At 70.5% G+C, this 57671-nt stretch carries 53 protein-coding genes and 1 tRNA gene (1 of these 54 running past the window's edge); 22 read left to right on the forward strand and 32 right to left on the reverse strand.

Features of this window, described 5'->3' with window-relative positions; genetic code table 11:
- The 4 genes from QNH85_RS11030 to QNH85_RS11045 all read right to left on the reverse strand — a co-directional run.
- The coding region (locus QNH85_RS11030; RefSeq protein ID WP_282946483.1) for a pirin family protein at positions 1-1005 on the reverse strand (1005 nt) is incomplete at its 3' end.
- 201 nt (positions 1006-1206) lie between these two features.
- Positions 1207-1770: a hypothetical protein gene (locus QNH85_RS11035; RefSeq protein WP_282946485.1), complete on the reverse strand. Its 564-nt coding sequence runs from the start codon at positions 1768-1770 to the stop codon at positions 1207-1209.
- A gap of 13 nt (positions 1771-1783) precedes the next feature.
- Entirely contained in the window at positions 1784-2932 is a 1149-nt protein-coding gene (locus QNH85_RS11040) for a zinc-dependent alcohol dehydrogenase (protein ID WP_282946487.1), read from the reverse strand.
- Between the two features lie 87 nt (positions 2933-3019).
- On the reverse strand, positions 3020-3298 hold the full coding sequence (locus QNH85_RS11045) for a hypothetical protein (RefSeq protein WP_282946488.1): 279 nt from the start codon (positions 3296-3298) through the stop codon (positions 3020-3022).
- A gap of 247 nt (positions 3299-3545) precedes the next feature.
- Here QNH85_RS11045 and QNH85_RS11050 point away from each other — a divergent pair, with 247 nt between their 5' ends.
- The gene (locus QNH85_RS11050; protein WP_282946490.1) at positions 3546-5771 is read left to right on the forward strand and encodes a DEAD/DEAH box helicase; all 2226 of its coding nucleotides are present in this window, start codon (positions 3546-3548) and stop codon (positions 5769-5771) included.
- 68 nt (positions 5772-5839) lie between these two features.
- Here QNH85_RS11050 and QNH85_RS11055 read toward each other — a convergent pair whose 3' ends face one another.
- Positions 5840-6514, reverse strand: a complete 675-nt coding sequence (locus tag QNH85_RS11055) for a slipin family protein (protein WP_282946492.1) — start codon at positions 6512-6514, stop codon at positions 5840-5842.
- A gap of 373 nt (positions 6515-6887) precedes the next feature.
- Positions 6888-7454 carry a TetR/AcrR family transcriptional regulator gene (locus QNH85_RS11060; RefSeq protein ID WP_282946494.1) on the reverse strand — a complete coding sequence of 189 codons (567 nt, stop codon included), beginning with the start codon at positions 7452-7454 and terminating at the stop codon, positions 6888-6890.
- 107 nt (positions 7455-7561) lie between these two features.
- Between QNH85_RS11060 and QNH85_RS11065 the strand changes: the two genes are divergently transcribed.
- From QNH85_RS11065 to QNH85_RS11075, 3 genes are all read left to right on the forward strand, one after another.
- Positions 7562-8455, forward strand: coding sequence for an SDR family oxidoreductase (locus QNH85_RS11065; RefSeq protein ID WP_282946496.1), 894 nt, complete (start codon positions 7562-7564; stop codon positions 8453-8455).
- A gap of 92 nt (positions 8456-8547) precedes the next feature.
- The gene (locus tag QNH85_RS11070) at positions 8548-8889 is read left to right on the forward strand and encodes a hypothetical protein (RefSeq protein ID WP_282946497.1); all 342 of its coding nucleotides are present in this window, start codon (positions 8548-8550) and stop codon (positions 8887-8889) included.
- Positions 8890-9217: 328 nt separating this feature from the next.
- Complete coding sequence (locus QNH85_RS11075; RefSeq protein ID WP_282946499.1) at positions 9218-9526, forward strand: hypothetical protein; 309 nt, start codon at positions 9218-9220, stop codon at positions 9524-9526.
- An 18-nt stretch (positions 9527-9544) separates the two neighbouring features.
- Here QNH85_RS11075 and QNH85_RS11080 read toward each other — a convergent pair whose 3' ends face one another.
- The 3 genes from QNH85_RS11080 to QNH85_RS11090 are packed head-to-tail and all read right to left on the reverse strand — an operon-like array spanning position 9545 to position 10931.
- Positions 9545-9868, reverse strand: coding sequence for a hypothetical protein (locus QNH85_RS11080; RefSeq protein ID WP_282946500.1), 324 nt, complete (start codon positions 9866-9868; stop codon positions 9545-9547).
- Entirely contained in the window at positions 9865-10584 is a 720-nt protein-coding gene (locus QNH85_RS11085; RefSeq protein WP_282946502.1) for a WXG100 family type VII secretion target, read from the reverse strand. The genes QNH85_RS11080 and QNH85_RS11085 overlap by 4 nt, the downstream gene beginning before the upstream one ends.
- On the reverse strand, positions 10581-10931 hold the full coding sequence (locus QNH85_RS11090; RefSeq protein ID WP_282946503.1) for a hypothetical protein: 351 nt from the start codon (positions 10929-10931) through the stop codon (positions 10581-10583). The genes QNH85_RS11085 and QNH85_RS11090 overlap by 4 nt, the downstream gene beginning before the upstream one ends.
- Before the next feature lie 515 nt (positions 10932-11446).
- Here QNH85_RS11090 and QNH85_RS11095 point away from each other — a divergent pair.
- The gene (locus QNH85_RS11095; RefSeq protein ID WP_282946504.1) at positions 11447-11998 is read left to right on the forward strand and encodes a hypothetical protein; all 552 of its coding nucleotides are present in this window, start codon (positions 11447-11449) and stop codon (positions 11996-11998) included.
- Positions 11999-12029: 31 nt separating this feature from the next.
- Positions 12030-12416 carry a hypothetical protein gene (locus QNH85_RS11100; protein WP_282946506.1) on the forward strand — a complete coding sequence of 129 codons (387 nt, stop codon included), beginning with the start codon at positions 12030-12032 and terminating at the stop codon, positions 12414-12416.
- An 83-nt stretch (positions 12417-12499) separates the two neighbouring features.
- Here the strand turns inward: QNH85_RS11100 and QNH85_RS11105 are convergent, their stop codons facing one another.
- The 3 genes from QNH85_RS11105 to QNH85_RS11115 all read right to left on the reverse strand — a co-directional run bounded on the left by QNH85_RS11105 (position 12500) and on the right by QNH85_RS11115 (position 15907).
- Complete coding sequence (locus QNH85_RS11105; protein ID WP_282946507.1) at positions 12500-12934, reverse strand: hypothetical protein; 435 nt, start codon at positions 12932-12934, stop codon at positions 12500-12502.
- Between the two features lie 352 nt (positions 12935-13286).
- Positions 13287-14507: an aldose epimerase family protein gene (locus QNH85_RS11110; protein WP_282946508.1), complete on the reverse strand. Its 1221-nt coding sequence runs from the start codon at positions 14505-14507 to the stop codon at positions 13287-13289.
- A gap of 215 nt (positions 14508-14722) precedes the next feature.
- Positions 14723-15907, reverse strand: a complete 1185-nt coding sequence (locus tag QNH85_RS11115; protein WP_282946509.1) for a restriction endonuclease — start codon at positions 15905-15907, stop codon at positions 14723-14725.
- A gap of 399 nt (positions 15908-16306) precedes the next feature.
- Here QNH85_RS11115 and QNH85_RS11120 point away from each other — a divergent pair, with 399 nt between their 5' ends.
- The 6 genes from QNH85_RS11120 (at position 16307) to QNH85_RS11145 (ending at position 20752) form a co-directional block, all read left to right on the forward strand.
- Positions 16307-17137 carry a nuclease-related domain-containing protein gene (locus QNH85_RS11120; protein WP_282946511.1) on the forward strand — a complete coding sequence of 277 codons (831 nt, stop codon included), beginning with the start codon at positions 16307-16309 and terminating at the stop codon, positions 17135-17137.
- A 231-nt stretch (positions 17138-17368) separates the two neighbouring features.
- A complete protein-coding gene (locus QNH85_RS11125; protein ID WP_282946513.1) occupies positions 17369-17998 on the forward strand; it encodes a hypothetical protein in 630 nt (209 codons plus the stop codon).
- 283 nt (positions 17999-18281) lie between these two features.
- On the forward strand, positions 18282-18635 hold the full coding sequence (locus tag QNH85_RS11130) for a hypothetical protein (protein ID WP_282946515.1): 354 nt from the start codon (positions 18282-18284) through the stop codon (positions 18633-18635).
- 29 nt (positions 18636-18664) lie between these two features.
- Entirely contained in the window at positions 18665-19744 is a 1080-nt protein-coding gene (locus tag QNH85_RS11135) for a hypothetical protein (RefSeq protein ID WP_282946517.1), read from the forward strand.
- Positions 19745-19770: 26 nt separating this feature from the next.
- Positions 19771-20247, forward strand: a complete 477-nt coding sequence (locus tag QNH85_RS11140; protein ID WP_282946518.1) for an SDR family oxidoreductase — start codon at positions 19771-19773, stop codon at positions 20245-20247.
- Positions 20240-20752, forward strand: a complete 513-nt coding sequence (locus QNH85_RS11145; RefSeq protein WP_282946520.1) for a hypothetical protein — start codon at positions 20240-20242, stop codon at positions 20750-20752. The genes QNH85_RS11140 and QNH85_RS11145 overlap by 8 nt, the downstream gene beginning before the upstream one ends.
- An 89-nt stretch (positions 20753-20841) precedes the next feature.
- Here the strand turns inward: QNH85_RS11145 and QNH85_RS11150 are convergent, their stop codons facing one another.
- The 6 genes from QNH85_RS11150 to QNH85_RS11175 form a co-directional block, all read right to left on the reverse strand.
- Positions 20842-21501, reverse strand: a complete 660-nt coding sequence (locus QNH85_RS11150) for a hypothetical protein (protein ID WP_282946521.1) — start codon at positions 21499-21501, stop codon at positions 20842-20844.
- A 265-nt stretch (positions 21502-21766) separates the two neighbouring features.
- Positions 21767-21919: a hypothetical protein gene (locus QNH85_RS11155; RefSeq protein WP_282946523.1), complete on the reverse strand. Its 153-nt coding sequence runs from the start codon at positions 21917-21919 to the stop codon at positions 21767-21769.
- Positions 21920-21982: 63 nt separating this feature from the next.
- Positions 21983-24043, reverse strand: a complete 2061-nt coding sequence (locus QNH85_RS11160; protein ID WP_282946708.1) for a DEAD/DEAH box helicase — start codon at positions 24041-24043, stop codon at positions 21983-21985.
- Positions 24044-24667: 624 nt separating this feature from the next.
- A tRNA-Arg gene (locus tag QNH85_RS11165) sits at positions 24668-24740 on the reverse strand.
- A 200-nt stretch (positions 24741-24940) separates the two neighbouring features.
- The gene (locus QNH85_RS11170) at positions 24941-26164 is read right to left on the reverse strand and encodes a hypothetical protein (protein WP_282946524.1); all 1224 of its coding nucleotides are present in this window, start codon (positions 26162-26164) and stop codon (positions 24941-24943) included.
- A gap of 171 nt (positions 26165-26335) precedes the next feature.
- Positions 26336-27232: a hypothetical protein gene (locus QNH85_RS11175; protein WP_282946526.1), complete on the reverse strand. Its 897-nt coding sequence runs from the start codon at positions 27230-27232 to the stop codon at positions 26336-26338.
- A 607-nt stretch (positions 27233-27839) separates the two neighbouring features.
- Here QNH85_RS11175 and QNH85_RS11180 point away from each other — a divergent pair.
- Positions 27840-28235 carry a hypothetical protein gene (locus tag QNH85_RS11180; RefSeq protein WP_282946528.1) on the forward strand — a complete coding sequence of 132 codons (396 nt, stop codon included), beginning with the start codon at positions 27840-27842 and terminating at the stop codon, positions 28233-28235.
- A 119-nt stretch (positions 28236-28354) separates the two neighbouring features.
- On the opposite strand, the gene QNH85_RS11185 is transcribed toward QNH85_RS11180, so the two are convergent.
- From QNH85_RS11185 to QNH85_RS11205, 5 genes are all read right to left on the reverse strand, one after another.
- Complete coding sequence (locus tag QNH85_RS11185) at positions 28355-29290, reverse strand: hypothetical protein (protein ID WP_282946530.1); 936 nt, start codon at positions 29288-29290, stop codon at positions 28355-28357.
- Positions 29283-29645, reverse strand: coding sequence for a hypothetical protein (locus tag QNH85_RS11190; protein ID WP_282946532.1), 363 nt, complete (start codon positions 29643-29645; stop codon positions 29283-29285). Before QNH85_RS11190 ends, QNH85_RS11185 begins: the two co-directional genes overlap by 8 nt.
- Complete coding sequence (locus QNH85_RS11195) at positions 29629-29994, reverse strand: hypothetical protein (RefSeq protein ID WP_282946534.1); 366 nt, start codon at positions 29992-29994, stop codon at positions 29629-29631. The genes QNH85_RS11190 and QNH85_RS11195 overlap by 17 nt, the downstream gene beginning before the upstream one ends.
- A 258-nt stretch (positions 29995-30252) precedes the next feature.
- A complete protein-coding gene (locus QNH85_RS11200) occupies positions 30253-30618 on the reverse strand; it encodes a hypothetical protein (RefSeq protein ID WP_282946536.1) in 366 nt (121 codons plus the stop codon).
- Positions 30615-30905 carry a hypothetical protein gene (locus QNH85_RS11205; protein ID WP_282946537.1) on the reverse strand — a complete coding sequence of 97 codons (291 nt, stop codon included), beginning with the start codon at positions 30903-30905 and terminating at the stop codon, positions 30615-30617. Before QNH85_RS11205 ends, QNH85_RS11200 begins: the two co-directional genes overlap by 4 nt.
- Positions 30906-31255: 350 nt before the next feature.
- Here QNH85_RS11205 and QNH85_RS11210 point away from each other — a divergent pair, with 350 nt between their 5' ends.
- Positions 31256-31513: a helix-turn-helix domain-containing protein gene (locus QNH85_RS11210; protein ID WP_282946538.1), complete on the forward strand. Its 258-nt coding sequence runs from the start codon at positions 31256-31258 to the stop codon at positions 31511-31513.
- Between the two features lie 150 nt (positions 31514-31663).
- Here the strand turns inward: QNH85_RS11210 and QNH85_RS11215 are convergent, their stop codons facing one another.
- From QNH85_RS11215 to QNH85_RS11245, 7 genes are all read right to left on the reverse strand, one after another.
- On the reverse strand, positions 31664-34819 hold the full coding sequence (locus QNH85_RS11215; protein WP_282946540.1) for a restriction endonuclease: 3156 nt from the start codon (positions 34817-34819) through the stop codon (positions 31664-31666).
- Positions 34820-36826, reverse strand: coding sequence for a site-specific DNA-methyltransferase (locus QNH85_RS11220; protein ID WP_282946541.1), 2007 nt, complete (start codon positions 36824-36826; stop codon positions 34820-34822). It lies immediately after the preceding gene.
- 19 nt (positions 36827-36845) lie between these two features.
- Positions 36846-37586, reverse strand: coding sequence for a DUF4391 domain-containing protein (locus QNH85_RS11225; RefSeq protein WP_282946543.1), 741 nt, complete (start codon positions 37584-37586; stop codon positions 36846-36848).
- Complete coding sequence (locus tag QNH85_RS11230; RefSeq protein ID WP_282946544.1) at positions 37583-40765, reverse strand: helicase-related protein; 3183 nt, start codon at positions 40763-40765, stop codon at positions 37583-37585. The genes QNH85_RS11225 and QNH85_RS11230 overlap by 4 nt, the downstream gene beginning before the upstream one ends.
- Positions 40766-40953: 188 nt before the next feature.
- A complete protein-coding gene (locus QNH85_RS11235; protein WP_282946545.1) occupies positions 40954-44247 on the reverse strand; it encodes a UvrD-helicase domain-containing protein in 3294 nt (1097 codons plus the stop codon).
- The gene (locus tag QNH85_RS11240; protein ID WP_282946546.1) at positions 44244-47312 is read right to left on the reverse strand and encodes a PD-(D/E)XK nuclease family protein; all 3069 of its coding nucleotides are present in this window, start codon (positions 47310-47312) and stop codon (positions 44244-44246) included. The genes QNH85_RS11235 and QNH85_RS11240 overlap by 4 nt, the downstream gene beginning before the upstream one ends.
- 226 nt (positions 47313-47538) lie before the next feature.
- Positions 47539-48273 (reverse strand): DUF6308 family protein, encoded by a 735-nt coding sequence (locus QNH85_RS11245; protein ID WP_282946548.1) that lies wholly within the window; start codon positions 48271-48273, stop codon positions 47539-47541.
- A gap of 389 nt (positions 48274-48662) precedes the next feature.
- Here QNH85_RS11245 and QNH85_RS11250 point away from each other — a divergent pair, with 389 nt between their 5' ends.
- From QNH85_RS11250 to QNH85_RS11265, 4 genes are all read left to right on the forward strand, one after another.
- Complete coding sequence (locus QNH85_RS11250; RefSeq protein WP_282946550.1) at positions 48663-49400, forward strand: hypothetical protein; 738 nt, start codon at positions 48663-48665, stop codon at positions 49398-49400.
- Between the two features lie 164 nt (positions 49401-49564).
- A complete protein-coding gene (locus tag QNH85_RS11255; RefSeq protein ID WP_282946552.1) occupies positions 49565-50563 on the forward strand; it encodes an IS481 family transposase in 999 nt (332 codons plus the stop codon).
- Between the two features lie 112 nt (positions 50564-50675).
- The gene (locus tag QNH85_RS11260; protein ID WP_282946554.1) at positions 50676-52421 is read left to right on the forward strand and encodes a hypothetical protein; all 1746 of its coding nucleotides are present in this window, start codon (positions 50676-50678) and stop codon (positions 52419-52421) included.
- A gap of 501 nt (positions 52422-52922) precedes the next feature.
- Positions 52923-53501 (forward strand): hypothetical protein, encoded by a 579-nt coding sequence (locus QNH85_RS11265; RefSeq protein ID WP_282946556.1) that lies wholly within the window; start codon positions 52923-52925, stop codon positions 53499-53501.
- A 303-nt stretch (positions 53502-53804) separates the two neighbouring features.
- On the opposite strand, the gene QNH85_RS11270 is transcribed toward QNH85_RS11265, so the two are convergent.
- Complete coding sequence (locus tag QNH85_RS11270; protein WP_282946558.1) at positions 53805-54218, reverse strand: MerR family transcriptional regulator; 414 nt, start codon at positions 54216-54218, stop codon at positions 53805-53807.
- A gap of 110 nt (positions 54219-54328) precedes the next feature.
- On the opposite strand from QNH85_RS11270, the gene QNH85_RS11275 reads away from it, so the two are divergent.
- Both QNH85_RS11275 and QNH85_RS11280 read left to right on the forward strand, forming a co-directional pair.
- On the forward strand, positions 54329-55057 hold the full coding sequence (locus QNH85_RS11275) for an SDR family oxidoreductase (RefSeq protein ID WP_282946559.1): 729 nt from the start codon (positions 54329-54331) through the stop codon (positions 55055-55057).
- A 307-nt stretch (positions 55058-55364) separates the two neighbouring features.
- Positions 55365-55733 (forward strand): DUF4262 domain-containing protein, encoded by a 369-nt coding sequence (locus QNH85_RS11280; RefSeq protein WP_282946560.1) that lies wholly within the window; start codon positions 55365-55367, stop codon positions 55731-55733.
- 14 nt (positions 55734-55747) lie between these two features.
- Here QNH85_RS11280 and QNH85_RS11285 read toward each other — a convergent pair whose 3' ends face one another.
- Positions 55748-56713: a squalene cyclase gene (locus QNH85_RS11285; RefSeq protein ID WP_282946562.1), complete on the reverse strand. Its 966-nt coding sequence runs from the start codon at positions 56711-56713 to the stop codon at positions 55748-55750.
- 37 nt (positions 56714-56750) lie between these two features.
- On the opposite strand from QNH85_RS11285, the gene QNH85_RS11290 reads away from it, so the two are divergent.
- Complete coding sequence (locus QNH85_RS11290; RefSeq protein WP_282946564.1) at positions 56751-57128, forward strand: hypothetical protein; 378 nt, start codon at positions 56751-56753, stop codon at positions 57126-57128.
- Between the two features lie 212 nt (positions 57129-57340).
- On the forward strand, positions 57341-57671 hold the start of the coding sequence (locus QNH85_RS11295; protein WP_282946566.1) for a glutathione-independent formaldehyde dehydrogenase. Its footprint extends 818 nt past the window's final position; only the first 331 of its 1149 coding nucleotides appear in the window; it begins with the start codon at positions 57341-57343; its stop codon lies off the right edge, out of view.

Here is a 57671-nt window from a genome sequence, read left to right on the forward strand (position 1 = left end):
CGGGGAGGTGGCGGGCCAGCGGCGGGGCCGGGGCCGCGGCGGGGGGATGGGGGGGGCGGGCGGGGGGGGGTGGGGGTGGCCGCCGACGCGGCCGAACGGGGGCCCGCCGCCGTCGGGCGACGCGATCTCCGCCTGCCACTGCGAGCGCGCGGCCAGGACCTCCTCGTGGTCGCGGCCGATGAAGTTCCACCACATGACGATCCGCTCGCCCAGGGGCAGGCCGCCGATCAGCACAGCCCGCAGCTCGTGGTCGCCCGTCGCGCGCAGCGTCAGCTCCGTCGCGCCCGGTGCGCGGTACAGCAGGTGGTGCCGCGGGGCGGGCGTCCCGTCGACCTCGACCCCGCCGGCGTCGACCAGCACCCCGTGCTCGAACGCCGGGTCGACCGCGAACGTGTGCGCGGCGCCCGGCCGCAGCCGCACCTCGGCCCCGACCAGCGGCGAGAACGTCGGGACCGGTGACGTCGATCCCGCCAGCGTCCCCAGGAACACCCGGGCCTCGCCGCCGTCGAGCGCGGTCACCGGCGGGACGTAGTGGTCGAACGCCGGGTCCACCTCGCGGTCCCGCTCGGGCAGCACCGTCCAGAGCTGGACGCCGTGCAGCACCGTGGTGGCGTCGGTGGAGTCCTCGGAGTGGCTGATGCCGTGGCCGGCGGTCATGAGGTTGAGCTCGCCGGGCCGGACCAGGCAGTGGGTGCCGAGGCTGTCGCGGTGCTCGATCTCGCCGCTGAACAGCCACGACACCGTCTGGAGCCCCGTGTGCGGGTGCGGCGGGACGCGCATGCCGCCGGTCGCCGCGACGTCGTCGGGACCGTAGTGGTCGAGGAAGCACCAGGCGCCGATGAACGACCGCGCCCGCTGCGGGAGGGTCCGGCGGACCGACATCGCGCGGATCCCGCCCAGCGGGACGTCGCGGGGTTCGAGCAGCTCGGTGCCGGACGCGGTGCCGGACGCGGCCCCGCCGGGCGCGCAGTCGTGCTCGGTGACGACGACTTCGAGGTTGGTCATGACGCTCCGCTGCTCGACCCCGCTGGGAGCGCCAGGGTACGTCGCGTGCCGCGGACGGCCGCGAGGGGCCCGCACAGACTGCGCCCGGCGTGCGGGACTGCGCCCTGTGCAGCGGGCGCAGTCCCCGGGGAAGGGCGCAGTCCGTGCGGCAGCCCCGTGCGGCAAGCCGGTGCGGCAGCCCGGTGCGGCAGGCCGGCGGGGTCAGCGGCGCCTCGCCACGGCGCCGATCGCCTTGACCGCCAGCACGCCGCCGAGGATCCACGGGCCCGCGACGATCAGCGGGTCGAGCCACTGGTGCCGGACGTCGACCCGGCCCCGGCGGGAGGAGACCGGGTGGCGGTGCAGCTCGGACAGGACGCCGGTCTCCGTGATCGGGTTGTCGGGCCGCATCGTCACGAACGACTGCAGGTGCGCCTGCGCGGCGTCGACGCGGTCGGCCGCGAGCAGCAGCAGCCAGTGCGCCGCCCGGCCCTCGCTGAACCGCTCGTAGGAGAACCGGCGGATCGCCCCGGCCGGCCCGTGCAGCGGCTGCGCGGTGCCGAACACGGGCGGCAGCATCGTGTGCTCGATCGACCGCTCACGCGGGTACGTCTCCGGCTGGCGCTCCGGGAACTCCCAGTGCGCGCCGGTGGGCGGCAGGTCGAACGTCTCCCGCGGGAACGACGGGCGGTCGGCGGGGTCGGAGTCGGCGCCCCACCCGGGGATGCGGGCGCGGAGCTGCTCGGCGGACTCCCGCGGCGCGGGCTTCTGTGCGTGGTACGGCATGGTCCGGCTCCTCTCAGTCCTCGCCGGGGATGATCAGCGGCTTGATGCAGCCGTCGAGCTTGGACGACATCACGTGGTAGCCCTCGGCGATGTGCTCCAGCGGGATGCGGTGCGTGACGATGTCGCTCGGCTTGAAGTAGCCGTTGCGGATGTGCTCCAGCAGCCGCGGCCACTGCCGCTTCACGGGTGCCTGGTTCATGCGCAGCGTCAGGCCCTTGTTCATCGCGTCGCCGAACTTCACCGACGTGAACAGCGGCCCGTACGCGCCCATGACCGACACGGTGCCGCCCTTGCGCACCCCGTCGATCGCCCAGTTCAGCGCCACCGGCGAGCCGGCCTGGAGCTTGAGCTTCGAGCCCGTGACGTGCTGCAGCAGGTTGCCGTCCGCCTCGGCGCCCACGGCGTCGATCACCCGGTCCGCGCCCAGCCCGTCGGTGGTCCGCTTCATCTCGACCACGATGTCCTGGTACTCGGTGAAGTTCAGCGTCTCCGCGTGCGCGAACTCGCGGGCCTTCTCCAGCCGGTACTCGAGCTGGTCGATGACGATGACCCGGGACGCGCCCATCAGCCACGACGACCGCGCCGCGAAGAGGCCGACCGGGCCGGCGCCGAGCACCACGACGGTGTCCCCCTCGACGATGTCGGCGAGCTGCGCGCCGAAGTAGCCGGTCGACAGCGCGTCGGTCAGCAGGACCGCGTCGTCCTCGTCCAGCCAGTCGGGGATCACCGACGGCCCGACGTCGGCGAACGGCACCCGCACGTACTGCGCCTGCCCGCCGTCGTAACCGCCCGTGGTGTGCGAGTAGCCGTAGATGCCGCCGACCGCCGTGGCGTTCGGGTTCACGTTGTGGCAGTTCGAGTACAGCCCGCGCGCGCAGAAGAAGCACGTCCCGCAGAAGATGTTGAACGGCACCATGACGCGGTCGCCGACCTTGAGGTTCTCCACGGACGACCCGACCTCGTGGACCACGCCCGTGAACTCGTGGCCGAACGTGTGGCCGATCCGGGTGTCCGGCATCATCCCGTGGTACAGGTGCAGGTCGGAGCCGCAGATCGCCGCGCGCGTGACCTTCACGATGGCGTCGTTCGGATGCTCGATCCGGGGGATGTCCTTCTCCTCGACCCGGACCTTGTACGGCCCGCGGTACACCATCGCTCGCATGGGGCTGCTCCTTCGGTGGAGACGGGATGTGGGTACCCCCAGCCTGCGGAGCCGGTGGCGACGCCGCATCTGGAGGGAGGTGCGGCGTCAGCGGACCAGCTGGTCCTTGCCGACCGAGAGCCGGACCACGTCGCCCTCGACCGCGGCGACCTGGTCCCCCGCGGCGTAGCAGCTGCCCGAGAACAGCCCCTTCGCGTCGATCCGCACGTAGCCGAGGCGGAGCAGCCGCTCGCGGTCCGCCTCCTTCAGCCCGTCGCCGCCGTCCAGGCCGCGGAACAGGACCCCCGCGACGCCGCCCGTGCCGCCACCGGCCTCCTGGCCCTCGGACGTCACCGCGCCCGGGTCCCCGAACGAGACCTCCTGCACCGTGCCGACCTCCTCGCCGGACGCGTCGACCGCATGTCCTCGCGGACGCCGGTGATCGGGCCCTGCTGGTCGCTCGTCGGGACACTCATGGCCGCACTCCTTCGCGTGGCCTCGCCGCGGGTTCCTCGCTGCGCGGCTCGGCGACGAGCCGGCGGCTGCTGCACCGGTACGACCAGCGTCGGCGCTCGGTGGCCGGTCGGCAACCAGACGCGATGGAACACCCCTGCGCCGCATAGCATCGCGGTCGATGAGCACCGCCCCCGCGACCGAGCCGGGCGCCCCCGCGCGGGCGCTGCTGGCCCGGCACCGGGCCCTCGCGGCGGCGGCCCGCGGGGTGCTCGACCACCTCGACGGCACGACCCTCCGGATCGCGACGCTGGTCGAGGAGGACCGCGAGGCCCGGGTCCGCGCGGAGCTCGGCATCGTCGACGTCGAGCAGCTCGGCGCGCTGACCGACCGGAACCTGCGGCTGCGGGCGCTGGCGGACGCGGGGTACCGGACGGCCGCCGACCTGCTGGGCGTCCCCGCGGCGGTGCTGGACGAGGTGCCGGGCGTCGGGCTGCAGACCGCCCGGAGCGTCGACGCCGCGGTCCAGCAGCTGGCGGACGCCGTGCGGGGTGCGACGCCGGTGCGCCTCGAGATCGACCGGTCCGGCCGGCCGGACACCGCCACGACGGTCGAGCTCCTGCGCCTGCTCGACCGGCTGCTGCGCCTGCGCCCCGTCGTGGAGCCGCACCGCGCGGCCCTCGCCGCGTACGTCACGTCGGCGGCCGCGCACGTCCCCGCAGCAGAGCCGGCGACGCGGCGCCTCCGGTTCCTGTTCGCCCGCGGGCCCGCGAAGGAGCGCGCGCTGCGGGCGCTCGCGGCGCTCGACGCCTGGGGCCCGGCGGTCGACTCCCTGGAGGCGACGGTCCGGCGGCTGGCCGCCGCGTGCGCCGAGCCGGACACCGGCGCGTCCGCGCTGTGGGACGCGTTCGAGCAGCGCAGCGCCGAGTTCTACACGGTGCTGGGCGGCATCGTCCCGCTCGCCCGCGACGTGCTCGCCGACCGCGGCATGCTCACCGCCGAGCTCGCGGAGCGGGTCGCCGCGCGGCCGCTCGACCTGTCCCGGATGCGGGTGCCGCTGCGCGGGTACCAGGAGTTCGGGGCCCGGTTCGCGCTGAACCAGGGCCGGGTCCTGCTCGGGGACGAGATGGGGCTCGGCAAGACCGTGCAGGCCCTGGCGGTGGCCTCCGACCTCATGGCCGCCGGCGAGACCCACGTGCTCGTCGTGTGCCCCGCGGGCGTGCTGGTGAGCTGGCTCCGGGAGATCGAGCGCCGCACGACCATGACCGGTCACCGCCTGCACGGCCCCGGCCGCGACGCGGCCGTCGCCCGGTGGCAGGCGGAGGGCGGCATCGGCGTGACGACGTTCGAGGCGCTGCCGCACGTGCCGCTCGACGGTCCTGCCGTCGGGCTGCTCGTCGTCGACGAGGCGCACTACGTGAAGAACCCGGAGGCACAGCGGTCGAAGGCGGTCGCGGCCTGGGCCGGGCGGGTCTGGCGGGTGCTGCTGATGACCGGCACGCCGATGGACAACCGGGTCGAGGACTTCGTCGCGCTGGTGCGGCTGCTGGACGCCGACCTGGTCGCGTCGCTGCCGCGGCACCTGGGGCTGGTCGGCGCGGACACGTTCCGGCGCACCGTCGCCCCGGTGTACCTGCGGCGGAACCAGGCCGACGTGCTGCTCGAGCTCCCCGAGCTCGTGGTCGTCGACGAGTGGGAGGACCTGTCCCCCGCCGGGGAGCGCGCCTACCGGGACGCCGTGGCGTCGGGCAGCTTCATGGCGATGCGCCGCGCGGCCTACCTCACGCCGGACCCCGCGGACTCCACCAAGCTGGCCCGCCTGGTCGAGATCGTCGGCGAGGCCGGGGAGAACGCGCACCGCACCGTGGTCTTCTCCTACTTCCGGGATGTGCTCGACGTGGTGACGGTCGCACTGCGGCACCCCGGCGGGCCGCCGGTGTTCGGCCCGCTCACCGGGGACGTCCCCGCGGCCGAGCGGCAGGCCGTCATCGACGCGTTCGCCGCCGGCCCGCGCGACGGGGTGCTGGTCGCGCAGATCACCGTCGGCGGCGTCGGGCTGAACCTGCAGGCCGCCTCGGTCGTGGTGCTGTGCGAGCCGCAGCTGACCCCGTCCGCCGAGTCGCAGGCCGTCGCCCGGCTGCACCGCATGGGGCAGGTGCGCACCGTGGTCGCGCACCGGCTGCTCGCGGAGGACGGCGTCGACGAGCGGATCGTGGAGCTGCTCGCCGGGAAGCGCAGGACGTTCGACGCGTACGTGCGGGAGTCGTCGGTCGCCGCTGCCGCCGTGGCGGCGGTCGACGTCACCGAGGCCGGGCTGGCCCGGGAGGTCGTGGCGATGGAGCAGGCGCGACTCGGGTACGGGCCGGTGTGGGAGGAGCTGGCGGCCGGGGAGGCGCCGGGGGCCTGAGGCCGGCGGCGTGGTCGGTCGGGGCGGGCGAGGGCCACCGACCCCACCCGCCCCGTCCGGGACCCGCCCTACGCCGGCGCGCGCGCCGTCGCCGCACCCGGTTCGGCCGACAGCACCACCGTCGCGCCACCGGCCTCGACGGCCTGCAGCGTCCGGAGCTGGAGCAGCCCCGGGTGGGTCTCGACCATCTTCGCCGCGTTGGCGAGCGCTCTCGTGGCCGCGACCTCCGCGCGCGCCCGCTCCAGCGCCGCCTGGCCCTCGGCACGCGCCGTCACGACCGCGGCCGACGCGCGCCGGACCTCGGCCGGCACGACGACGTCCCGCACCGCGAGCGCGTCGACCGCGAGGCCGGCGTGCACGACCGCGGGGGCGACGACGGCGAGCATCCGCTGCGCCGCCTCGGACCGGTCGGCGAGCAGCTCCTCGAGCGTCCGCGACGCGATCTCCTCGCGGAGCGCCGTCTGCAGCGCCGCGTAGAGGAACGCGTCCGGCTGGTCGACAGCCTCGTGCCACGCCCGCGCGTCGGCGACGCGGACCGTCGCCAGCAGGCTGACCTTCACCGCCAGGCCGTCCCGCGTCAGGACCTCCTGCACGGGCACGGTCAGCAGGCGCGGGCGCAGCGACGTCCACGCGAACCGGTGGCGCCTCGCCGTCACGCGGTGGCGCCCGGGGCCGAGCGTCCGCTGGAACCGCCCGTCCCGGTACACCAGCACCCGCTCCCACTCCTGCACGACGATCCGCATCTCGCTCGACCTCCTCCCGGTCCTCGGTCCCGCCGTCCCTCGGCCGGCACCGTCCGCCGCGCGCGCACGCCGGCGGACCGGGCGGCGTGCGGTCGGGCGGGCACGGGGGACGCCGGGCGAGCCGGTGTCGCAGACCGCGACCGCCACGGCTGACCACACGCCGACCGGAGACCCGGGACTCGAACCCGGAACCGTCCGCAGCGGTGTGCCCATCTGGCGAGCTCCCACCTACGCGCAGGACCGCGACGGCGACGCCGCCGGGCTGCTGATCAGGAGCGTCGCCGAGCGTAGGGCGCCGGGGTCGTCGCGGGCCCGTCATTTTCGGGCGGCCAGGCCCGGGGCCGTGGAGTGCCGGGTGCCGGGTGGTCGCCGCTCAGGTGACCGAGGCGAGCGACGCCAGCCGCGCCAGCGCGTCGGCGACGCACGACGGCAGGTCCCCCAGCGACGCGTCCGCGACCCAGGTCGCGAACCCGACGGCGAAGGCCGTCACCCCCGACTGCGCGACCAGGCCGGCCGTCGGCTCGGCCACCCCACGCGCGCGCAGCACCTCAGCCATGGCGGACCCGAGCTGCGCCATCTTGAGCAGTTCGCGCTCCTGCAGGCTCCGGTTGGCCGCGACCACGGCGGCCCGGACGCGCGCGAAGTCGCCGCGCTCGTCCAGCACCGCGCCGGCGGCCATCGCCCCGGCCGCGGCGACCTGGAACGGCGTGGCGTCGGCGGGCGCGGCGCGCATCGCCTCGACCACCGCGCGCTCGAGCTCGCCCGAGCCGTCGAACAGCACCTCCCGCTTGTCGGCGAAGTGCCGGAAGAACGTCCGCTCGGTCACGCCGGCGCGCGCGGCGATGTCCTGGACCGTCGTCTGCTCGTACCCGCCGTCGGCGTAGAGCTCGACCGCGGCGCGGATCATGCGGCCGCGCGCGTCCGGCTCCCAGCGTCCCATCCCGCCAGTGTAGTGATGACAGTTGCTGACATCGGGGTCTATGGTGATGTCAGCGCCTGACATCACCGGCGCTCCGGCAGTCGCCGGCACTCTCCAGGAGGTACGCCATGCACGTCTTCGTCACCGGTGCGTCCGGGTGGATCGGCTCGGCCGTCGTGCCCGAGCTGCTCGCCGCCGGGCACCAGGTCACCGGCCTGGCCCGGTCCGACGCGTCCGCCGAGACCCTCGCCGCTGCCGGCGCCGGGGTGGTCCGCGGCGACCTCGACGACCTCGACAGCCTGCGGACCGGGGCCACGGCCGCCGACGCGGTGGTCCACCTCGCGTTCAAGCACGACTTCTCGGACTTCGACGCGGCAGGACGCACCGAGCGCGCCGCGGTCGAGGCGTTCGGCGACGCGCTGGCGGGCACCGGGAGGCCGTTCCTGTTCGCGTCCGGGCTGGCCCGCCCGGCCCCCGGCGACCGCGCCACGGAGGACGACCCGGTCGGTCCGGACGACCCGTCCGCCATCCGCGGCGGCGGCGAGCCGCTCGCCCTGAGCCTCGCCGACCGCGGCGTGCGGCCCGTCAGCGTGCGGTTCGCGCCGACGGTCCACGGCGAGGGCGACTACGGCTTCATGGCGGTGCTGGCCGGCGTCGCCCGCGAGCGCGGCGTCGTCGGGTACATCGGCGACGGCAGCAACCGCTGGCCCGCGGTGCACCGACGCGACGCCGCGCACCTCGTCCGGCTGGCCCTGGAGCACGCCGACGAGGTGTCCGTGGTGCACGCCGCGGCCGAGGAGGGCATCCCCACGCGGGACATCGCCGCCGCGCTCGGGCGCGCGCTGGACCTGCCCGTGGCCCCGATCGCCCCCGAGGACGCGGCCGACCACTTCGGCTGGATCGGTGGGTTCTTCGGCCTGGACGTCCCGGCGTCGAGCGCCCTCACGCGCTCCCGCCTGGGGTGGACACCGACGCACCCCACGCTGCTGGAGGACGTGGCCGCGGGGCACTACACGCGCTGAGCCGCGACCGGTCCCGGGGCGCGCCGTCAGCTCGGCGGCGGTCCCGGGCCCGGGCCGGAGGGCCTGGCGTGCCGGGAGCCCGCGGTGCCACGATGGCCGACATGGAGCCGCGCCGCCGGACCCGCACCCGTTCCCGCACCGCCGCCGCCGTCGGGCTCGCCGCGGCGACCGTGCTGCTGCTCGCCGCGTGCGCCGCCGGGGTCAATCCCGAGGTCGGCACCCCGCCGCCCGGCTCCCTCACCCCCGCCGGCTTCTGGCTGGGGCTGTGGCACGGGATCATCCTGCCGGTCACGTGGATCGTGTCGCTGTTCACCGACACCGTCACGCCGTACGAGGTGCACAACAACGGCAACTGGTACGACGTCGGGTTCGTGCTGGGGATCTCGATCGTGTTCGGCGGGCCGTTCGGGGCGCGGCGGGCGCGGAAGCGGTGAGGCGGGCCGCCGAGCGCGGGGCACGCGGGTTCAGCGTCGGTTGGTGCTGCTTCGCTGCTCGGGCTCGCTGGTCGGCCCGACGCGATGCACTGCCACTCGGACCTGCTGGGCGTAGGTGCCATGCCCGCGGTTCCACGCCGATCCGCAGGTGCCGGAGGACGTGGTGGTCATCGGAATCGACGACATCGAGGAAGGCGGTGCTCGCGGCCCGCGGCAGTCGACGCACGAGTGGTGGCGCCGCCCGCCGTCATCCACCGCCACCAGCGAGCGCCGCCGGGCCGACCAGCCACTCCCACACCCGAGGCCAGCCGTCGGTAAGGTCAGCGCCATGACCGACGCGCAGCTCCTGACCGGCTCACGGCTCCGTACCGCCAGGATCATCTCGGTCGGCATTTTGGCCGTGGTGGCGATCGGGACGATCTTCGCCCTCCTGACCTACCCGAGCTGGCAGCTCGGGCTCGCGGCAGCGTGCGTGATCCCGTGCCCGTTCATCGTGTGGTTCGGGCTCCGCCGTTGGCTCGCGCCGCTCGCACCTGGCGTGCGGGCCTCGACCTACCTGCGCAGTGCTGTGCCGCCGGTGCTCGTGATTGCGCTGCTCGCCCTCGGCGGCTGGCTGCTGAGCAGCGCACCGATCTGAGACCGCATCACGACGGAATCAGCGCTCTGGAGCGCTCGGAGGCGCATGCAGCTCGCGCTCCCCGTCCGCGGCGAGCTCTGCTCGCTTCTCGGGCGCCAGCCGCGCCCACGCAGTCGTGGTCTCTGCGACCGCCGGTTCGACGGCGCCGCCGAAGGCGGGCGTGCGAGCAGCGTCTCGCAGGGTGCGACGGCCTGCGAGCACGTCGTCGAGGACGTCCCCCAGCTCGGTGCCGGCCGCGCGGTCCCTGAGCACCGTCAGCTGCTGCCGCAGTTGACGGTCGAACGTCGGGTTCCCGACGGTGATGCCCAGCAGCGGCGTCGGCGTCTCGGGTGCGTCGGTCATGGCAGCTGCCGATTCGTGTAGGCGCCCGCAGGCAGTGGTTGGGTCGAGAAGCCGTGGATCGAGCCCAGGAAGCCGGCGCTCAGCCCGACGACGCCGTTCATCATGGCGACCGCGTTGCCATGAACCTGAACCACCTGCATCCACGTGCGGGCCGCCTGGGCGATCGAGAAGGCGGTCGAACCGCCACCGACGATCCCCCCGACGACCGTCCAGGACGAGGCGGCTGCGGCGGCGGCCGACACGGCGGCCGCGATGGCCCAGTCCAGCATCATCCCGATCAAGGACTCCAACGTGGCTTGGGTCGACTTCATCCCCTGGGCCACGTTGTCGACCTCTCGGGCGATGTCGCGCAGCGGACCGGCCTGAGCCTTCACCGCCTCCTCGAGGCGGGTGAAGTAGGCGGACGCCGCCTCTGCGGCTTCCCCGGTCCAACCTGTCTGGAACGCCTCGCGGGCATGGCGGAGCTCGACCGCCATGGCCTCGTGGTAGTCCCCGAGGTGCTCGAGCGCAGACGAGGCCGTCGACATGCGCTCCCAGTCGCCGGAGAAGTGCTCTGAGATCCACTCGACCGGGTCGGTGCCGCAGACCTGCTCGATGATCAGGAGCAACCAGTGGCTTGGGCTGATGAGATCCGGGAAGTTCATCACCGTCTCGACGAAGTCCGGGATCGGAGCCGACGGCGTCGGAGTGACGAGCTCGCGGGACGGGTCGCTCATCGAGGCTCCTGCCGACCGTGGCCGTACGTCACCGTCGGCACGGCGTGGTAGAGGCGGTCCATCGTCGCAGCGGTGGCGTCGTCCGTGGCGCGGTAGCTCGCCGCCGTGGCCCGCACCTCCTGTGCGGAAGACTCCACAACCGTGCGCAGGTGCGCGAGTTCGGACTCGAGCGCCGCACGAACGCCATCCAGGACGCCGATCGCCGTGATGAACAGGCCACTGTCCCCCAGGCCGTTCAGCTTCACGTGCATCCCGACGTACGACTCCGCGCTCCCGATCGACGGTTGCAGCCCGTCGAGCCTCGTCGCGGCTTCGTCAAGCACCGTCTCGTCCACATGGAAACTCACGCGAGACCCCCTTTCCCGAAGGTCACATTAGCGGTCGGACCGAATCCCGTTCACCGCGGTCACCCGAACGCTGTGGACATGCCCTCCAGCGTGCGAGCGAGTCGGTCCAGCGTGGATCACACCGGATTCGCCAACGTACGAAGCAGAGGCCAGCCCGATGGCCCTCGTGAGGAGAACCAGTCACATGGGCCCACAGGCAGGAGCTCGATGCCGACGGCGGCGCCGGGATTGAGGACGATCCCCTCATTCTTTGCCCATCGTGAGTGTCAGTTGCGCCCCGTCATCGTCACCGCGAACGTCGCGAGGCTTGTCACGGCGGGGGCGAGCTCGAACGACGTTAGCGCCGACCGCATCGGGACGATCAGGTCGGTCCGCAGCATTGCGTCGATAAGCCGAGGCGGGCGCAGCCTCCATACTGGTGCACGCGCAATGGAGAGCAGACGCCCCTCCGGCGATCCTCGAGGTCGCTTCAGCGGAGGGAACCTCGTCCGGGGAAGCTGGGATTGGAGCCCGCAGTGACGCAGACCCTCTCATGGGGCGTGCTCGTCGGCGAGATGCTCGCGCGACGGATGGCGATCTCGCGACTCGCCCCCGCCATGTTCCCGGAGACCCTGCCGGGGCCACGGGCGGGCGACGCCGACCTCGCGGCCGCTGTTGATCGCCTCGGTTTCCGCCTCGACCCCCACCACGAAGCGGTCCTCCGGGAGGGTGACGGCTGGCCCGACGTCTTTGCCTACGGCGATGTGCTGGCTACGCATGATCTGGGCGCCGGGGCTCGCTGGAAGCGGGCCGGCGCCCTGCTTGCCGGCTACTACGAGGACGGGCCGGCGACGGGTTGCCCGCCGCGGGACCGCATCTACCCGATCCACGTGGCCGACAACGCGGTGTTCGTCATCGACCGGTCCGGCCCCATCACCGACGGCGGGCAGCCGGTGTTCGGGCTCTCCGGCGAGCTGCTCGGCGAGTGGCCGAACGTCTACGAGTACTGGCTCGCGGGTCTCACGATGCTGGAGCGACTCGGCGCACGCGTCGCGGCCGACGTGCGTGAGGGCCGGATCTACTTTTGAGTCAATCCCACCGGCCCGTACGAACCGGCTCATGTTGCGGGACCTGATCATCTGCTGCGACGGGGGCGCGGTTCCCTTGCCGCTCGACACCGAGACGCTCGTGCGGGAAGCCCGCGCCCGGTGGGGCGCGCAGGCGACGCACCTGCCCGGCGTGACCGAACGCGTGGAGCTCCGGCTCGACATCGCCGCCGACGGCCCGGGGTACTACATCACCGTCTTGCGCAGTTTCGACTCGATCAACCTCGACGGCACGTATGAGCAGAACGTCGAAACAGCGGTGTGGCTGCGGTCACTCATGCCGAGCGACGCACCGGCGGTTGTCGCTTTCGACTCCGGCTACACGGCGAAGGTCCCCTTGCGGCCCGGGATGACTGCGGACGAGTTCAACGGCGAGGTCCGCCGCGCCTTGCTGGCCTGACCTCCCACGCGAGCCGGGACACCACCCTCCGCGGCGCGAGGCGGTGAGGTGACACGCGCCGGAGCCGCTGCTACGCGCCCGCGTCAACCGCTCACTGCCGCGCGCCGGTCCGACTCGGTCTCCGTGCGCCGGCCGTTCGCGTCCAGGTACTCCACGACGTAGTAGTCGAGCTCACCTCCCCACGGGGAGACCGGGTCGAGGAAGACGCGACGCCTGCCGCTCGTCCACCGCATCCGGCGCGCCAACGACCCCCATGTCAGCGTCGAGACGTCGGCCCCGTCGGCCGATGCCGCGTCCTGACCGCTGTACAGCACGAGGGGGAAGGAGTCGCTGACGTCGCCCTCCGCCGCGAGCACGTCGTGGTGGAGCGCCGCGAGGGCGAACTCCCGATCCTTGATCCCACCCCGCTCCGCCAGCAGCAGGAGCGAACGCAACGACGTGCTCGCGAGCCAGGCGGTGGTGTCGCGCCATCCCGGGACGACCTCGTCCGCGTCCGTGACGCTGAACGGTTGCGCCATGCGGTCTCCCTCAGACCACAAGGTCCCGCACCTGGAGCAGCGCCACATCCTCAGCCGGCTCTGCACGTCATCGACAACGAACGGCTCGTGCCTGCCGGCATTCGCAGTCGCCGTGCAGACCGCGCACGCAGGACCGGCGGTCACGAGGGCTGCCCTGGCCCGACCCGGTCGACCGCGCCCGGTCGGTGCTCCGGTGCTGCCATGCGTAGCCTGCCCACGCCGTGATCGTGCCATTTCCGACAGTCCCGCCGCACTCAGCGACGACGACCGCCCGCACAACCGGCCGCACCCTGTGGCGCTTGAGATCCGGAGGCCCGACGGCCCCCGGCCTCCGGATCTCAAGCGTGCCGCCTCAGCGCCGCCCGCGCGACAGGTCGAGCACCGTCGTCGTGTCGTACGTCTCCCCCGGCCGCAGCGTCGTGCTCGGGAACTGCGGCTGGTTCGGCGAGTCCGGGAAGTGCTGCGTCTCCAGCGCCAGACCGTCGGACTGCCGGTACACGTGACCGCCGGTGCCGACGAGCGTCGCGTCCAGGAAGTTGCCCGAGTAGAACTGGATGCCCGGCTCGGTCGTGTACATCTTCAGGGTGCGGCCGGAGTCCGGGTCACGGAGCTGCGCCGCCAGGGCCAGGCTGCCGTCGTCCGGCCGGTCCAGCACCCAGTTGCGGTCGTAGCCCTGCCCGAACAGCAGCTGCTCGAACGGCTCCCGGATCCGCGCACCGATCGGCGTGGGCTGCCGGAAGTCCATCGGCGTACCCGACACGTCGGCGATCTCACCGGTCGGGATCAGGCCCGCGTCGACCGGCGTGTAGCCGCTGGCCGGCAGCGTGAGCTCGTGGTCGAGGATCGAGGACGTGCCCTCGCCCTGCAGGTTCCAGTAGGTGTGGTTCGTCAGGTTCACGACCGTCGGCGCATCCGTCGTCGCCAGGTAGTGCATCTCGAGCCGCTGGTCCCGCGTCAGCGTGTAGGTGACCTGCACGTCGAGGGTGCCCGGGTAGCCCTCCTCACCGGCGACGCTCGTGTAGTTCAGTTGCAGACCGACACTGCGGTTGCCCTGGATCGGCGTCGCGGCCCACACCTTCTTGTCGAACGACTCGATGCCGCCGTGCAAGTGGTTGCCGTTGTTGTTCTGCGCGAGGTTGTACGTCTGGCCGTCGAGCTCGAACTGGCCGTTCGCGATGCGGTTGCCGTACCGGCCGATGATCGCGCCGAAGTACGGGCCAGGGTTGTTGTTGTCGATGTAGCCCTGCAGGTCGCTGAAGCCGAGGACGACGTTGACCGGGTTGTTCCGGCGGTCGGGAACCTCGAGCGACTGGATGATGCCGCCGTACGTGAGGATGCGGACGGTCATGCCGCGGTTGCTGAGCGTGTACCGCTCGACCGCGGTGCCGTCCTCGGTCGTGCCCCACGGCTCGGCGGTGATGGTGGCGTTGTCGTGGTGACCGCCGCCCTTGTCGCCGCCCCAGCGGTCGGTGGTGTCGTCGGCCCCCTGGGCGACCGGGCCCCCTGAGACGAGCAGTGCGGCGACGGCGAGCGGGGCTACCGCTCCCGTGAGGCCGCGACGGAGTGAACGCATGCGCATGTGACTCCCCCAGTCCACGTCGGCCGTCGCCGCCCCCTGGGACGTCGGTGTCTCGCGGCGCGGCGACCCATGATGACGTGGGTGGGGTGGGGGCCCGGAGGGGCGGTGCGGTCACGGACGACGCTAGAGGCGCCACCCGATCGGGTCAACGCATCGATCGATCGGGGGTGTATGCCGCGACGACTGCGGCCATGCTCTCGGGCGCAGTCCTAGAGCGGGAACTCCTGCTGGAGCCACCGCTCCACCGCCTCGGTCGTACCAAACCCCCGCTCGCGGAGCAGCCGGACGATGTCGCCGCCGGTGATGACGACGACAGGGTGCCGGTCTTCGCGTAGCTCGGCATACGCCTGGCGCGCCAGGTACGACGTGGTGACGAAGACGCCGAACTCGCGATGGCGCAGCCGAGAGATCAGACGCGCGATCTCCTTGACCCCCACGCTGTTGGTGAGGTCGTAGCACTTCGCCTCGAGCGAGAAGGAGAGTTCGATGCGGTCCGCCACTGGCCCCAAGGCATAGGTCCCGATGGCATCCCGTCCACCGTCGACGCTTGCGCGGGTGACGACGACGTTGCTGACCGCTGGCGCCATCATCTGCCACAGGCGCGCAGCGCACTGCTCGAATGCTGTCGGCGTGGCCTCGAAGTACGACTTCACCGCGGCAAGCATCTGGTAGCCCTCCGCGTCAGACGGGAGTTGCTCTTCGCGAGGACGCACCTGAGTCGTCGACGGCGCGAGCAGAGGCCGATAGGCGCCCGAGGCCACCCATTCACGCCAGGCCAGCGGCGCGAGATCCGGTCGGTGTTGCCCGGCCTGGAGGTCCTGGATCCACTCCCGCGACACAGAGCCCACGTCCAGCACGGTGAAGGTGGCTCGATAGTTCTGGAAGCGCTGCCCCTCCCGCGACTTCCATAGGGCGACGAGTCGTTCATCCGGTCGAATCGACTGCCCTCCGGGGACGAGAAGCCCCCTGAACCGCACGCTCCGCCCGGGAAGAGCCTTCTCGAACAGGAACGTCGGAGGGACTGACCGCCTCCCCACGGGGCCGCCCTCTGCCAGCTCGAACATGTCACGCAGGAGCCGGTTCCCCTTGCGAGGAGTGTCGTGGAGGTCCTTGCCTGGCTGCTTCTGGTCGCCGTGGTAGACGAACGTTCCCGTGCGCGGATCGAGGAGATCAGGCCAGTCCGGGTCCACGCCACTCGTGTACAGCGCGAGGAAGCGCACGGACTTCTGCACGATGCTGCCGCTCGCTCGGAATCCGCCCGCGTTTCCCACCCCGAGCAACTTGTTGATCGGGTCATCGCCCTGGTTGTTGGCCGAACCACCTTCGTACACGGCGTCGACGACCAGCGGCGCCGACGCGTGACCCGGGAACGGGAACCGGTGTGCCGCAGCCACGGCGTCCTCCCCCTCGACCTGCCAACCCGAGCCTCTCCGACGTGCGCGACCCCAGGACACAGGGAACGGATCCGGGGCCATGGTCGCCGGCGCCGCCAGGTGCGACTCGGGGCACTTCGGACACGCCGGCAAACGCATGCCAGAGCCGACCATATGGCCGAATAACGCGTGGCCCGTCCGGTTTCGCCCAAGATCGCACGGACGCGACCCGCGTTCACCCGATCGCGCTGGTTCCCGCACGCGTGATCACCGCTGTCGGCATCGCCCGCACCGCGGGCCGTGCAGCACACCGCTCGGCGGTGAATGCGAGCACTTCGACTTCACCAACCGGCCCCCGTAGCCGATATCCACCTCATGACCGGTCTCCCAGGCGAGGGCGTCGCGACTCATGTGAACGTCATGCGACTGCGGTACGCAGGCACGTGCGACTCGTGTGCAGTCAGCGTCCCGGCCGGCACGCAGGCCGGCTACGTCAGGACGACGCGCACCGTGCGATGCCTCGCGTGCCTGGGTGGCACGCTGCAATCGGGGTCAGGCGACGCGACGGACGCCGCCTCGGAGCCGTCACCCACGAATGCCGGGACAGCCGGGTCGTCCGCGCGGCGCGAGTACGAACGACGCTCGGCCAAGCGCGAGGCCCGCATCCGAGCGGCGCACCCGCGGCTCGGCGGACTCATCCTGGCCGTCTCGGAGGAACCGCGGAGCACGACCGCGTGGGCTCGCGGAGCTCGCGGCGAGGAGCTCTTGGGCCAGGCGCTCGACAGCCTCAGCTCGCGCGGCGTCCGCGTCCTCCACGACCGCCGTATCCCGAAGTCCCGCGCGAACATCGACCACATCGCTGTCGGTCCGAGTGGCGTCCATGTGATCGATGCCAAGCGCTACAAGGGCCGTCCCGCGCTGCGGGTCGAGGGCGGGATCATTCGACCGCGCGTCCACAAGCTCATGGTCGGCTCGCGAGACTGCACCCGCCTCGTCGAGGGCATGCACAAGCAGCTCGACGTCGTGCGTGGGGCGCTCGAACGCGCCGGGTTCGACGACGTGCCCGTTCACGGTGCCCTGTGCTTCGTCGACGCCGACTGGCCGCTCTTCGGAGGCTCGTTCGTCATCGACGGTATTGCGGTCCTGTGGCCGAAGAAGCTCGGCGAGCGGCTGGTGGCGCCCGGTGCGATGGCCGACGACACGATCAACGCCGCGCACAGCGCGCTGGCGGGGGTGCTTCCCGTGGCCTGACACGGAGACCTCAGTCGCATGCTCTGACGCGCGCGCGACCGCCAACAGGGGGCAGCAAAGTGACGGGTCTTCGGCTGGGCGGTTCCCGGCGCCGGGGCGGCCCCGGGCGGCGGCGCGCGGTTGCACCGCCTCCTGGTCTCGTTACGTTCGAGGTGAGGGGCGTGCAGATTCGTCCGCCCCGCGGCGCTCACCGATCGAGCCGCCACCGGTCCGACACGCAGGAGGACACCCGTGATCACGACCCCCACCCACCCCCGGACCCGTGCGCCTCGCGCGCTCGCGCTCGCCCTGACGGCAGGCGCGCTCGTCGTCGGGACGGCCGCGTGCACCGGCGGCACCGCGGAGGCCGAGGACAGCGGGGCGTCCACGTCAGCGCCCGAGCCCGTCACGACGACCGAGGACGACGCTGGCGGCACGGAGTCCGCCGCCGCGTCCGACGGGCTGCTGGCGGGCACCCGACAGGTCGACATCCAGACCTACGGGGACGAGTGGGTCACCACGACCGTCGAGGGCGGCGTCACCACCGTCGCCGACCCGGCCGAGGCCGGCGGCGTCCCCACCACGTGGGTGTTCGAGCCGAGCGGCACGACCTTCCAGGTCCGGACCACGGCCACCACCGACGGGCAGCCGTCCTGCCTCAGCCTGCCCGGCGACGACGTCATCACCGTCGCGCCCTGCGACCCGGCCGCGCCGGACCAGCAGCTGGACGTCGCGACCCTCGACCAGCCGGACCAGGTGAACCTCTCGTCCGCGGCGGGGGTGGTCGTGGCGGACCAGGAGGGCGGGCTCGCGCTCGAGCCCGATCCGTCGAGCCCGGCCAGTGTGTTCACGCTCGTGGACCGCGGCGCCGCAGAGGGGTGACACAGATGGGCTCAGCGGAACCCCGGTCGTTCGATGTCGTGCACTGAGCCCCTCGCCCGCGACTCACGCGTGAGCGTCGAAGCGACGGCTCCCCCACCAGCACCAGCCCGGCCTCCGAACCGAGACGTTCGGCACCTTCGCCCACGCGGTTCCCACCCATCGAGCCGCAACCGGGCCGACTGTTGGAGGACCAGCGTGATCACGTGCCCTCACGCTGGTGAAGCGCGGCGCCGCGGACGGGTGACCGGGGCGATCGGTCTCGGACACTCCCTACGATGACCGCATGGCCGGGATCGAGAACGCCGCGCTGGCGGGCGCCGCGTGGGCGACGACACTCGCGGCGATCGTCATGGTGATCGCGGCGCTCGCCCGTCGTGGAACCGGTGGCGGGTTCCTCCCGGTGTTGACTCTCCTCCTTGCTGTCCTGCTGCTCGCGCTCGTGATCGGGGCACGAACCGGCGTGCCATGGGTCGTCCTCGGCATCGGGGCACTGGCCACCGCGACGCTGGGCACGGTGATGGTCTTCGCGGGTCGGCTTCCTGCCTCCACCGTTGCCTACGCCGTGCTGGTGATCCTCGGCATCGTGGCTGCGTGGGGGTCTGCCACGGGTCGACTCGCGTTCCCTGTACCGCGGTAAGGTCCCGCGGAGACGAACAGGGGGCATGGGTGCAGGTCGATACGACATTCCTCAAGACGTGCGACGTCCGGCTCGGGCAGATCGCGTCCGGCGTGAACGGCGCGATGAGCTATAGCTCCTCGTACCTGTCCGAGTTCAGCCAATGGGGCGACGGTCGGCTCGCAGGCCTTGCCCTCGGCGCGCACGGCACCTACCTCGAGTCCACCGAGACCAACCTCGCCGCGACGAAGCGGCTGCTGACCACGGCGGCCGATGCCCTCAACACGATCGCTCTCCGCTACGACGCGACCGACGACGACCAGTCCGTCGCGTTCCGGAACCTGTTCAAGGACCTCGACCCGAACGCCGCGACGCCGCCCATCACCGCGGCGACGGCACCGTCGGGCGGGTCCGCGGCACAGCCGTCGGAGGGGTTCTCAGCGCCGGAGGGCATGCCCGACCTCAACCCCGTCTTCTTGGCAATCCTCCAGTGGCCGGACTACCTGTCATTCACCTGGTGGGCGCGGTGGCTGATCAACCAGGGCTTCCAGCTCGTATGGCCGGGGGTCGGCGGCGGCGACATCTTCCAGTGGCTGTGGTCCGAAGTGGGCGGCGACTGGGATCGGATCTACACCGCCGGCAGCGCGTTCGGCCAGATCGGCGACTACTTCTCCCGACTGGGTGACGTCACCCGCGACGAGGCCGTCGCGATGTTCCAGGGTTGGACGGAGGGCGAGGCCGCGACAGCCGCCGGCGAGTTCTTCGCCGAGATCGTCGCCGCCTTCGAGGCCCAGCTCGCGCCCTACGCCGATCTGGAACTCAAGTACCAGAAGGCCGCCGCCTCGTCCTACATGCTGTGCCAGGCCGCATACTCCGGTCTGGACGCTCTCGGTGACCACGTGGTCGCGATGTCACTCGGCGTCGGCTCCATCGGCGAGGCGATCGCAGCCATCTTCAGCGGCGGCGCCACCGCGCCGATGGCGATCGTGTCCGCGGTCGCCGCCTTCATCACCGAGCTCTCCGCGATCTGGGGCTCCGCCGTGGCGGCCGTCATGGCGATCGGCGGACTCATGAACGGCCTGCAGGCTTCCTCCCTGACCATCACCAGCGTCCCGATCCCGGAAGCATGATGAGCGAGCTCCCTGACATCTCCCCCGTGCTCGAGCAGGTGTTCGGCGCGGGGTACCGATCCGACCTTCGCAGAACGCTGCTCGAACGTGCCGCCGAGACCGACGACCCAGCGTATGCCGATCGTCTCCGCGAGGCGGCGGACGGAAAGCGACCGCTGCGGTCCTTGCTCGCCGATCCGTCGTTCCAAGCCGCGCTCAAGCTGGACGAGGTCGACCGCGACGAGCTGGAGTCGCGGACGCCCACCCCGGAGCAGCAGCAGGAGCTGTCCCGGCGGCTGGCAGAGCACCGCGAGGAGCACGGAACGCTGACCTTCCCGCCCGTGGCGGACCTCGCTGCGTTCGCCGCTGACGCCCAGGCTCGAGCGCAGAGGACGCGTGACGTGGTCGCTGCCGACGAGCTGACGGGCTGGCAGGGGTCGCAGCAGCGCATCGAGGAGCAGCGCGCCGCCGAACGGGCGCGCGCGACAAACGACAGGCCGGAGCGAGGGACGGACCGTGGCTGAGCCGCTCGTCGTGCAGTTCCGGCCTGAGGCCCGTCAGGAATTCCAGCGCCGGGCCTCGCAAGACCCCGCGCGCCGCGGACGAGCGGCGATCGCACTCGCCACGCTGCTGACGTTGCTCGTCCTCGCCCCGTGGATCGCCGTCAACGTGGTTCAGGGATTCGAGCCGCGCAGCCTGGCACTGCTCGCTTTCCTGGTCGTGCCGGCCACGTTGGTCGCCTGGGGCCGGCGCAAGCTCCAGGACCGCCCCGCCGTCCTCGGTGCCGTCGCCTTCGTGGTGACTCCCGACGAGATCCAGTTCGAGGCACTGCCGTCCGCCAACTCGGCGCTGGCTGACGTCGCCGCGGACGTCTGGCCGACCGCCGAGACGACCGCCGAGATCCGCCCGTCGCGCGTCGTCGGCGATCGCCTCGTGCTCCGCCGTCCAGGGGCGCGGCGCCGGGTCTACCTCGCGGCGACGCTCGACACCCCTGCCGAGGTGATCTCCGCCCGCCTGACCGGGGCGTGACGGAACGCCGCTCATCGCCGACGGTCTGCGGCCCGGGCACGAGCCGGTTCCGCGGGGCAGCGCCGCGACGTGCGCGATCTCCGGTGCGGCTAGGTGATCTCCGTCTGGCGGGCCTGCTCGACCTTCGACGCGGCAGGGTCGACCCGGGGCAGCCGGTCGGCGTCCACGCCCCACGTGCCGTCCGGTTCCACCCGCCACGCGCCGAGGTGGAGGTGCCGGTGCCACTGCGCGATCCGCTCCGGCAGGCTCGAGTGCGCCACCCAGGCCGTGCCCGACTGGGGGTCGAACCGGAAGGTGTCCGTCGACCCGTCAGGCCGGGCCGCGAGAACGAGGTCCAGGAGGTGCACCTCGAGCACCTCCCACTCCCGCCGCCAGAGACGACCCCTCGCCTCCGCCGGGAGATCGGGGTCGAGCAGCGCGTCGTCGTCGCCGCTGACCTCGTACACGCTCACGCTGTGCCGCAGCGACGTCTCCAGGTCGAAGAACGCGCCCCGCGGGGTCAGCCCGGGAAGCTGCTTCGGCGTCCCCACGTCAGTGGAACGGCGCTCTCCGTCGTGCCAGGCCCAGACCGCCGCGACCTCATCGCTCAGGTCGAACCCGTGACCGCCCGCGATCTCAGGGATCCGGTCCAGGGGCAGGCCGGGGCGCAGCCGCGGCACCACCGCCGCGCCCAGACCGGCGATCCGGTCGACCCACCCGTCGAGCGCGTCGACGATCTCCGTGCCCGTCATCTCCAGCTCACCGAGCACCCACCTCGTCCGACAGCCACAGGGTCGTCGCGTACGCGGTCACGTCATCTGCTGGTCATCGCGGTGCGGCGCCGTCGTCGAACCAACCACGGCCGCCGGCGCCACGGGTGACGTCGCGCCCGGTGCACCCGACCGCAGCACGGACATCGCTCGTCCGAGGGACACGACGCGCTCGGCGGGCGCCAGCGGCGCGCGCACCTGCGCGGTGCCTACGGCCGCCGCCCGCGAGAAACCGGGCGAGTGGCCGAGCCCGTGGGCCCGGCGGTCACGCCCGCCCCGCGGCGCCGCCCCGCTTCGTGACCCGTCCCAGCAGCTCCTTGGCCCTGCGCTGGTTCTCGGGCTTCGACATCTCCCGTACCGCGACCTGCGCCGCCTTGGCGACGACCGCGCTCTTGAGCATCTTGCCGACGAATCCCATGGCCGGCCTCCTTCGCGTCGAGTGACGGCGACCGTAACCCGGGCGGCGCGGGAGCGCTCGGCCTCAGCCGACGCCAGGCGCCCCCAGCGCGTCCGTCAGCAGCCCGACCAGCGCCTCCAGCTGCACGTCCGTCGACGACGCCACGTCGTCCTCCCCCGCGCCGTCCAGCGCCCGCGCCGCGAGCCCGGACTTGCTGTCGATGAGCTCGGCGATCTTGGAGTCGATCGTCTGCGCGGCGATGATGCGCCAGGCGGTGACGGGCTCGTCCTGGCCGATGCGGTGGACCCGGTCGATGGCCTGGGTCTGCTCGGCGTAGGTCCAGGACAGCTCGGCGAGCACGAGGTTGGACGCGACCTGGAGGTTGAGCCCCACGCCGGCGGCCGTCAGCGAGCACACGGCGATCGAGACCTCGGGGTCGTTGACGAACGCGGCGACGTTCTTCTCGCGGGTGCGGGTGGTCTGCTCCCCGCGGATCGAGGCGAAGCGGATGCCGCGGTCGGCGAACGTCTGCTCGGCCTGGTCCATCACGTCGACGTGCTTCGCGAAGAACACGACCTTGCCGACGTTGCGGGCGAGCTGCGCGGCGTAGTCGGCGGCGGGGCCGGCCTTCGCCTGGCCGATGCGCCGGACCATCGTGAACACGTTCTCGCCGCCGGTCTTGGAGCTCGAGTCCTTGAGCTCGGACGCGGCGATCCGGCGGGCAAGGTCGAGGTCGATCCCGTCCACGGCGGCCGACTCGCCGCGGGTTGCGATCGCGGTCCGGTAGCGCTCGACCATGCGGGCGGCGAGCGCTGCTTCGGCGGCGCGGATCGAGCGGCCGGTGGCGCCGTCGAGCTCGACGGGGAGGTCCGCGACCCGGCGGGCGGGGATGTCGGCGACCACGTCGGCCTTGCGGCGGCGGACGATGCCCATGTCGATGACGGCGGTGCGGGCGGCGGTGGCGAAGCCCCGGTCGGCGGGCGTCAGGCCCGTGTCCTCGAGGGCGGTCATGAGGGCACCGAGCGGCTGCGTGTCGTCGATCCAGCCGAGCAGCTGCCAGATCGCCCGGAAGTCCTCGATGTCGTTGATCAGCGGGGTGCCGGTCAGGGCCATCATCAGCGGCCGGGCGACGCGCGCGCGGATCCGGTCGGCGATCGCGAGGACGTGCTGCGAGCGCTGCGAGCCCTTGTTCTTGATGAAGTGCGCCTCGTCGACGACCATCCCGCGGAAGCCGAGGTCGCCGAGCCAGCCGACGTGCCGGTCGAGGATCTCGTAGTTCACGATGACGACGTCCGCGAACGCGTCGACCTTCTCGCCGTCGCCGTGGACGACGGTGGCGCGGCGCTCCGGCGTCCAGAGCGCGACCTCGCGCGCCCAGTTCGTCTTCACGACGTTCGGCACCACGACGAGCAGCGGGTACGCGTCGGCGGCGCGGGCGGCGAGCAGCGCCTGCGCGGTCTTGCCGAGGCCGGGCTCGTCGGCCAGCAGGAACGTGCGGTGGCCGGTCGCGGTCGCGGCGACGACCTGCGCCTGGTGCGGCATGAGCTCGCGGCGGGGCGGGACAGGCACCGCGCGGGGCTCGGGCAGCGGCATGCAGGCGGGCGCGCCGGTGGCGGCCTGCTCGAAGGACCGGAACAGCGGCTCGAGCAGCTCCCAGCCGGCCAGCCGGCGGGGCTTCGGGGTCATCCGCTGGGCGGCGGCCTCGAAGTCGGGCGGCAGGAACGGGTTCGCGAGCTGGCGGGAGATCACCGAGCGCGGGACGACCCGGGTGTGCGCGCCGGGCTCCGGCACGACCGGGGCGGGCTCCGGCTCGGGCTCCTCGGGCGGCTCCATGCCGGCGGCGCGCATCATCGTCGCCTTCAGCGCGCGGGCCGCGTCGGAGACCTTCGCGTCCTCCGCGAGCAGCTGCAGGAGCGAGGTGTCGCGGGCGGCGGTGCGGGCCAGCATCGTCGCGACGCCGTCGAGCCGCTTGAGCTGCTCGGCGCGCTTCGCCTCGGTGAGGTCGCCGTCGGCGATCGTCCGGGCGCGCTCCTCGCGCACGAGCAGCGCCACCACCTGGAACTTCGTGCGGGTCGACGGCCGGAGCGGCGGGCGCTGCACGGCGCGGTCGACCTCGGCGGCGGCCTCGGCGAGGACGGGGATCAGGCCCTCCTCGGACCTGCGCGCACCGCGGCGGCGCTGGCCGGCGGCCTGGCGCCCGCCGGACGCGGCGCGCGAGCCCGACGCAGAACGCGAGCCGGAGCCCGCTCCGGACGCGGAACGCGCCCCCGCGGAACGTCGTCGGCCCGAGCCTGGTCCTGCCACATCTCCTCCTTCGACGAGCCACCGCGGCCGCGACGGCGGCACGGCACGCGACGGCTGCACGACGCACCGCGCGTCGGGCACACCCCGGCCGGGCGGTCCGGAGTGCGACCTCCGTGCCCGGGCGGCACCGGCCGGCCCGCCTCCTGGGCCGCAGCCGCCGACCGCCGGGACCTCGCCGCCGTCGACGAGCTCGCGGGCCGGCAGCACTGCACCTGCCGGTCGCCGGGGATTGCCGGACGCCTCGCGGGGCCACGACGTGGACCACCGCGGATGCGTCGCCGTCGGGAGCAGCCTAGCGCCGCCGCGGCACGGCGCGACGCGGCGCATGCACCGATCGGTCGATGCCCGCATCCACCGACCCGCGCGCCGGCCCGGCCGATCCCGGTGCCGCCGCCGGCCGCCGAGGCTTGAGCCATGACGATCACCGACGCCGCGAACCGGGGCAACCCCGCGGTGACGACTCCGTGCGCCTGGGCAGACTCGAACTGCCGACACCCGCTTTAGGAGAGCGGTGCTCTATCCACTGAGCTACAGGCGCGTGGGCCGGGCCAGAAACGTGGTCGGAAACCCGGCGAGGATCGCCCCGGGTAGGTCCGTGCGTGTTCTGGTCGGTCCCGTGCGGCGCGGGTCGGGCCTGGACGGTCCGATCAGCGCGGGTTCAGCCTACCGGTGCGTGGGACGGGGATGCGCCGGTAGCCCCTCGAGGGGGCTGGTGTCGTCGTTCTTCGGTTCGGAGCCTCAGGCCACGAGGCCAGGGGTCTCGTCGCGTTGGCGGCGCCGGTGGTACCAGTCGGCGACGGCGTTGTGCGTGACCGCGAACGACAGCATCACCAGCGCCTGACGCTCGGTGGTGAGAGCGACCATGCGCCCGCGGTAGAGCCAGTCGTCGAGCTGGGAGTGGGACGACTCCGCGTCGTTGCGCCACGCATACGTCTGGTCGTAGACCGGGCTGCCGGGCGGGTGCATCCGCAGGTGCTCCGCTCGGTTGAAGCCGGTCTTCGCGTCCGTCGCCGACGACGTGAGCCGTTCCAGGTGAGAGTGGCCGCACGGGAGTGTCAGTTCGACGTACCACCGCGCTTCGGGTGCCTTCCCGCGAGCGATGACCTTCCCGGGCAGGGCGTGGAACAGCACTGTGACGGCTTCGTCCGCGAGCACCTCGAGCACGCCGAGCGCACCGTTCTGCTTGTAAAGGGTCGTGGCCTGGTCGCAGATGACACCGGTGGACTTGTCGACGTGCTCGCACGTGACGGTCCTGAACTGCTCACGTCCGGCGGTCTGCTCGTGCGGCGGGTTGACGACCGCCAAGCCGGCCTTCATGAGCTCGTCGAGGTGGACGCCGCGCAGAGCACCGTCGTACCGGACGCCGAGCATGCCGGCGGCCCGCTTCTTGAGCTCGAGGAGCTTGCGGACGGCGACACCCGCCTCGCCACCCGATCCCTTCTTCGGCACGAGCGCCAACCCGAGGATCATCCGGGAGTTCGGTAGGGCGTCACCGTCATCGTCGACCAGCCGGGAGGACTGCAGGTAGAACTTCAGGCCGTCGACCGGATGCCCGCCGCCTTCGGTGTGACGCTCGAAGTCGATGTGCTGCCCGGCGGCGATCCGCTTCTTGAGGACCTCGCGGCGCATCGGCATCGCCGGCACAGTTCCGTCGCCGGAGACGACACAGCTGCGAGGAGGGTTCGGGGTCATCGTCATCGACGACTCCAGGATCCCGTGCTCCTGAGCGGTGCGCACCGCCCCGAGCTCGAAGACCTCGACCAGCTTCTCCCAGTACGGGACCAGGTAGGCATCGCGGTTGTACAGACACTGGCCGCGAGTCGGGCCGTGCATGGGAAGGTCGATGCCGCGCTTGGCCCAGACCTTGCGGATCTTGCACCACACGTGACGCTTGCCCATCCAGGACGCCGCTGCGCGATGGGAACCGTGCGCGACGACGAGGAGCATGAACAGGACGTACACCGACACATCAAACTCGCTCGGACGCCCGGGACCATTCTCCTCACGCGGGGGCAGGGCCCGCACCAGGTCCCAGATGATCGGAGCACGCAGCACCTCGTAGGCGCGGTCGTCCTTCGTCCACGAGTAGTCGCCGGACCGGTCGTCGTCGGTGTAAGCCTTCAGCCCCATGGGTCAGCGCTCACCCGCCCAGTCCCATGCCACCGCACGGGCTGCGGTGTCCAGCGATGAGACCCCGAGAAGGCGAGCCGCCAGCTCAATGCGTCCGGTCGCGTCGAAGACGGCTCGCGCGGGCACCGCGGTCAGGGACGTCGGACGCAGCTCGGGGTCGTCACCGAGGCCCGCACGACGCATCACGTCCTTGACCGTCGTGCACACCCGAGCCTGCTTCTGACCGTCGGACCCCTCTGAGCCTGTCGCGAGGACGATCCGGTCCGGTGAAGTGTTGGGCTGGCGCACCAGAAGGAGGTCCCGGCGTGCGGCCAGCGCCTGCAGGTAGCGAGACTCGACGTCCAACGTCCGAGGCGCGAACTTCACCGTTCCAGGTGCGCGCACCGCACCGACCTCGAAGTCGATGTCATCGATCGTGACGTGCCCGACCTCGCCGGAGTGCACGCCGCTGAGCATGAGCGCGACGGTCGCCGCGTGCCGACGCACGCGGCCGCCCGCCCACGCGCGCATCCACAGCAACTCGGTCTCATCGTCGCTGAGGGGGCGAGTCGTCGAGGCCGTCCTCATCGGCAAGTCGATGTCGCGTGCCGGGTCGTCCCATGTGAGGGACAGCTCGCGCGCCGTCCGGTAGAACGCCCGCAGCACGGCACGCCGCACCTGCATCGTGGAGACGGCAGCCTCAGCAACGTCGCCTCGGCGGTCGCGTCCTCGGGCTCGCACGAACGACTCGACGAGCATCACGTCGACACCGGTCAGCGCCTCGACGCCGAACGCCTTCGCGTACCGGGAGAACCGCTGCATCAGCAGGTCGAACTTCTCCAGGCTCTGCGGGCGGAGCTGGTCGTTGTCCGACCAGTGGGCCACAACCCGGGTGCGGGCTTCGTCGATGGTGATGTTCATGGCCGACCGTCCAAGAAGCATCGGGGCGGAGAACGCGCCCTGGACCCACGTCGTGGGGCTGGTAGTGGAATCGCCCGGGGCCCGGGTGAGGTGCGCTGTGCGGGGCAGGTACGACGACGTGCCCGCCTGGCGGTGACCTCGGGTGGTCGCCGGGCGGGTGGACGCGGTCGTGATCACAGCGTTCGTCTGCACGACTTCAACGTCTCAAGCGGGTCTTACAGAGCACATCCGCGGCCCCGAAAAGCCCTCCCCGCATCTGGTTCGCTCGACCGCGGGAACGGCGACGACGTCGGTCGCGGTGAACATCGCCGCAGGTCAGCGCATATCCGGCACCTTCGGTGCACAGGTGCAACGAGGGGGCACGCTCCGAGCAGCCAGCGCCTACCGCCTCACCTAGCCCGCACTAGCGAACGCCTGGCTATCACGCGCGGTTTACGGAGCACTTCTGCGGCCCTGAAATTCTGGTCCCCGGATCCGGCGACCTAGCCCCTTCGATTCACGGGGCACTTCTGCGGCACCGAAGATCGCTCGCCGGGCACCCGCCCCATACCCACTTACGGTGCACGAATCTTGCACCGTAAGTCGCTCGCCGGTTAGCGTCCGCGCCATGGAGGTCCGGAACTGCGAGCGGTGCGGCACGCCGATCCACCAGGACCGGGGGCGGCCCGCGAAGATGCATCCCGCATGCCGTCAAGCAGCCCGGTCCGAGTACGACAAGGATCGGCCCGCGCGCCGGCGCGCCACCGAAAATCGGATGCGGCCGGCGATGCTGCAGATCGTCAAGAAGCTCGCGACCGCCAAGGGTCGCGCCGAGGTGCACGAGCTCACGCAGTGGGCGGACCGGGCTCTCAGGGACGAGCTCGCGAAGAACATCAGCAGCCATGACCGACTCGCTCACGGTCGGCGCCTGGAGGTCGTGGACCTCCTCGACCAGACCGTCCGGCACGCCGCCCGCATTCCCGGGCTGAACAAGGCGAGCACTCGCGAGCTCGACGAGAAGTGACCGGCTGACGCCGAGAACAGCACCAGGCACGGGAACCTCCAGGGACGTGACGTGCACTCCGAGACCGCGACGGGTCTGACTGGCGGTGCGGGCCGGGGACGGCTCGCGACGCGGGCGCCTCAGGCCGGCTCGTCGCCGAACCAGCGCACGGCTTCCTGCTCGTCGACGTGGAGCATCAGCGAGATCAGCCACCACGGATCACCGGCCGCGCGGGCACGCTGAACCGCGCCCCGGAGCCGGTCGTCGGCGTCCTGCCAGGCGCGGTGAGCGACCCCGACCACCCGCAGGTGCCGGCCGGTGCGCCAGCCATCCCCGCCGTTCGGGAGCTCGTAGTCGTCGAGCCCGGTGCGGACGGGCGTGACCTCGTCACGTAGTGGCACACCGCACGCCGGGCAGAACCGGTCGGCGTCATGGTGCGGGTGCGTGCACTTCTCCCGGCGCAGCTGGGTGCGCACCGCGGCGGCGACGACCCGCAGCGCCCGCCGGTGGTTCACCCACCGGCCGGTGAACAGGTCGGCCGAGTCACCGCTGCGCGCCACGACGAGACGAGCACCTGCGGGGGCCCGCCACGGGTCGAGGTCTGGCTGACCTGCGGGCGCGACGACCACGGTGTACGTGCCCCCTCGATCGCGGAGGTAGTACCGGCGGCCGTCGACTCGACCGGCGATCACCCAGGGCGCACCCGGGACCTCCTCGGTCGCTTCGATGTCGAGCTCCGCCGCGGCAGCCTTCAGGTCCCGCATGCTCTCCAGCCGCGCGGCCTCCATCTCGGGGCGCTGCTGCTCGATGACTCGGTTGCCCTCCACGAGGTGCGCGGCGCGGTCGGTGCCGGTCCACTGGCACGAGCACAGGTCGCTTCCGTGCTTGTCGGGCTGGCCGGGTCGCGGGTGGCAGGAGCACTCGCAGGCGGCTGCGGCGTCGGGGTCGGGGTCGCGGATGTTCCCGGGCTGGACGTCCAGGAGCTGGCGGCGGGCAGCGGTGCGCTCCTCGCGGGTGCGCTCAGGCTCCTGGTCGGCGGCACCGAACGGTGCAGCGTCGGGGCCGTCGTCAGCCACGTGCGTCCACCTCCGGCAGCTCGTCGACCGTGACCACGGGCGTCGTGCGGCGCACGGTCAGGTCGGCGGCCGGGTCGAGCGGCTCGAGGTATAGCCACATGTCCTCGCCGATCACGATGCCGTTCGCCATGGTCACGCCGACCCGGTGCTGAACGCCCGTGACGTGCACAGCCTGGTCGTCGCGGCGAAGCGTTCCGAGCGGGTACCTCGGGTCGTCCCCGGCAGGGCCGGAGGTGATCCTGGTGGCGGTGACCGTGCCGTTCGGACCGGTGGACTCGATCAGGTGCATCGCTCCGGAGGCGGTCGTCACGAGCCACCGCCCGGCGCGGTGCAAAGGGTCAACGGGTGCGCTCATCGGGCCCGCCGTCCTCGCCGGGGTGCACGATCGGGTGCAGCGGCTGTTGCATGGGGGGCCGCAGCAGGCCGATGACGTCCCAGCCGAACGCCGCGGCGTCGAAGCGGCCGGTGCGCCAGTGCGCCCAGGACAGGGCGGCCGCGTTCAGGTACCGCTCGTGCTGCAGAGTCCACGTGTCCCACGCGACGATCACCGCGATGCGCGTGCCACCGTCGGTCAGCACGATCGGGGTCCCCGCGTTCAGGTCGGGCACGAGTTCGTCGTAGTGCGGGACGACGTCGGCCACCGGCTCGAGACGTTCCAGGTGCTCCCACACGGACCCGCGCAGTCGCTCAGCGGGCCCCGTCACCGCCGTCACCGCCCTCCGCGGGGCGTTCCACGGCGTGGGCCGAGGACGGGCCCGACTCCGCTTCCGGACGGCGGCGCAGGATCCGAGTCACGCCGGTGGCGCGCCCGGCGACGTCGAGCACCCCAGTCCGCCACGCGCTCCTGAACGCCGCGGTCACGCCGGGGAGCCTCTTGCGCAAGTCCACGAAGACGGGCACGGCGTCTTCGGCGAGCTCCACCCGGGTCGACAGCGACCACAACCACGGGCGCTGGACGCCGGTCACAGCCGGTCGTCCTGCGGGAAGGCCGGCAGTGCCGCGAGTTCCTCGGCTTCGACGTAGTCGATGGAGGTCACCAGCCGCTGGATCCAGTAGCCGTACTGCTGGCCACCGGGCTCGAAGTCGTAGGTGTACTTGTGGCGGTCCCCCACCCGGATGACGCCCTGATCGCCGGCGAACAGCGACTCGACCGCGACCAGCGGCGCCCACCGGTCGTCGGCGAAGCCGAGAGAGGACCCCGGTCCGGGCTGGCGCAGCAGCAGCCAGGAGTCCGCGTCCACGTAGTAGACGGTCTGGCTCGCAGACCGCACCGCCCACACCCCGGCCGCGTCGGCGAGGACGAGTTCGTCGACGTGCATGCCAGTCACGGCCTGATCCGGAAGGCGGGGACCGGGTGGTGCTCGTCCCACGGTTCGGGGGTCGGGTCGCCGTGCACCGCGGCGCGGACCTCGACGTCGGGCGTCCGGCCCGCGGAGTGCTCGAGCATGGTCCGCACGGCGCTCTCGTACCCTTGGCGCCACCCGCGGCGGTACTGCTCGCGGGCGCGCAGGCCCCCGGACCCGGCGACCACGGTGATAGCGAAGCAACTGACGGCGATGCCGACGGGCTCGCCGGTCAGGAGCGAGGCGATGCCGCCGATGAGTGCGACGGCCACAGTCGCGATGGTCGGCGCCCACCACAGGACCTGGGCCCGCGCCGCGGACTCGGGGCGGAGCCTACGGAGAGCGGAATCGGACTGTCGCATGGTCGCCTTCCCTCGCTGAGCGGGTGGGACGTCGCGCGCGTCGGCTGCTTCAGGGGATGGTGCGACCTTCCCCGCGCCTCATCTCGCGTCGACCGAACTCCACTCATAGTAGACATCGCCGAGCGTCCGTCAAGCCCCGGGGAGCCCCCGCTGACCTCGGGAGGAGGACTGTTAGTAGTAACGTCTAGACAATGATGGTCGATCATGCCTCCACTCATAGGGGGTCGATGTGCGACCTCCGGCCTCCTAGCGTCGAGCGGGTGCAGCGCCAAGAACCGGAAGCGACCCAGTTGCGCGCTTTCGGTGCGACCCTGCGGCTGATCAGGACCGACGCCGGTCTGACACAGGAACAGCTCGCACACGCCGCCGGCGTCGGACGCACCTACATCGGCGAGGCCGAGAACGGCGTGCGGAACCCGACGCTCACAACGATCTGGCAGCTTGCCGCCGCGCTGCGCGTATCGCCGCGATCGTTCTTCCCCCACGTGGAGCCAGAGGAGCCCTACGGTCGCCCGTGACGCCAGTACGCGCACCCTTCATGACCCGAATGCCGGGACGCGGACTGGAACGCGACCGAACTGGGCCGCCCCGGGCTCAGTGGAGGAGCCGCGATGGAACCCGGCTCGGTGTGCACGAGTAGGACCCGGTCTCGCGGCGCCCGACCTTGCCTACCCCGCGGGGCTGCGGTGCGCCAACTCTGGGGCGACATCGATGTACGCGCCGACGTCTGCCACCGACACGACCGGGTGTGTCGGGTAGATCAGGTCGGCGTAGCCGCTGGAGACTCTCACGGCCTCGAAGTGCCGGACCGCCGAGTCGATCTTGTGCCGCTCGGAGGCCCGGAGCTTGCTCTTGTCCGTCGTGCCCTTAGTCTCGACGACGAAGTAGAGGCTCTTCTCCCCGTCCCGTTCGATGACGGCCGCCCAGTCGGGGTTGTAGTTCCCGAGCGGCGTAGGAATCCGAAACCGCGATGGGAGCTTGACGAAGAGCTTGACGTCGCTCTGCTTCTCCAACTGGTCGGCGAAGGCCCGCTCGACCTCCGAGTCCGTGACGAGCGACTCGAACACCGACTTGGCGAACTTCTTCGGCTCTCCGTACTCGTCAACGATGATGTTCCCGCCGTCGCCGACATACCCAGCCAGGTCGTCGTCCGTGAAGATCTCCTGCGAGTACCAGCGCTCGTCGTCGTGTCGGTCCGCCGGGACCGGCTCGTACTTCACGCCATCGACGAGGAGCTCCTCCTTGGCCGTGGTGACGGCTGTCGTGACCTCGTCGATGAACCTCTGCGGGTTGTGCCTGAACTGGTGGAGCCTCCCGGACTCCGTCAGCACGTGCGCCAGCGTGGCTCTCGTCAGCTGCGTCCTGTCAGCGAGCACCGAGAGGATGTCGGGCAAGTCGTTCGCATCGGCGTACTCAACCTGGGCACGAGACTGAGAAGCAGCACCCTCGCCGACACCCATCTGGTCGAGCTTCACCCTCGTGCTCACCCAGGACGCCTTCCGCCGCGGCACAGGCGGCATCGCCACGAGTGCAGCCGTCAGCTCCTCCCGGAGGATCTGCTCGTCAACGTCGACCGAGTAGACGGTGCGGTGCTTGATCCGGTCCCACAAGGCGCGGAACTCGGGGCCTTCGAGCCGTTCCTTGACGAGCGGGACGTCGCGGCGTTCGCGGGCCTTCTTGATGTCGATCGGCCTGGCGACGCGGCGAATCGCGTCGAAGACCGTCTTTACCGCAGGCTGAGGGACGACCGTCCTAAGCGTCTCGAGAAGCGCGTCGGGCTCGCTGCGGACCATCTCCCGCAGGGCGTCTTGGACATTGCCCTTGGCGTCAACATGGCCGGCGTCGCGCAGCGTCGTGACGAGCGCCTTCGCAGTCTCCGCGCCGAGTGGCACCACAGGTGCGCCGTCCGCGTCGCTCTCCTTGAACTTGAGCGCGGCAAGGGCATCGACTGCGATGAGCCCGAACACCATGCCGAGGTCCTCGGCAAGCTCCTTCTGCAGGCCGTCGGCGAACGTCGCGTAGTCCTCGTTCGCGATGACCGTGAGCCGGTTGATCATCTGTCCGTGCACGCGTTCGAGGTGCCCGTCAGGGTGCAGCTCCATCGCCAGGCGCAGGCCACGCCCGATCGCCTGACGACGCCAGCGTTCGGTGCCCATGTTCCGCAGCACACAGATCTGGAAGACGTTCGGGTTGTCCCAACCCTCCTGGAGCGCGGAGTGGCTGAAGATGAAGCGGATGGGAGTGCCCGGCGTGGTCAGCCACTCCTTGTTCTTCATGATCTGCTCGTAGGCCAGGGACGCCTGCTGGCGGCCCTTGTCAGTCGTCTCCGCCGTGTCGACGAAGGTGTCCCCACCCTTCTTGCTTCGGTCGATGGAGAAGTACCCCTGGTGCGCCTCGGCAGCGACCTCCTGGGGAGACTTCGTCGTGCGGAGAATCTCGTACTTCGACTCCGTCGCGATCTTCGCGTACTCCTCCTCAAAGATGCGTGCGTACTCGCCGAGCTGAGCATGGCCGTCCTCGTAGACGCGGTACTTGGAGACGGAGTCGACGAAGAACAGGCTGAGCACCTTGATCTTGGGAGCACCGGCCTTGGCGCGCTCGGTGAACTCGACCTCCTTGGCCAAGTGCTGGCGGATGGTGCGGGCGATCATTCGCCGGGCCCGCTCCTCGGCCGTCAGGTCGTCGCCCACGGTTTCGCCGGCGCGAAGGGGTTTGGAGAGCGTGGACAGCTCGATCCACTGGTCGTCGCCCGCCCCGATATTCTCGACGTCGAGGTGCCGGTAGCGCTCCAGGCCGGTCTCGTCGGCAAGATTGTCGCCGACCTCGACGGTGATCGTCCTGCGCTTGGTACCCGAGGGGGGATCGACCTCGATCTTGGCGCGGAAGTTGCCGCCCGCCCGGGAGGTCGAGATCAGCTTGACGTAGGCCGAGGTGCCAGATGCCTCTGTCTCTAGTGAGTCGATCTCGATCTGCTTGACGAGCTGCTGGTCGTAGGCGGCGATGGCGTCGAGTCGGTACACGAGGTTCGCCTTGTCACCCTTGGGGTGCGTGGCCGAGTACCGGACCGTGGCCAGGGCGTTGAACTCCTCCAGGGCCTTGCGGCCGGCACCCTTGCGCTTGCCAAAGCCGGCGTCCCCGTAGACCGACTGCGGTTCGTCGACGATGATGATCGGCCGTGTCGCCCTGATGAGGTCGATGGCGGCCTCGCCGCCAAGGGCTTCGGCGTTCTTGTAAATGTTGTTCGTCGTCTTGTTGATCGCCGCGACCGTCACGATCATGATCTGGACCGAGTCCGCGACGGCGAAGGACCTCACGCGCGACAGGTTCGCCGAGTCGTACTGGAAGTGCTCCATCGCCGGGTTGCCGTACAGCGAGCCGAGGTGCTCGCGCAGCTGGGAGATCGAGGTCTCGACGCCCTCCTTGATCGCGACCGACGGCACGACGATGACGAACTTGGTGAACCCGTACTTCTCGTTGAGCTCGTAAATGGTCCGCAGGTAGACGTACGTCTTGCCGGTCCCGGTCTCCATCTCGACGGTGAAGTTCATCGACTCCAGGGAGTCCTCGGGCACGAGGCCGGTCGCGTCCTGAACCTTGTGGAGGTTGCCGAGGATGGACTCGTCGTCGAGACGGAGCCGGTTGCCGACACCGAGGTCGGAAAGTTCATCGAAACCGGCCTGGACACCGGCGTTCGCGAGCACGGTGAAGTTCGAGACCATCGCCTCCTGGCCTTTGAACAGCCCCGTGACGGCGTCGATGGCCTGGCGCTGGTACTCCAGGTCGGACTCGAACTTCCACGAGCTCGACGATGCTGTGGTTGCCACTCAGATGCTCCGGAGATTGGTGATGCCAGCCTGGTTCAGCGCGGCGGCGAGGTTGAGCTTGGCTGCGGAGTCGGCGAAGCCGGTGTCGCGGACGACGACGGCCGCCTCGGTGACCGGGCCCTCCTCGTCGCGCCAGGTGCGGATCGCCTGAGCGATCTGCTTCGACTCGTCGACGGTGATGTCGGTCCCGAAGTAGGCGAACATCGTGCCGGCACCCAGGTTGTACAGCGGAGATCCCGCGACGTCCTGCTGCTCGACGGGCGTAGTCAACTCCAGGCCAAGACGCAGCATCATCTCGACCAGAAGGTCGTCTGTGGTGCGCCCTGGCAGCAGGTTGTCGACGGCGGTCGCCACGGCATCCTCAAGCGACTGCTCGCCGATGGTGCCGTCCCACTTGCGAGTGTTCGATTCGGCGAGGTGATACGAGCGGAAGCCTAGGTCGAGGCTTCCCGCATTCAGGCCCTGAACGTCGGCGATGGCCTTTCCCGCGCGACGCAAGCGCTCCCGGGCGATGTCTGCGATCGTCTTGTACTTGGCGTGCTCGACTGGCTCGTCAATCTGCACGAGAATGTACTGCCGTCGGCCGCCGGCTTCTGGGTCCTCAAGAGCGTCCGTCGCGTTTAGCTCCATCACGGCGTGGCCAGTCGAGCCCGACCCCGCAAAGAAGTCGAGGACGACTGCGTCCCTGTTGGACCCTGATACCGCGTTGATCCAGGCCCCAAGCACGCCTGTGTCCTTCGGATAGTCGAACACCTTCTCGCCGAGAAGGCGCGCCAGGCCGTCGCTGGCGGGCGCCCGTTCCTGGGTCACGATGGGACGGATCGCCTGTTCATCCATGTCCGAGAGGAGGCGCTTGAACCGAGGAGTGGTTGTGTGGTCAGGGCCGAAGATGATCTGCCCCTGCTTGATGCGCTCGTCCATCGCCTCACGCGAGAGTCGCCAACCGTTGGGGTGCATTGGGACCGGTTTGCCAGTCTTGGGATGCAGAACATCGAACCGCAGGTTCTCGCGCGGGTTAGGGCTCGCGAGGTTGTCACGAGTGAAGATCCGGCCTTGCTCATCGATCTCGCTGTATGCCTTGAGCCCAGGCTCGGTATCCGGACGCGTGCGCCACCATTCGCGGAAGAGCTCGGTCGCGACGGCGGCGTTGTGCTTCGACTTCTCCCACGCCTTGGCCCCAGCCTCGATGACCAGGTCGTACCCCTTCTTCGGGGTCTTGAAGCGGACGTCGTTGGCGACCAGGACGTTCTTGTTGGCCGCGTAGATGAGCATGTAGTCGAGGCCGCCGGACGTGAAGCGTGCGTCGTTCTTGCCGGAGCCCTGCCACACGACGTTCGCGAGGAAGTTCTCGGAGCCGAAGACTTGGTCGAGGAGCATCCGGAGGTTCGCGTGCTCGTTGTCGTCGATCGCGGCGATGACGACGCCTGTCTGCTTGAGCAGGTCCCGCGCCGCCCACAGGCGGGGGTGCATCATGTCGAGCCACGCTGAGTGGCGCCGCCCAGAGGCGTCAGTGTTCTTGACGAGGCGGCCTTCGTCATCGCGCTCGCCAATCTGAGCCTCGAACTCGTCCTTCGGCGTCACCCGGGAGTCGTGATAAACGAGGTCGCTACCGGTGTTGTACGGCGGGTCGATGTAGATGACATCGACCTTGCCGGCGTAAGCCCGGCGGAGCAGGCGCAGCACTTCGAGGTTGTCGCCCTCGATGACGAGGTTCTTGGTCGAGTCCCACTGCACCGACTCATCGGGGCGTGGGAGCACCGTTCCGGTCGGGGGGAGCAGGGCGAGCCGCCTTGATGCGGCCTTCCCCGGCCACGAGAGGCCGAACTTCTCCGCAGTCGACGGGAGTGCTTCCTCGCCAACGAGCTGCTTCAGCGCCTCGAAGTCGATGCCGTCCTCGGTGACGGCTTCGGGGAACACCTCGCTGACGAGACGTGCCAGAGTCTGTGCGTTGGTCTTGGCTTCGCCGGGTCCGGCGAGGGTGTCGATGGGTTCGAACGGCTCTGTCACGATCCTGCTCTCGGTTCTACTAGCGGTGTTGTTGCTGGTGGTGAGCGTAGAGGAGGCCCCTGACATCCTCGATCTCGGCGTGCAGCGTCTTGGCCCGTGTGTTCAAGTGGATGCGCTTCGGAAGGGACTTTTCCTTCTGTGCCTGGCGTGTGACGGTAGTGAGATCGGCTTGGAGGCCGTCGAGGCGGCGGCGCTCGGTGATGGCGTGCTCGGCGTCAAGGTCAGGCGACCCGTTGCCGTCGGTCGCGATCGCCTTAGCAAGGTCCTTGTAGTACGCCCAGAGATCGGTGCGGACAAGCTGGCCGACGTTGAGTGAGCCTTCGGGTAGCGAGGCGAGGTCTCCGGCGATGGATGCCTCGACGACGGAGCGTGAGTCGTCGGTCTGGCTGACCCGGGTCAGTGCGGCGGAGATCGCCACCCCGTCATCAGGTGCCTTGAGCAGGACGATTACGGGGCGTGGCATCGAGCGGTGCACGAGGTCGAGGGCGCGCGCCTGGTCCTTCGCACTGACCTGGCCTGCGAGCACGAGCGAGATCACCGCGACGTCCTGAACACGCCGCCCGGGTTCGCGATGTTCGGCGATGCCCGTGGTGGCGGGGGTGAGCACCGCTTCGACGGTCGCGCTGGCGATGGCGTTGGTGGTGAGTTTTCGGTCGTTGGCGGTCTCGGCGGCCATGTCGAGCAGGAGCTTCTTGGTGAGCCGCTCGCCGACGAGTGCGCGCTCGGGGAGCCCAAGGGCTTGGACGGGGTCGGATGTCACGGTACGAGCGCCATCCACGCGATGAGGTCGACCGACGCCCGCCCGGCAGAGGCGCCGCCACGACCGAGGAGCGAGGGGCCTGCGGTGAAGAGCGATGCCACGCGGTTCTCGGTGCCCTTGCCGGTCGCCGCGGTGATCGCGGCCTCGAGCAGCCCGCGGTAGTGGTGCATCCGCGCGCCGCCTCGTGTCCGCCTGGCAAAGCTCGCGACCGCTTCGGCATCGACTGAGGGCGCGTCCATGCCGTGTCGCCGCAGGACGTCCAGGGCGAGCTTGGGCTCGTCGACCGCGTGGGCGACCATGCCGTCGTCGGTAACGTAGAGCAGCAAGAAGGGGGCGAGCGGATAGGCCGGCGGAAGCGGGATCTCCTCGTCGCGGACGCGGAGCAAGAACACGGCCCCTGGGCCGAGGCCCTCGGCGTCAAGGGTGGCGTCGAACCGCGCGACTCCATGGAGGGCCTGGGGCCACTGTGCCAGTTCGGCGAGAGCGTTGGCGTCGCGGGCCGCAGCGTCCATGCGGAAGTCGGAGAGGGTGAGATCGGTGATGCTCAGCCCGCCGGCGAGATCCTCCATCGTCGGGGCGGCGGTCTGCATCTGCTCAAGCTGTTTGCGCCGGTACTCGAGGTCGTTCATCGCCTTCTGCTCGGCCTCGGTGAGGAGGTTCTCCTCGCCAGTAGCGGACACGTCGAGCAGCGCCATGCGGCCCGAGACACGCTTTTCGAGGTTGATGTACGACTCCAGGTCGAGGTCCGGCCAGAAGTTCACGAGCTGCACGCTGGTGTTCTGGGTGCCGAGCCGGTCCACGCGGCCGAAGCGCTGGACGATCCGAACCGGGTTCCAGTGGATGTCGTAGTTGACGACGGTGTCGCAGTCCTGGAGGTTCTGGCCCTCGGAGATCGCATCGGTGGCGATGACGAGATCGATCTGGTCGGCGGCCGGGTCCCCGGACTTCGACAGTGGCGAGAACGCTGTCAGGACGCCGAGCATGTCCGTTCGCGGCATCTTGAGCGTGGCCTTGGCCGTCGAACCCGTCACGAGCGCGACGTGGATGCCGAACTCCTTCTGCGCCCACGGGGCGATGTGCTCGTACAGGTACTCCGCGGTGTCGGAAAAGGCCGTGAAGACGAGGGCCTTGCGGTTGCCGGTGTTGTAAGGGTTCTCGATCTTCTCGCGCAGATTGTCCTTGAGCTTGGCGAGCTTGAGGTCGCGGGCAGGTGTGACGACCGACATCTCGTCGAGAAGCTCGCGGAGTGCGTCGCGGTCCTCTTCGAGCTCCTGGCGCCAGCGGGGGCGGTCGATGTCCGGCAGGAGGACCTTCACGTTCGAGCCGACGACGGCGTCCTCGAACATCGGGTCGTCGAAGTTGAGGTCGTCCCAGTCGCGGCCCTCGATCTCTGCGAGCGAGATGGCGCGGGAGTGGTCGGCATCGTAGGCGTCGAGCTTGTCGATCGTTGTCTGGACCGTGTGGAGCATCTTGCCGACGGTCATCGCCATGGAGTTCACCGAGGACTCGAGGCGCTTGAGCAGGTTCACCCGCAGGAGGTGAACGACGTTGTTGTCCCGGTGCTCCTGGCGGAAGATGCGCTCCCCGGACCCGGCGATCCTGTGGTCATAGAGGTGGGCGTACCTGTCGCGATGGCTGGGCAGGACGTACGACATCGGCTTGTACGAGGCGAGGTTCAGCCCGAGGATCTTGCGATTGAGGTCCGCAAGGGGCATGAGCTCGTCGCGGGCGTCGATGGCCGACTTGATGTTGACCGGCTTGCGGCGGTCCGGGAATCTCCCCACGTCGGAGGTCCCATAGTACTTCTCGATGTGCTTGCGCGACCGAGCGATCGTGACCAGATCGAGGAGCCGGATGTAGTCCAGGCCGAGGTGGCTCACGAGTGACTGCGCCGATCGCTGCGCCTCCGGTGTCGCCTGCCAGGCGCGGAACCGGGTCTGAGCTTGCCGCAAGGTGGACGCGATGCTCTTGATCCCGTCACCGACCAGGGCATCGTCGTTGCCCTCCGTAGCGAACAGCACCTGGTTCTTCAGGTCCGCAAGACGCGTGTTCACCGGGGTGGCAGAGAGCATCAGGACCTTGGTCTTCACCCCTGCCCTGAAGACGTCCTCCATCAGCTTCTGGTACCGCGTCTTGGTGTCCCGCCGTAGCTGGGGGTTGTTGCGGAAGTTGTGTGACTCGTCGATCACGACAAGGTCGTAGTTGCCCCAGTTGATGTGGGAGAGATCGATGTCGCCCGAGAACCCGATGTCCCGGCTGAGGTCCGTGTGGTTGAGGACGTCATAGTTGAACCGGTCATCAACGAGTGGGTTGCGCACGTCATTGCTGCGATAGATCGTCCAGTTCTCACGAAGTCTCTTGGGCGCCAGGACCAGGACGCGGTCGTTACGGAATTCGTAGTACTTGATGACCGCGAGCGCTTCGAACGTCTTCCCGAGGCCGACGCTGTCGGCGATGATGCAGCCGTTGTGTCGCTCGAGCTTCTGGATGGCACCGAGGACGCCGTCGCGCTGGAACTTGTAGAGCTTCTTCCACACCTGGGTCTCGTAGAAGCCCGTCATTCCGCGCCGACGGGTGTCGTCGGCGGACTCGGCGAGGAAGTCCTCGAACAGCGCCGTGATGACCCGTAAGTACACGGACTCGGGATCGTTGTCGCGAACTAGCTCGCGCAGACGGGCGAGGAACTGGTCGCCGACCGGCGCCGCAAGAGTGTGGTCACCCCAGAGCTGTGCCATCTGCTTGGCGATCGGTGCCACTGCCTGGTCGCCGACGTGCTCCTGCAGCAGCTGAAGACTCTCAGCCGCGATGACACCCAGACTCTCGGAGTCGAACCCGGCGCCCGTTAGTGCGTACGGTGCCGGGCCGTCCACGTGCACCCAGGTCTCTCGCGTCCGCCGCCTGAGCTCACGCACGTCAAGATGCTGCTCGGCCCAGCTCAGGCAGCGTTGCGCGACGCGGTGCTGGTCGAGCCTTGATCGCAGCAGGTGCTCCGCGTCGAGGCCGTTGAGCGGCTCGTCGAGCGCCCCGCGCCACAGGAGAAGTCTCATGTCGACGTCGGTGAGTAGATCCTCGAACGCGTCGAACGCGAAGATGGAGAACGACTCGGAAAGCGACGAGACCGCGTCCGCGTCAGTCAGATACGCACGCAGCTGATGGATGGGGTCGTCTTCGCCCGTCACCTACACCCCCGCCATGCTGGACCGTCCCGACGGGCGCCAGGTCCGCGCCCGCGCAGATTCTATCGATCGGAAGGCCCAGTCCGTGGCAGGCCCGCGTCGGCTGGCCGTGGGACGCGCACACTTCTGACCGGTTAGCACTCAAGTCGCCTCTTGTAGACTTGGGCATGCCGCGGACGGCGTATTGGGGGTCACGGTACCGGGCCCACTTCCGGAAGCGTGGCGGCGAAGCCCTGCACCGGCACGGCCACCTCGGCGCTGCCTTGCGGATGCAGGAACAGCAGGACCGCGCGTGGGTCCTGCCCGGTGGCAGCGCGCAGGCACTCGACGTACGCCGTGATCTGCGGCTTGTAGTAGGTGACGCGGGAAGCGAGACCTTCAGCGGGGACGGCGTCGGTCTTGTAGTCGACGATGACCAGCGTGCCGTCGTCCTCGCGGTAGATGAGGTCGACGTAGCCTTCGAGGATGGTGCCGTCGGCGCGGGCGGTGCCGACGTACGTCTCCCGCCAGTGCTCGCGCTTGGCGGCGCGCTGGACGAGGTTGCTATCCAGCGCGGCCTGGACGAGCTGGCGGATGAGGTCCTCGTGCTCGGTGACGCCTTCAGCGAGAGCCTGTGCTTGCACCGCCTCGGCCAGGCCGCGACCGGTGGCCAGGTCGACACTCTGCAGGACGGCGTGGACCGCGCGCCCGACCGCCGAGCCGTACCTGCCTTTGGACCAGGGCGGCAGGGCCAAGTCGCGTGGTCCCTTGTGAATTCCGTCGTCCTGGGGCTCGCCAAGCAGGACGACCTCGGGCTCCGTCCCCTCGAGGCCCGAGGCGACGATGGCGCCGTCGAGCTGTGTACGGACCCGAGCGCTCGAGACCTGGGCTGCCCAGTCCTCATGGTCGGGTACGGCTACGGCCGTCTCGGCTGGCGGAGTCAGCTCAGACGTCAGCTCACCGACGGAGAAGGCAAAGACCGTGTCAGTGACGGCGCCCGCTCCGGCGAGAACCTGCGCTGCGGTGTTGACGCTGGAGGCTGCGGAGCGGTGGAGAGAGACGACGAGATGGTCCCGAGCCCTGGTCGCGGCGACGTAGAGAAGGCGGAGTCGCTCGAGGTCGTCCATCTGCTCGTCAACCGGGGCGGTGGTGTCGAAGTCGTCGGTCTGGATGCCGGCACCGACCTTCACCTCGTACCCCCCGCTGGTGGGCCAGAGCAGGCGCAGGCCGTTGGGGCGGCGGGGCTGGGCGGTCATCCCGGACATGATGACGACGGGGTACTCGAGGCCCTTCGCTGCGTGGATGGTGGTGATGCGGACCGCATCGGCGTCGGTCTCCGGCAAGACGGACTCCGCAACCCGCGAACCTTCCTGGCCTTGGTGCGTCGCCCACGCGAGGTAGGCACGCAGCCCTCCGTGCGAGGTCTCCGACCAGGCGCGGGCCTGGTCGACGACGAAACGCAGCCGCCGCCATGCGTCTCGGCGTCGGGGGCTGTGGGCTGCAACTTCGAGCATGCGGCGGTCGTCGATGATGGCCGAGAGGAGTTCGCTTGGAGCGGCCCATCGGGTGCGTCGAGCGAGAGTACGGATCGCTGCGATGGCCGTGCCAACGACGCCGGGCCCGACTCCGCTCGCGTCGGCCGCCACGTTGGGCGCCCAGAGGTTGAATCCCCCGCCGCCGCGCTTCCAGTTCCAGAGATCGTCGTCACCGCATCCGAACAAGGGTGACCGCAGTGCAGTGAGCAGGGACAACTCGTCGGTGGGGTCGGCGATGGCGCGGGCGCAAGCCAGAAGGTCGCGGACCTCTGCCGCTTCGTAGACCAGTGAGCTGGCTTCGGCTCGGTACTGGATCCCGGCGGTGTCGAGAGCGTCCTCGAGGTGGGGCAGGGAGGTGCGAGCCGGCACCAGCACAGCGATGTCGTCGTGCCGGACGGCCCGCCACGTCTCGGATTGCCGGTCGAAGACCTGCCACTGCTCGGTCAGCATCCGGTGGATAACGGCCGCGACGTCTCCGGCTTCCCTCTGCCGGAGGATGTCTGCCGCTGCGCGCGGTAGGCCCGTGTGTGCCTCGGCGCCGAGGATCGTGACCGCTGGGCCGTGCCCAGTGTCGCTGCGGTGCGGGTCCAGGGGCTCGTACGCAGGTTGTGCGGCCGGTGTGGCAGCGATGATCCGGCCGAAGACTTGGTTGACCCAGTGCAGCACGGGCTCCACGGTGCGGAAGTTGGTGGTCAGGTGCACCTGCTCGCCGAGGTGCTCCTGGGCCTGCAGGTAGGTGGCAATGCTCGCGCGGCGGAACTTGTAGATCGACTGCTTGGCGTCCCCGACGAAGAACAAGCGCCCGTCGGGGACTTTGATGTCTTGCCAGCGATCTTGTTCGGCTGCGGCGCCTCCGGCGATGCGGACGGCGAACTCGATCTGGATGGGGTCGGTGTCCTGGAACTCGTCCAGAAGCAGCCGCTGGTAGGTGTTCGACAGTGCCTCACGCACCTCGGGATCCCGGCGGAGGAGGTCTCGAGCGAGTACGAGCAAGTCGTGGAACTCTAGGCGGCCACTGCACTGGCGGTCCTGCGCCGCCTCCAGCACGTGGCGTGCCGTCCAGCAGGTCACGGAACGCAGGCAGGCGTCGAGCACCGCAGCGAGGATGCGGTCGGCTTCCTGGGCGAGGGCGGTGCCCGCCTCGCGGACGTCGGCGATCGGGCAGGTCCAGTTGGCTGCGCGACCCTGCGTGAACTTCAGGGCCTTCAGGTCTTGAAGTCCACCGATGCGCGCGCCGTCGTCCGACGCAGCACTCAACACGGCAACGGCCTGGCGGAGCGGATCGAACTTACTCAGGAGCCGGTCTTCCGGATCGCTGCAATGCTGAGCGAGGTCGAGCACCTCGGTGGCCCGTCCCAGCAGTGTGGTCACGTCCGGGACACCGACGGCGGGAGCAGGCGTGGTGAGCACCTGGTCGCCGATGAGATCCCAGTCAGCGCCCAGTGCCCTGGCCAAGGAGCGGACATGGTCGAGCTTGAGGCCGGCCGCCATGCCGAGCAGGAGCGCTCGCTCCATCTCATTGTCATCGAGCAGCGCGGTCTGGAGTCCGGCCCAGCGCTCCTCGAACGCGACCGAGGAGCCGACGTCGTCGAGGACCTCCAGCAGGGGCGGCAACCCGGCGGAGATGGCGTGCTCGGTGAGGATGCGCTGAGCGAAGGCGTGCAAGGTGCCGACCGCGGCGCGGTCCAGGTCCTCCAGCGCCTCGGCGGCTCGCTGGCGCTGCGCTTCGTCGTCACCACGCCAGACTTCCTCAAACCGTGCGCGGAGCCGGTCGCGGAGCTCGGCGCCGGCCTTCTCGGTGAACGTCACCGCTGCGACGTTCGCCAGCCGGATCTGGTCGGTGAGGACCAGGGTGGTGATCCGGTTCACCAGGGCGCTGGTCTTGCCTGACCCCGCCCCGGCGTTGACGAAGAGCGTCGAGGAGGTGTCGGTGGTGATCCTGTCGCGCGCGTCCTGGTCGACCGGTGTCACTGGTCCCCCTCGGTGTCGGCGAGCGTGCCGGGCTCGAGCAGGCCGACGAGCTCGCGAAGCGGGGAGTCGTGGCGTTGGCGCTCCCACCGTTCGCGGTTGGTGCTGTGTCCGATCCCGTCGGGGTTGCAGTACGGGCACTGCACCCAGGCGAAGTCAGCGTCTTTCGGGGGCCGTTGAGGGAACAGCCCGTTGGCGATGGACTCGGTAAGAACCTCGAGGACGCGAGTGAGCTCGTCGTAGACGTCGCTGGTGATGTGGAGGTCGACCCGACCTGGTTCCTTGCGGACGAACCAGTACCCGGCGCGGACGGGGGTGTCGGGTTGGCCGAACCGTTGCCGTGCGGCGACGCCGTAGACCGGGAGCTGAAGCTTGCTGGCGTCGGCCAGCGGGTTCTCCGGGGTAATGCCCTCGGCTGCACGGCGGCTGCCGGTCTTGACGTCCGTGACGTAGATGGTGCCGTCGGCTGCGATGTCGACCTTGTCGGCGCTACCTCGCAGACGCACAGTGCCCCCAGGGACCGGGATGTCGACCGCGGGGTGTTCCCCCACGCCGAAGGGCATCTCGCTCGCCACGACCCCAGCCTGCACGCGGGCACGCCACTCATCGTCCGCATCGAGCAGGCCGAGCAGATCCGCCTCCAGCCGGTCCCTCTCACGACGCCACAACCTCGGGTGACCGGTGAGCCCGTCAGCCTCGGCGTCATCCGCCAGGCGATGCAGGATCTCGATCAGTCGAGTCCGAGCTTCATCCGGCCACGGTTCGCCGAGACCGGGCGGCTCCTCGGCGTAGGACTGCACGAGCTCGTCCAGGCACCGGTGGACCAGCGTTCCGAGGTCCGCTGGCGAGATGGTGACCAGGTCCTCGGGCTGCTCGAGCGGCACGACCCCGAGGAGCCGGTTCACGAAGAAGGTGTGCGGGCACGACGCGTACTGCTCCAGCGCGGTCGGGGAGACGAGGCGGTCCCCGACTCGGTAGTCGGGCAGACCCTCGAGGCCACGTAGGTCGCCGTCGAAGCGGGTGAACAGGTCCCCAGCCCGTGCACGCGTCATGTCTCGGGCCGCGTTCACGACGGGATCCACGAGGACGCCGGCGAGTGCCGCGCGGGTTCGCCATTCCTGCTCGGTCGCGAGATCCGGCGTGCGCTGGAGCTCTCCGGCGAACGAGCCCGAGGTTCGCAGCGCGCCCTCGAGGTCTCCGACCTCGTTCCACCTGGTGGCCGTCAAGCGGTTGTCCCGGCTCAGCTCACGCATCGTGCCCAACAGCCACCTGCTCGGTAGACGGTGACTGGACCGGCGGAGGTCGCCTCGCGGGAACGACGCGGTCGATACCGGTGCGGCGCTGAACGCAGCGAGCAGGTGCCGGTACTGGCGGTTCAGCCGGTCCTGTGCGGTGGGCAGTCCTGCGATGGTGCGGATCTGATCCGGAAGGAGGGAGTCGGTGCGGGGTCTTCCGGGGTAGAGGTCCTCGCTGAGCCCGACGACGTGCACGACGTCCAGGTCCAATCCGACGGCCTGTGCCACTGGTGCGACGAAGACGCCGTCACCGAAGCGCCCCACGCGGGGAAGAGAGTCCGCGAGCTCGCTCTCGAGCGTCTGTCGGAGCCCAGCGATCGACGCCGCACCCTCCACGTCATCGAGGACAGTCAGGCCGCGCATGACCGACAGGACGGCGGTGACCGCGTACTGCTCCTCCGCCGGCAGCCGAGTCAGGTCGCCGAACAGCAGCTCGATGAAGTCGACAGCCCACCGCGACAGGTCCGTCCACGACTCCATCGAACTGGCTGCGTCTAGCTCGGCACGAAGCCGCGCAACGAACTCTCGTAGTTCCGTGGCGGTCTCGGCGCGACGAAGCGCCGCCGCGTGGACGCCGGGTCGGTCATCAGTGAGAGCCGTGGCCGCTCGCGCCTGCTCCGCGGCCGCGAACCGGCCAAGGCGCCGCTCCCAGTCATCACCGCGCAGCACACCAGCTTCACGCGAGACGCGCTCCCACCGCGCGACAGGCACCAGTGACCCCCTCAGATCGAGCACGGGAGCGTCGGCGAGGGCGCGGAACAGTGGTCCGCGCGACACCTGGTCGTCCGCCAGTGCCAGCAACCCGAGCACCGCTCGCGAGACGGCGCGCTCCACCACGGGACGGGGTCCGGGGCCCGTGACTCGGATGCCCGCTGCCGCGAAGTGTTCGTGGAGGAGCCGGGCGTACGGCTCCCGGGCGCCGTAGAGCACCGCAACGCGATCCGCGGGGGTGTGCTCGAGCGCTGAGACGACATCGCGTACGACACATCGGACTTCGTCGTCGCTGTCGGAGGCGTTGAGCAGCGCCGTGGCGGTGGGCACGGTCACCACCACCGTTTCTTCCTCCTGGAGCGTCACGGCCGCGTGGTGGCGCTCGTCGGCGCGGATGACCCCCGTCCTGCCGTCCAGGACCGTCACGGATGTTCTGGAAGCCAGCGCCGTGACGAAGTGCTGTTCCGGCGCGGTGAGGTCCTGCGGCAAGTAGAGGATCACCGGATGTCCGGGGTCGAACGCGTCGACGTGGTGGTTTGCGGCGTCCAACAGGTCCCGGGAGTCGTACCACTGAGCAGCGAGCTGCTGCTGCACGACGCGGTGCAGACGCACGAGGTCGCGCGCCAGGGTGGAGCCGCCAGCGATCACTTCCAGGTTGCCGTCGCTCACGGTGCGGAGCTCCCGGTGTGCGGCGCCCAGCGCGCGGACCGTCGCCGGGTGCTCGGCGACCCCAGCGAAGACGCCCGGATTCTTGCGGAGCACGCTGCGCCACGCCGCGGTCAGCAGCGGGCCGGTGAGAGGGCGACGCGGCGCGAGCGCGGCAGCAGCCAGCCGCTCGGCCAACCGCACGGTGGTGGTCACGTCGATGCCCGCGATACCGGGGCCCCGCCCCTGCTGAGCGCCGTGGCGGGCCAGGTGGCGGCGCGCAACAGTGGCCGCGACCTGGCTTGGGGCCACGACCGTCACCGTCGCCATGGGGTCGTTGGCCTTGACGTTCCCCACCGCGGTGCGCAGCGCGTCCAGCGCAGGGCGCCCGTACGCGGTGACGATCGTTGTGATCACCGGGCTCCCTCCGAACCACCGTCGGTGCAGACTGCATCAGCCTCGCCGATCACCACCGCGTGGGTGTAGGACTTGGGACGCCGTCACCTGATCGGCGTACCCCCAGCTCCCGGGTGGTCTGGCGCTGGCCTCACGCGGATGCCGAGACGCAGTGCGCGTCACTGCCGGACGTTAGGGATCAGACGGAGCCTTGCTCCGTACCGCAGGCGCATGCTGCCCGTCCGCGTCAGGACTCGTCGGCGTACCAGACGGTATACGTCCAGATCGCGGCATCGAGGAGCCTGAGGCGGGAGTGGTCGAGCGCCAAGAGACGGCCTGCCGCGACGTCTCGCGTCTGCGACGGAAGGGAATCGAGCACCTGGCGGATCTCTGAGTCCTGGATCACCGCGCGAAAGACCTGCCAATCGGCCCGGACGTCGTTCAGGTTCAAGATCCCCAGATGCGTGCAGACGTTGCGGTCGCGGACGGGGAACAAGTCAGGTCGCTTGCGAGCGCAGAGCTTGCTCGCAGTGACCCAAGGGTTGGGGTCTCTCGCCGCCGTCGAGGAGACCGTTGCCTTGACCGCGCGGTAGAAGCGATCCATCGCCGCCAGCGTCAGGGCGTCTGCCTCGGCGAGGTCACGGTCAGGCAGAGTTCGAAGCTCGCGCAGGACCGCTCTGCGGTGAGCTCCCGGGCCGAGCAGTCGCCTGGTTGCCTGGGGACCGACATCGATGCTGAGTAACGACGTCGCATGCAGGTCGGTGGCGGTCACCTCGGTCCAGTGGTTGGGCTCGAGGTCCGCGAACGATGCGCCGGCGTAGTTGGACTCGGTGTCGTAGAAACGGGCGAGTCGATCGGCCGCTCGACGCTCTCCGTCAGAAGCGAGAGCGATGTGGGCTTGGCGCTTGGCTTGCTCCACGACCTCAGGTGGCACAGCCGGCCAGCCGTCCGGGATCGCTGTCCACGGCTCCGTGGTGGTCATGGGGTGAGCATCGCACCGTGCCGGCGTTTCCGTGAGCACGTGATGGCTGCCCTCGCCGGCATGTGCACCCGACATACCGGGCCGATGCATGCGCTACTTCGCCCCGGTCCCCCAGGAGGTGTTGCACAGCGCGCAGCTGAGGAGTCCTGAAGGTTCCCTCGGGTGTCGGTCGTAGTTCTCGCACATGGGGCACTCGGCCCACTCGTAAAGGTTGCCGTGTTCATCACGCTCGAGGGTCACGAGCCTGAGCATGGCGCTTGTTCGACCAACGGCGCGAACGACCTTCTCGCCGGTCGCGATGTCGCGGTGCTGTTGTCCGCGTCCCTGTCAGCCGCCGAACCGGGGCCGGGGGCTACCTTCGCTTCATGGGAGATGCACCATCGTCCGTAGTGACGTTCACGCTCAACGGGCAGCGCCTCACGCTGAGCGCAGCGACGGTCGACGCGCGCCTCCGGGGTGCCGCGCCAGAAACGGTCGTCAAGCACGCGGTGAAGGTCAACGGCACCTGGTACCCGGTCATGCAGGCTTTCGAAGTGGCGACCGGCGTGCCGCGCCAGGAGTACGTCTCACACACTGCTCGCCGCCATCTCGCCGCGCTGGGATACGAGATGCGCGGACAGGCCGAGCCGCGCGAATCGGCGCAACCGGGTTCCGTCGATGCCGACGACGTTCCTGCCGCCCCGGGTTCGTCGTCGCGACTGCAAGAGTGGCATACCGAGGCGAACGTCCAAGCGGCCGTGGTGACCGCGCTGGCAGCGTCGGGGTGGCGGATCATGTCGGTCGCCGACACGGCCGCTCGCGAGCGGGGAGTCGACGTCGTCGCGACGAGCGACGGTCTGACACTGGGCATCGAGGTGAAGGGGTATCCCAGTCGTTCCTACGCCGACCCAGCGAGATCGTCGGAGCTCAAGCCCACCGGACCGAGCACGCAGGCCGGGCACTGGTACGCCCAGGCCATCCTTGCCGCCATGCGGCTACGGAGCAGGAGGCCAGACTGGCGCAGTGTGATCGCGCTGCCTGAGTTTCCCCGGTACCGCAACTTGCATGCGGACACCGCGCCGTCTCTCGACGCCGCAGGCATCGAGGTGTGGTGGGTCGAGGCACAAGGCAACGTCGCCCATCGATAGCTCGAGTCCGACGACCTGAGCCACCCGCAACCACGAAGTGGCGTTGACGGCCCCGCTAGGTGTAGGTCCTCGGGACGTTGCGATCAGCGTGGTCCGGGACATGTGACGAGGACCTCCGGTATTCAAGGGGTTACCACACCGTCCTCGAACACCCGGAGGTCCTCGTGACCCACGCTAACGCCCCGTTGACCCCGACTGGCAGGCTCCGGCTCGCCCGGGTCATCGTCGAGGACGGCTGGTCGGTGCGCCGGGCCGCCGAGCGGTTCCAGTGTTCGCCGGCCACGGCCGCGAAGTGGGCGAGCCGGTTCCGTGCCGGTGAGCCGCTCACCGACCGGTCCTCGCGCCCGCGTCGTTCGCCCGGGCGCTGCCCGCAGCGCACCGAGCGGCGGATCATCGCGCTGCGCTTCACGCGCCGCTGGGGGCCGCACCGCATCGGATACCACCTGGGTATCCCGCGCGCGACGGTCGGGCGGGTCCTGGCCCGCTACCGCATGCCGGCCCTGGCGCACGTAGATCAGGCCACCGGCCTACCGGTCCGCAAGCCGGCTGCGATCCGCTACGAGGCGGGCGCGCCCGGGGACCTGGTGCACGTCGACATCAAGAAGCTCGGGCGCATCCCTGACGGCGGTGGCTGGCGAGCCCACGGACGCGGTTCGGCGCAGGACCGTGCTGCCGGGGCGATCCGCGACCGGGCCGCCCGCGCCGGGGCAAAGGGCTCACGCGGCTACCGGTTCTTGCACCACGCGGTCGACGACCACTCCCGGCTCGCCTACTCCGAGATCCTGCCCGACGAGCGCAAGGAGACCGCCGCGGCGTTCTGGACCCGCGCCCGCGCGCACTTCGCGACCATCGGAATCACCGTGACCGCGGTCATGACCGACAACGGCGCCTGCTACCGGTCCCGGGACTTCGCCACCGCGCTCGGCCAGGCCAAGCGCCGCTGGACCCGGCCCTACCGCCCGCAGACCAACGGCAAGGTCGAGCGGTTCAACCGAACCCTAGCCACCGAGTGGGCCTACGCGACCACCTACCCCTCGGACGAGGCCCGCACCACGACCTACGAGAGCTGGCTGCACCACTACAACCACCACCGACCCCACACCGGCATCGGAGGCGCCGTCCCAGCAGACCGCGTTCACAACCTCACGGGGAGCTACAGCTAGGTCTCGCGCAACACGTGCACCCGACAGACGCTGCGCATCGCCATGTCGCCCTAGACTCCGCCAGGAATGCCGGGGCACCCATCCCCCGGGCGCTCCTGGTGAAGGAAACGACATGGACGACCCCGCGGGCCTAACTCAGGACGCAAACCACGACGCCCCGGACGCACCTGACGGCGAGCGTTCCTACGACCAGACCTCCGCCGAATCGGCCCAAGTCCCTCCGGGTGCTCTGGTCGAGGTGCTGCCCGGGGTGGTCCTCGCTCTCGGCAACGTGCCCACCGCGACCCTGGGGCTCGAGCTCGTCGACTTCGGACTCGTCCCCGCAGCCGACCGGACGCATCTCGCCACGGCCCTCGCCTCACTCGTTGGCGCCACCGCGACCGTCGGCGGCAACCTCGCGACCGCGGTGTCGAGCGCGCAGGGGCTCTACCGCGTCAGCTCTGCGACGCAGGCCCTGCTCAACAACGGCGCCGTCCTGGCCGTGAAGGACGGCGCGAACCTCGGCTCCATGTGGATGAACGGCAAGCTGGTCGCCCAGGCGCGGTTCATCCCGGTCAGCGCTGTCAGCGCCGCATCGGTCGCCGCGGCGATCGGCCCGGCGGTTGCGATGGTCGCGATCCAGATGCAGCTGAACGAGATCAGCGGCCTAGTTCGCGCGAACATCGCCCTGACGACACAGGTGCTGGGGACATTGCGCAGCGAGCAGTGGGCCGAGCTCACCGGCCACGTCGCCGCGATCGACCGCGCCCTTGCTCAAGCCCGCGAGATCGAGTCCATACCGTCGTCACTCTGGGACACCGTCGCTGGGGACGAGGCAGCCCTTCGCAAGCACGTCGACCTCTACCGCCGACACGCCGGCAGCCACCTCAAGCACATCGATCAGCCCAACGCGCGAGCGCGTCGGGAGTATCTCGAGGCGAACGCCGAGGCGATCGTCTTCGACTCGCACGCGCTGATGTCCTCCTTGAAGGCGTGGACCGGATACAAAGCCCTCCAGGCCGGCAGAGCTCGAAGCGCCGGGCAGCAGGACGCCGATGAGGCACGGCTCGTCGACGTCATCGTCCGCGATACCCGCAACGAGCTTGATGCGGCACGAACGGATGCGACCCAACTCGTGGACGCCCTCGACCGCGAACTGCGACTGATCGCCGAGCTCACGGGTCCCATGACGATCCCACTGACCCGCAAGCGCCGCGACCAGCGCTCCGCCCAGATGACCAGTGCCGAGCTGCTCCGCGCGATCGAGCCCCTCGCCGAGGCCCTGCGGCCCACCCCGCCGGCCCTCGATGCGCCGGCGAGCATCTGCGCGCCCTCGGATGTAGACCTCGACCCGTACCTCCGAGTGCTGCGGTGGACACTCGAGGCAGACGAGACCCTGCGGTGCATCGCCTTCTGCTACGACCGCGACGAAGCGGACGTCGTCGCCCTCGGGCAAAACGTCCTGAGCCGGATCGAGCCTGAGAGATGGGCGACTCTGGTCGCCGTGACGAATCGACGGATCATCACAGCGCGAGCGAGTGACTTCCGCCGGGAGGGCCGGTTTCGGGAGCAGATCCCCCTCGAAGACGTGCGGTACGTCCGGGCGAGAGGACTCCGCGGCACGAGCGCGCGCGTGGAACTGGACGTCACCAGCCGTGAAGTCGACCTCCGGTGGGGCTTTCGCACCGACACCGATAGCGCGCAGATCGATGCCTTGGCGGCGATGCTCGCGGAAACGATGAACCTTCCAGAGGAGGAGAAGGAGGCGCTTGTCCGTACGTCGCACGGGCGAATTCCGGCCGGCAGCGCACTGAAGAACATGGACGCGCCCGCGAGTCCGCTTCAGGTGCAGACACCGGAAGAGCGTCAGCCGCGCTGAGCGCGAGCACGACCTCCATCACCTGGGTGCATGCACCAACGGGATGATCGAAAGTCCTTGGACGGCCCGGCCGGAGCGCGCGAACACGTACCCCGAGCTCTCGGCCGTCGGGCAGCGGTCCTGGCCAGCAGGACCGACGGAGCGTTCTGCGAATCGAGGCCATCGACGGTGTACCGCCTGGATCCGTGAGTCCCGATCGGATCGCCGACGCTGCGTCCCCGTGAGCCAGGGATCTGGCGGAGTGGAGAATGCTGTCTCAACCAGCCCCGCGACGCCCCGTTCGCACAGTACTCTCCTGCTGTGTCTGTGTCGCAGAGTGGTGTGCCGTTGCCTCTCGCCTCGTGGCTCGCTGGCGGATGGGGTGCTGGGTATCCATTACACCCTTTACCGGACGAAGTGTTGCCGCCGCCTGAACGCGACATGCTGTACGCGTCGATACAGTTCGACGGTAGCCGCTCAGAGACTACAGAACGGGCTCTGTACGACATGGCCCCGTCATACGTGAACCTGTCGGCAGCACGTGTGCAGGCGCAGCGATACCAGGAGGCCCTTGATTCGGTCGCCGAGGCAGATTCCCATTTTAGGAAGCTTCGGGCGCTCGGGGTAACTGCACCGCAGTTGCACCTCGCGCACGCCGCCGGGTTCTACAACGCGGCGGTGGCTTACTGGCATCACCGCATGGGCAACGAGGTGCACTCGATGTTGACGCATGCCAAAGAGATCCTCGCAAGCCCCGGCATCGAGCACTCCACTTCGTATGTGGTCGTCTTCGGCGCAATAGCGCGACTGTGGGACCACCCCGACGGCCCGGTACCGCTGGGGCGGGTTCTGTATGGCTCGGCGCCGGCGGCCCAACTTGAGGCATTCGTGAGTGAGGTCCGGGCAGCTTCCCCGCTGCTGATTCGGAGTGCAGCTCGGGGGGACGCAGAGGCGGCACGCGCGCTGGCGACTCTGGCGAAGGTCACCGGCCTCATGGAGGACGCGGTCGCGTGGTACTCGATGGCCGCGAATCTCGGCGACACGTCCGCGCACCTGGAAGCCGAGGAGTCACGTGTCGAGTGGCTGCGCATGCGCGACTAGGAAACCTCCAGGTCGTCCTTGAGGGCGTTTCGCGCGCGCCAGCGGGGCACGAGCGCGCTGGTCACGGCACCACGGCGTTCCCAAATCCGCCCATGTCCGTTCCGTCCCACAACGTATGCCACACTCCTGACCAGGCACTACGGAGTTTTCGACTCGTCCCCAGGCGCGTGGGACCCGCGAGGAGTTCTCTCGGGTCCCATGCGTCGCCGGTCGGGCCGGTGGGGCCCGTTCGGCGCGGGTTCAGCCTACCGGCGGGCGGCTCGGAGATGTGCCAGGGCCGGACGACCGACCGAGGTCCCGGTACTACCGCGATGCCGTGCCCACCGCGTTCGTCGTGCCGTCGGTCCGGAGCGCCGGACAGTGCTCGGGATCCGGGTGCAGCGAGATCTCGATGACGCGGTCGAGCTGAGCGCGGGCCTGCGCGAGCGCAGCCATGCTCTCGGTGATGCGGTCACGCTCCTGCCTCAGGAGGGCGAGCGCCTCGTCGCTGGCCACGCCGGAGTCGACGCACGGCAGCAGCTCCACGATCGTGCGGCTGGCGAGTCCCGCCGCGAACAGCTGCTGGATGAGCTGGACGCGTTCGACCGCGGCCTCGTCGTACAGGCGCTGGCCGCTCGCCGTCCGCTGCGCCGGCAGGAGGCCCTGCTCCTCGTAGTAGCGCAGGGCCCGGGTGCTGACCCCTGCGCGTTCAGCGACGTCTCCGATGCGCACGCGCACCCCTTCGATCATGACGGCGGGCCGGACTTGCCCTTGACGTCAACGTGAGGTTCTAGCGTACCCGCGCAGGTCGACCACCAGGCCGACCGCGAGAACGGAGAACGCCACACATGGACATCACCGACCAGGTCGCCCTCGTCACCGGAGCCAACCGCGGCATCGGCCGCCGGTTCGTCGACGAGCTCCTCGCCCGCGGGGCCCGCAAGGTCTACGCGACGGCGCGGCGCACCGAGACCCCGGAGGCGCGCGAGCTCGCCTCCCTCGACCGCGTGGCGGTGCTGCAGGTCGACATCACCCACCACGCCTCGGTCGTCGCCGCCGCACAGGCCGCGACGGACGTCACCCTGCTGATCAACAACGCCGGCATCGCCACCTCGACCCCGCTCGTCACGGGTGACCTCGACGAGATCCGGCGTGAGATGGACACGCACTTCTGGGGCACGCTCGACATGATCCGCGAGTTCGCCCCGACGCTCGCGGCGGCAGGCGGGGGCGCGATCGTCAACGTCCTGTCGGCGCTGTCGTGGTTCTCCTTCCCCGGCAACGGGGCGTACGGAGCCGCCAAGGCCGCCGAGTGGAACCTGACCAACGGCGTGCGCCTCGACCTCGCCGCGCAGGGCACCCTGGTGCAGGGCGTCCACCTCGGGGCGGCGGACACCGACATCATGGCCGGCTACGACGGGCCGATGATCGACCCCGCCCTCGTGCCCCGCGCCTCGCTCGACGGCCTGGCCGCCGGGGAGATCGAGGTCGTCGTCGACGAGTGGAGCGCGATGGTCAAGGCCTCGCTCGCCGGTGACCCGGCGGCGCTGTACGCCCGGATCGCACCCGCCAGCTGACGGGCGGCCTGACGTCGAGCACGGGGCGCCGCAGGCGAAGGCTCCCGCGCTCGACGTCCGGGCGGCGATTTTCCGGCGAGCCGCACAATGCCCGCGGGAATGCGCTCGACGCGCGACCATCTCCGGGCGTCAGCGCCCGCGGGTCCCGGTCAGCGCGCCGCGCGAGGCAGTCGACAAGCGGACTTCGGCATTCTCGCCAATGCGCAGCGACCCGCGACGGACGGCCGGGCTTGACCTTTTTCTTTTCGAGGCTATGGTGCTCGGACGGTGACGAACCGGGCGCCGCCCGAGAAGACAGGTGACACCCATGAGGACGCACGAGGACCACGCGCTCCGTGGCGAGATCGAGCTGTACGGCTGGGCCCTGCAGTACGTGGTCGGCGCCCGGCTCGCGACGTCCTTCGGGTACACGGCCGGGCTGCACCTGCGGGACCTCCCCGAGCTCGTCGTCGCGGGGCTGCCGCCGGAGCAGGCGTGGCTAGTCCTGGACGACGTGGCCGGGCGGGCGACCGCGGGGCTCGCGCTCGACGACGGCGCGGTGGTCGGCGACCTGCCGCTCGGCCTGCACGCGCGGCTCGTCGCGGTCGAGGACACGTCCGAGCTGCACCGGGCCCGCGCGCTGACCGGGTCGCCCGACCGCCTGCGCGCCCTGCACCTCGACCTGAGCGTCGCCTAGACGGGCGGCGCGGGTCAGCCGCCCGCGCCGTCCCACCACGCCAACGCCCGCGCCGCGTGGAACGTCAGCCACCGCGACGGCTCCCCCGCCGGCACGTCGACCTCGAACCACGCGGCCCCGGGGTGCCGCCGCTCCTGCAGCCACGTCCCGTCGGGCTGCCGGGCGGTGCGGATCGACTCGACCGCGTCCGCCAGCCGCGGGTCGGGCGGCACGCCGTCGTGCAGCGCCGCGGACCGGACGTGGTCGACGGCTTTGAGCGCGCTGTAGAACCACCGGAACGGGTACGCGAGGTGGGTGGCCCACGGCGCGACCAGCTCGCCGGTGGACCGGCGGTAGAGCAGCCGCCGCTCCAGCAGGTACTCCTCGCCCGCGTGCCGGGCGGCGCGCAGGTCCCCCGCGGTGCCCGTCGCCTGCTCGTACGACAGGATGCCGCGGAGCGCGTTCAGCGTGGAGTGGAACGACGACCGCGTGGACCCCTCGACCCACGCGCAGTTCCAGCCGCCGTCGGGCAGCCGGTGCTCGACGAACCACTGCGCCAGCCCGGAGACGTCCGCGCCGAGCCACGCGCCGTTGGCGAGGGTGTAGGCGTTGATGCACGCGTCGACCTCGCCGTCCCAGTACGGCAGGTCGTCGTACTCCCAGCGGCTGTTCGCGGCCAGCTTCTCCGCGGTCCCCGCGAGCGCCGACGCGGCGAGGCCCCACTCGCGCAGCGTCGTGAGGCTCCAGGTCGTCGCGGTCCACGGCTGGCCCTCCGTCTCGGGGCCCTCGAGGTACCCCGCCGGGAAGTACGCGCCGCCGGCCCACTGCCCGTCCGGGTCCTGGTGGGCGAGCAGCCCGGCGCCGAACCCCTCGGTCGCGACCCGCGCCCGCGTCGCCTCCCACACCGACGGCGGCGCGCCGGCCAGGTCCCGCTCCACCTGCCAGCGCAGGGCGGGGTCGCTGTCGAGCAGCCAGTCCAGGAGCGCACCGTCGAGCACCATGGATCGAGCGTAGGACCGCGCTCGCTAGCCTGTCCCGATGCTGCCTGCCGACTGGTCCGAGCACCGCCGCGCCGACGACCGCGAGCTCCTGGGCTGGATCCGCCCCGACGGGGAGGAGTTCGTCGCGGTCGACCGCCTCGGGCGCGACCTGACCGGCCCCGTCGACTGGCTCGCGGCCGAGGAGGCGCTGGAGGGACGCGGGCTGCGGTGGCTGGCCGACCTGTGGCAGCTGGGCCTGCCGGACGGGTCGGTGCAGCGCGTGCGGTTCGTCGAGGTCGGACCCGACCGGGTCGTGGTCGCGCCCGACGTCATGGGCGCACCGGGACGCGGGACGCACACGCTGCCGTTCCCCGCGCCCGCCACGCTGCGGCCGTTCCAGGGCGACCCGCACGTGATCGGCGACGGGGGCCGGTAGGACTGCGGAGGTCGGCGTTCTCCGCTACTCCTCCACGCTGAGCCGCGGGACAGGACTCGTTCGAGTCCTCCCGTTCCGGTCCGACCGCCGAGGCGTCTCGCCCCCCAGATGCCGACCCGGTCGCACGGGCGCAGGATCGAAGAGCGCCGTGCGGTCCGACCGCGGCCACCCCGGCCCGCAGCGGCCACGCCACCTCACGAGGGAGCACACCCATGCGCGCAGTCGTCTACCGCGGTCCCCGGTCCGTCGAGGTCGTCGAGGTCCCGGACCCGACGATCCAGGAGCCCACCGACGTGATCGTGCGGATCAGCACGACGAACATCTGCGGTTCCGACCTGCACATGTACGAGGGCCGCACCTCGGTCGAGGAGGGCAAGGTCCTCGGGCACGAGAACATGGGCGTCGTCGAGGAGGTCGGCGCGGCGGTCAGCCGGATCACGGTCGGCGACCGGGTGAGCGTCCCGTTCAACATCGCGTGCGGGACCTGCCGCAACTGCCTGCACGGCTGGACGTCGTTCTGCCTGCGCACGAACCCGATCGAGG

The organism is Cellulomonas endometrii, assembly GCF_949769265.1.
Taxonomy (GTDB): domain Bacteria; phylum Actinomycetota; class Actinomycetes; order Actinomycetales; family Cellulomonadaceae; genus Cellulomonas; species Cellulomonas endometrii.

Excerpts from the sequence above, each read along its gene's own strand:
- QNH85_RS11035 (WP_282946485.1), bottom strand. The coding sequence starts at position 1,770 with ATGCCGTACCACGCACAGAAGCCCGCGCCGCGGGAGTCCGCCGAGCAG.
- QNH85_RS11290 (WP_282946564.1), top strand. The coding sequence starts at position 56,751 with ATGCTGCCTGCCGACTGGTCCGAGCACCGCCGCGCCGACGACCGCGAG.
- QNH85_RS11175 (WP_282946526.1), bottom strand. The coding sequence starts at position 27,232 with ATGAACATCACCATCGACGAAGCCCGCACCCGGGTTGTGGCCCACTGG.
- QNH85_RS11055 (WP_282946492.1), bottom strand. The coding sequence starts at position 6,514 with ATGCGGATCGTCGTGCAGGAGTGGGAGCGGGTGCTGGTGTACCGGGAC.
- QNH85_RS11155 (WP_282946523.1), bottom strand. The coding sequence starts at position 21,919 with ATGGGATTCGTCGGCAAGATGCTCAAGAGCGCGGTCGTCGCCAAGGCG.
- QNH85_RS11065 (WP_282946496.1), top strand. The coding sequence starts at position 7,562 with ATGCACGTCTTCGTCACCGGTGCGTCCGGGTGGATCGGCTCGGCCGTC.
- QNH85_RS11120 (WP_282946511.1), top strand. The coding sequence starts at position 16,307 with ATGCGACTGCGGTACGCAGGCACGTGCGACTCGTGTGCAGTCAGCGTC.
- QNH85_RS11105 (WP_282946507.1), bottom strand. The coding sequence starts at position 12,934 with ATGGCGCAACCGTTCAGCGTCACGGACGCGGACGAGGTCGTCCCGGGA.
- QNH85_RS11040 (WP_282946487.1), bottom strand. The coding sequence starts at position 2,932 with ATGCGAGCGATGGTGTACCGCGGGCCGTACAAGGTCCGGGTCGAGGAG.
- QNH85_RS11050 (WP_282946490.1), top strand. The coding sequence starts at position 3,546 with ATGAGCACCGCCCCCGCGACCGAGCCGGGCGCCCCCGCGCGGGCGCTG.
- QNH85_RS11110 (WP_282946508.1), bottom strand. The coding sequence starts at position 14,507 with ATGCGTTCACTCCGTCGCGGCCTCACGGGAGCGGTAGCCCCGCTCGCC.
- QNH85_RS11245 (WP_282946548.1), bottom strand. The coding sequence starts at position 48,273 with ATGACCACCACGGAGCCGTGGACAGCGATCCCGGACGGCTGGCCGGCT.
- QNH85_RS11075 (WP_282946499.1), top strand. The coding sequence starts at position 9,218 with ATGACCGACGCGCAGCTCCTGACCGGCTCACGGCTCCGTACCGCCAGG.
- QNH85_RS11080 (WP_282946500.1), bottom strand. The coding sequence starts at position 9,868 with ATGACCGACGCACCCGAGACGCCGACGCCGCTGCTGGGCATCACCGTC.
- QNH85_RS11190 (WP_282946532.1), bottom strand. The coding sequence starts at position 29,645 with ATGAGCGCACCCGTTGACCCTTTGCACCGCGCCGGGCGGTGGCTCGTG.
- QNH85_RS11275 (WP_282946559.1), top strand. The coding sequence starts at position 54,329 with ATGGACATCACCGACCAGGTCGCCCTCGTCACCGGAGCCAACCGCGGC.
- QNH85_RS11260 (WP_282946554.1), top strand. The coding sequence starts at position 50,676 with ATGGACGACCCCGCGGGCCTAACTCAGGACGCAAACCACGACGCCCCG.
- QNH85_RS11280 (WP_282946560.1), top strand. The coding sequence starts at position 55,365 with ATGAGGACGCACGAGGACCACGCGCTCCGTGGCGAGATCGAGCTGTAC.
- QNH85_RS11085 (WP_282946502.1), bottom strand. The coding sequence starts at position 10,584 with ATGAGCGACCCGTCCCGCGAGCTCGTCACTCCGACGCCGTCGGCTCCG.
- QNH85_RS11070 (WP_282946497.1), top strand. The coding sequence starts at position 8,548 with ATGGCCGACATGGAGCCGCGCCGCCGGACCCGCACCCGTTCCCGCACC.
- QNH85_RS11130 (WP_282946515.1), top strand. The coding sequence starts at position 18,282 with ATGGCCGGGATCGAGAACGCCGCGCTGGCGGGCGCCGCGTGGGCGACG.
- QNH85_RS11060 (WP_282946494.1), bottom strand. The coding sequence starts at position 7,454 with ATGGGACGCTGGGAGCCGGACGCGCGCGGCCGCATGATCCGCGCCGCG.
- QNH85_RS11180 (WP_282946528.1), top strand. The coding sequence starts at position 27,840 with ATGGAGGTCCGGAACTGCGAGCGGTGCGGCACGCCGATCCACCAGGAC.
- QNH85_RS11100 (WP_282946506.1), top strand. The coding sequence starts at position 12,030 with ATGTTGCGGGACCTGATCATCTGCTGCGACGGGGGCGCGGTTCCCTTG.
- QNH85_RS11285 (WP_282946562.1), bottom strand. The coding sequence starts at position 56,713 with ATGGTGCTCGACGGTGCGCTCCTGGACTGGCTGCTCGACAGCGACCCC.